This window comes from Massilia genomosp. 1, from assembly GCF_011682185.1.
GTDB classification, from domain to species: Bacteria; Pseudomonadota; Gammaproteobacteria; order Burkholderiales; family Burkholderiaceae_D; genus Telluria_A; species Telluria_A rubra.
In genome coordinates, this window is the sequence record NZ_WHJF01000040.1 from 1 (window position 1) to 55,756 (window position 55,756).

The following is a 55,756-nucleotide window of genomic DNA, read 5'->3' on the forward strand; positions in this document are numbered from 1 at the left end:
TACTTTGATCGCCTTGGCATGCCTCGCCTCACATAACCTCAACTACTCGAACCGCCCGGTGCGGACCCGCATGCCGGGTGGTGTGGCAGGGGAGCAGCTATATTTAGCTGCCCCCTATGCCGATGTCCAGCGCGACAACACCGCCGGTGTCACCGCCGGTGTCAGGTCTGACATTCGGACACGGCCTCGGCAGTATTGCGGCAGCACCGCCGGTGTCAGGTCTGACATTCGGACACGGCCTCGGCAGTATTGCGGCAGGGCTCGTGTCCGTTTGTCAGACCTGACACCGGAATGAGCCAATGGACGCGCGCATCGTCCGGATTTTCCTCCACGAATGTCAAGCCGATTGCGCAAGTCTATTGCCGAGTCCGCCTGTTCCATTGACCAATGTCAAAGATAACGTTTTCAAAGCGCATCTAATAGCTATGTCGCCGCAATTTCATGCGGCCGTGAAAATACGAATGAAACAGGAGATCCCATGCATGCCGCAATAAGCTATGCCAGCACCGTGACCGAGCAGCTTCGCACAGCCGTGCATCCGATAGCCGGTGTGGCCACCGCGATCACCGCATTCGTCGGTCGCGCCTTGCGCGGGCCGGTGGATGAGCCGGTCAGCATCGCCAGCTTCGCCCAGTTCGAGCGCCTGTTCGGCGGCTTGTGGGAGGGCAGTGCGCTCGGCTTCGCGGTGCGCGATTTCTTCCTCAATGGCGGCATGCAGGCCGTCATCGTGCGCCTGTACCGCGCCCCGGCGCCGGTCGACGGCGTGGCGTGCAGCCACGCCATCCTGCGCGCCGGCGCATTGACCCTGCAAGCGCGCGACCCCGGCGCCTGGGGCAACGCGCTGCAGGTGCGCATCGACCATGAACTGCTCTCGGGCGATCCTGACAGTTTCAACCTGTCGGTGCGCGACAGCGGCACCGGCCAGGTCGAGCTGTTTCGCAACGTCTCGCTCGGCGCATCCCATCCGCGCCGCGTCGACCTGGTCTTGCGCAGCATTTCGCGCCTGGTGAGCGTGAGCGGCAAGCTGCCCGCCCAACGCCCCGCCAGCCATCCGCGCGCGCCGCAGCACGGCGACGCCTGGGAGTGCGGCGCCGCCAGCAACGCCGGCGTGCTGCAGGCCGACCGCGCCGCAGCCGAACTGCCGCTCACGCTGGCGGACTTCATCGGCAGCGGCAACATGGCGCGCAAGGCCGGCCTGTACGCGCTGGACCGGGCCGATTTGTTCAACCTGCTGTGCATTCCTCCTTACCTGGACAACGGCGGCGACCTGCTCGACGCCGGCGTACACAGCGCCCTGGTGGCCGAGGCGGGCGCTTACTGCGAACTGCGGCGCGCCATGCTGCTGGTCGATCCGCCGCCGGCCTGGCGCAGCGTCGACAACGCCCTCGAAGGCGTGGCCGCACTCGGCACCAGCAGCAGGAATGCGGCGCTGTTCTTCCCGCGCCTGCTGCAGCCGGTCGACCAGCGCGGCGGCCGGCTCACGCGGCTGGCCCCCTGCGGCGCGGTGGCCGGCATCATGGCCCGCACCGACCAGCAGCGCGGCGTCTGGAAGGCGCCCGTCGGCATGGACGCCACCCTGATCGGCGTACCGGAACTGAGCGTGCCGGTGTCCGACAGCGACAACGGCATCCTCAACCCGCTCGGCATCAACTGCCTGCGCAGCATGCCGGCGGCCGGGCGCATCGTGTGGGGCGCGCGCACCCTGCACAGCGACGACCCCGATGGCGCGCAGGGCAAATGCATCCCGGTGCGGCGCACCGCCCTGTATATCGAAGAAAGCCTGGTGCGCGGCACCCGCTGGGTCGCCTTCGAGCCGAACGACGACCAGCTGTGGGCGCAGGTTCGCCTGTGCATCCACGCCTTCATGGTCGGCCTGTTCCGCCAGGGCGCCTTCCAGGGCAAGGCGCCGCACGAAGCGTTTTTTGTCAGCTGCGGGCCGGAGACCACCAGCGGCGACGATGTCGAGCACGGGGTGCTCAATATCACCGTCGGTTTCGCGCCGCTCAAGGCTGGCGAATTCGTGCTGGTGCATGTGCAGCAGGCGGCGGGGCAGGTGCGCAGCCACTGAGCGGCCTGGCGCACGCCTTTAGCGCCAAGCGATCGAGTCGGACACGCCGCCGCCCATGACCAGGCGGCCGAGTCCCACTTTTTCAACGTGGCCGGCCAGCGCCCCGGGCGCGCCGGAGCCCGCGATCGCCCCAGGGTCTTGCCGGGAAACGCGATGGGCAGCGCCTGGCGCACGAAGCTGCGCCCGCCGTCGGCGCCGATCAGATAGCGCGCGCACCACTTCCTCGCCAGCTTGGCTGAACAGGTGCGCGCTCAGGCCCTCGTCATCCTGCTCGAAGCTGGTCAGCTCGCAGCCGAACCGCGGCGCGTGGCCCAACTCGGCCAGCCGCTCGCGCATCACGCCTTCGGTCAGATATTGCGGCGCCATCAGCGCCAGTTGGTACGGCTCGGCCAGGGTCGGCGCGACCACTTCGGGCGGGGGCGAAGGATGCGCGCGTGCGCGAGGCGCTGATGACGGCGCAGGGCAAGGCAATGACCGACGCGGTCAATATCGCCCGCGAACGGATCGGACGGGCGATCTTCGCGCAGCGGGACGAGCGCGAATTCGACGAGTTGCAGCGGGACGAGCGCGAATTCGACGAGTTGGTCAGGCTCCTGCAAAAATTCGTCGGAGGACATTGAGCAGTTCGCCGCCAGCGAACCGGCGAAGAACGCCGATGCCGGCGCCTGAGGTAGCTGGCGGCGCGGGGCCGTAAAATACCGGCCTGTCAGATGGCCGCGAGCGCGGCGCGCAGGTCCTCGCGCAGGTCTTCCACGTGTTCCACGCCGACCGACAGGCGAATCAGCCCATCGCTGATGCCGAGCAGCGCGCGCTGCGCCGGTGGAATGGTGGCATGCGTCATCAGGGCCGGATGCTCGATCAGGCTCTCGACGCCGCCCAGGCTCTCGGCCAGGGTGAATACCTCGCAGCGCTCCAGGAAGCGGCGCGCGCCGGCCAGGTCGGTGTCGAGCTGGATCGAGATGATGCCCCCGAAGCCGTTCATCTGGCGCCTGGCCAGTTCGTGCTGCGGATGCGAAGCCAGGCCCGGATAGTAGACACGTCCGACCTTCGGTTCTTTTTCCAGCCACGCGGCCAGGTCCAGCGCGCTGGCGCAGTGCCGTTCCAGGCGCAGCGCCAGCGTCTTGATGCCGCGCAGGACCAGGAAGCTGTCGAACGGACCCTGGATCGCCCCCACCGAATTTTGCAGAAAGCCGAGCTGCTCGCCCCACGCCGCCTGGCGCGGCTCGGCGCCGATCACCGCCATGCCGCCGATCACGTCCGAGTGGCCGTTCATGTACTTCGTGGTCGAGTGGACCACGATGTCGATCCCCAGTTCGAGCGGACGCTGGACGATCGGGCTGGCGAAGGTGTTGTCGCACACCGAGATGATGCCGCGCTCGCGGCAGATGTCGCCGATGGCTTTCAGGTCGGCCAGCTTGAGCATCGGGTTGGTCGGCGTTTCGACCCACACCATGCGCGTTTCGGGACGGATCGCCGCCAGCAGCCTGGCCGGATCGGTCAGGTCGACGTAGGTGAAGTCGTGGCCCGCGCTGCGCCGGCGCACGCGCTCGAACAGGCGGTAGGTGCCGCCGTACATATCGTCGCCGGCGATGATGTGCGAGCCGGCGTCGGCCAGTTCCAGCACGGTCGAAATGGCGGCCAGCCCCGAGGCGAAAGCGAACGCCTGGGCGCCGCCTTCCAGGTCGGCCACGCAGCGTTCCAGCGCCCAGCGGGTGGGATTGTGCGAGCGCCCGTAATCGAGGCCTTTGTGTACGCCCGGGCTCTCCTGCACGTAGGTGGAGGTGGCGTAAATCGGCGGCATGACCGCCCCGGTGGACGGATCGGGCGACTGGCCGCCGTGGATCACGCGCGTGGAAAGGTGTTTTTTGCTGGTCGAATCGTTCACGATAAAGTCCTGCGCAAGTGGTTGAGAAGGTCGAAGCGGGTAATCAGGCCATAAAAATGATTGTCTTCGCTGATGACGGCGGTCAGGCCGCGGTCGAGTATATCGCGCAGTTCGGCCATGCTGGCGGATGGGCGCAGGGTTTGCAGTTCGGACGTCATGGTCGTGCCGACCGGGTCGCGAAAGCGCGTGGCGTCGCCGGTCACATGCAGCAGCAGGTCCGATTCGTCGACAATGCCGGCCAGGCGGCCATTCTCGATCACCGGCAGCTGCGCCAGGTCGGCGCTGCGCATGCGGTTGAACGCCGTGAGCAGCGTATCGGACGGCGCCACGGTCACCACGTCGCCATCGTCGAAGCGGCGGCCGATCAGGTCGCGCAGGTCGCCCAGGGTGGGGCGCTGCAGCAGGCCCTGGTCGACCATCCAGCCGTCGCTGTAGACCTTGGTGAGGTAGCGCGTGCCGGTGTCGCAGACGAACGTCACCACGTTTTTCGGCGTGGTCTGCGCGCGGCAGTAGCGCAGCGCGGCGGCCAGCAGGGTGCCGCTGGACGAGCCGGCCAGAATGCCTTCTTCGCGCAGCAGCATGCGCGCGCTGCCGAAGCTGTCGGCATCGCTGATGGTGTAGGCGCTTTTCACGCGCGACAGGTCGGCAATGGCGGGAATGAAGTCTTCGCCGATGCCTTCGACCGCCCACGAGCCGGCGTCGTCGCGCAGCACGCCGGTGTTGATGTAGTCGGCCAGGATCGAGCCTTCCGGATCGGCCAGCACGAATTCCAGGTCCGGCTGCACCGTCTCGAAATAGCGCGACAGGCCGCTCAGCGTGCCGGACGAGCCGACCCCGACCACGATGGCGTCGAGGTCATGCCCGGTCTGTTCCCACAGTTCCGGGCCGGTGGTGTTCTGGTGCGCCAGCGGATTGGCCGGGTTGTTGAACTGGTCGGCGAACCAGGAGCCGGGAATCTCGCGCGCCAGGCGCGCCGCCACATCCTGGTAGTACTCCGGATGACCCTTGCCGACGTCGGAGCGGGTCAGGTGGATTTCGGCGCCCAGCGCCTTGAGGTGCAGGATTTTTTCGATCGCCATTTTGTCGGGTACGACCAGCACCACGCGGTAGCCTTTCAGGCGCGCCACCAGGGCCAGGCCGAGGCCCGTATTGCCGGCGGTCGCCTCGACTACCACGCCGCCCGGTCGCAGGCTGCCGTCGGCTTCCGCCGCTTCGATCATGGCGCGCCCGATGCGGTCCTTGATGGAGCCGCCGGGATTTTGCGATTCGAGTTTGAGGAACAGGCGGCACGGGCCGGTGTCGATGCGGGTCACTTCGACCAGCGGGGTGTTGCCGATCAGGGAAAACAGGGCAGGCTGCGGTGCGGATGACATAAGAACCTCCGAAAGCCGGGTTGGGCGGCCTGGTGGGCGGCCGCGCCGGCGGAAAAAGGGCGGATCATAGGCGTGCGATGACGGCGATGGAACGAATAATTCTATGCTTCGATATATGAATTCTGATCGGGTTTGCGCAAAGGTGCGTCGATCCTGTCATCCGCCCGATTTCAACTTGCGCCACAAGGTGGTGCGGCTGATGCCCAGATACGCCGCCGCTTCATCGCGCCGCCCCCCAAAACGCGCCAGCACCTCGTCTACCGTTTCAACGCCTGGCGCCTGTGCAATCAGCGGCGCCTGCGCCTCCCGCCCCAGTTCCGGCGCGACCGACAGCACGAACGCCGGCGTCAGCGCCTGCAACGGTTCGGCCGCCAGGAACAAGGCCACCCGCTCCATCAGGTTGCGCAGTTCGCGCACATTGCCCGGCCAGCCGTAGCGCTCGAGCAGCGGCGCGCAGCCCGCCATCTCCGCATGCAGATTCGGATGCGGGCGCGCGCCCAGCGCCGCCAGCGCATTCTTGAGCGACCACTCGGCCAGCGCCGCCACGTCACCACTGCGCTCGCGCAACGGCGGCAGCGACAGCCGCAGCACCGCCAGCCGGTAAAACAGGTCGGCCCGGAAGCGCCCCTCGCGCACCCGCTGCTCCAGGTCGCAGTGGGTGGCGCCGATGACGCGCACATTGATCGCGACCGGGCGCGTGCCGCCGACCCGCACCACCTCGCGTTCTTCCAGTACGCGCAGCAGGCGCGTTTGCAGCGGCAGCGGCATTTCGCCGATCTCGTCGAGGAATAGCGTGCCGCGGTTGGCCGCCTCGAACAGGCCCGCATGGCCGCCGCGGCGCGCCCCGGTGAACGCCCCTTCCTCGTGGCCGAACAGTTCCGATTCCAGCAGCGACTCGGCCACCGCGCCGCAATTGACGGCCACGAACGGCCGGTTCGCGCCCAGGCTGCGCGGGCTTTCGCGGTGAATCGCCTGCGCCACCAGCTCCTTGCCGGTCCCGGTTTCGCCTTCGATCAATACCGTGGCGGGCGAGCGCGCATACAGCACCACGGCCTGGCGCAAGGTCTCCATGGCTTGCGACTCGCCGCGCAAGTCGTTCAGGCCATGCCGCGTGCGCAAGGTGTCGGTGACCACCGGGCGGCGCCCGCTGTTCGATTCGAGCTGGGTCAGGCGCGCCAGTTCCAGCGCATCATCGAAGGCCTGGCGGATCGACGCCGCCGAATACACGAACACGCCGGTCAGTCCCGCTTCTTCGGCCAGGTCGGTAATCAGGCCGGCGCCGACGATGGCTTGTATGCCGGCCGCCTTCAGGTCGTTGATCTGCGCGCGCGCGTCTTCTTCGGTGACGTAGGTGCGCTGGGCGATATGAAAGCCGAAGGTGCTGGCAAATTCGGCCAGTTCGGGCAATTGCTGCTGATAGGTGATCACGCCAATGCGCTCGGCCACGCGGCGCGCGCGCGCCAGGGCCTGCATCACATCGAAGCCGCTGGCCTTGGCGATTACCACCGGCACCGACACGCGGCCCTTGAGGTAAGCCGCGTTCGACCCGGCCGCGATCACTACGTCGCAGCGTTCGCCGGCCATGCGCTCGCGGATGTGCCGCGCCGCCTCGTCAAAGCCGAGGTTGACCGGCTCGATCGACGCCAGGTGGTCGTATTCGAGCGTGATATCGCGGAACAGGTCGGACAGGCGCGAGACCGACACGGTCCAGATGACCGGCTTGTCGTTGGCGTCTTGAGCGGTACGGGAAGAGTAGGGCATGTTCCAATTTTACGCCAGTTGCGTTTCAGGTGTTTCACTGTGAAACGCGATGAAACACGCCGACAATGGCAGGGCGTGTTTCAAATCTGCGCAAGGCATTGAATACAAAGACGTTTCGCGCGTGAGCTTGAGATGGTTGCGCGTGGCACGCCGCTTGCAATGCACCCAGCATGGCATTCCAACGCATCACCCGAGGAGAAAACGCAATGAGAGAATCACGAGGCGCGATGTTCCGCCGCGCAGTCCAGGAAGAGTCGCCGTTGCAGGTCGTCGGCACCATCACCGCCTATACCGCGCGCATGGCCGAACAAACCGGTTACAAGGCCGTGTACCTGTCCGGCGGCGGCGTGGCCGCCAACTCGCTCGGCATGCCGGACCTCGGCATCAGCACCATGGACGACGTGATCACCGATGCCCAGCGCATCACCGACACCTGCGGCCTGCCGCTGATGGTCGATATCGACACCGGCTGGGGCGGCGCCTTCAACATCGCGCGCACGATCCGCCACATGATCCGCGCCGACGTGGCGGCGGTGCATATGGAAGACCAGGTCTCGGCCAAGCGCTGCGGCCACCGCCCGGGCAAGGAAATCGTCAGCAAGGAAGAAATGGTCGACCGCATCAAGGCCGCCGTCGACGCCCGTCATGACGAAAGCTTCGTCATCATGGCGCGCACCGATTCGCTGGCCGTTGAAGGCCTGAACGCCGCCATCGACCGCGCCTGCGCCTACGTCGAAGCGGGCGCCGACATGATCTTCCCGGAAGCGATCACCAAGCTCGAGATGTACAGCCAGGTGCGCGACGCGGTCAAGGTGCCGATCCTGGCCAACCTGACCGAATTCGGCGCCACGCCGCTGTTTACGCTCGACGAACTGCGCGCGCACAAGGTCGATATCGCCCTGTACTGCTGCGGCGCCTACCGTGCCATGAACGCGGCCGCCCTGAATTTCTACAAGACGCTGCGCGCCGAAGGCACGCAGAAAAACGTCGTCGCGACCATGCAAAGCCGCATGGAGCTGTACGACTACCTCGGCTACCACGAGTACGAGCAAAAGCTCGACTCGCTGTTCGCCCAGGGTAAAGAGAAGTAAGAAGATCGACAGTAATCACACTAATCAAGAACAATCGCGGAGCTCACATGACTGACATCACCACCCCGGCCGACGCCGTTCCCTTCAAACCGAAAAAATCGGTCGCGCTGTCCGGCGTCACCGCCGGTAACACCGCACTGTGCTCGGTCGGCAAAACCGGCAACGACCTGCACTACCGCGGCTACGACATCCTGGACGTGGCCGACAGCTGCGAGTTCGAAGAAATCGCCTACCTGCTGGTACACGGCAAACTGCCGAACGACGGCGAACTGCGTGGCTACAAGGCGCACCTGAAATCGATGCGCGGCCTGCCGCAGGCGGTCAAGAACGCACTCGAAGCGCTGCCGGCGTCGAGCCACCCGATGGACGTGATGCGCACCGGCGTGTCCACCCTCGGCTGCGTGCTGCCGGAAAAAGACGATCACAACGTGCCGGGCGCGCGCTTCATCGCAGACCGCCTGATGGCGTCCTTCGGCTCGATGCTGCTGTACTGGTACCACTTCAGCCACAACGGCCGCCGCATCGACACCGAAACCGACGACGAGTCCATCGGCGGCCACTTCCTGCACCTGCTGCACGGCTTCAAGCCGCCGGAAGCCTGGGTCAAGGCGATGCACACTTCGCTGATCCTGTACGCGGAACATGAGTTCAACGCCTCGACCTTCACCGCGCGCGTGATCGCCGGCACCGGTTCGGACATCCACTCGGCCATCACCGGCGCCATCGGCGCGCTGCGCGGCCCGAAACACGGCGGCGCCAACGAAGTCGCGCTCGACATCCAGAAGCGCTACGAAAACCCGGACGAAGCCGAAGCCGACATCCGCAACCGCGTCGCCAACAAGGAAGTCGTGATCGGCTTCGGCCACCCGGTCTATACCGTGTCCGACCCGCGCAATAAAGTCATCAAGGAAGTGGCGCGTTCGCTGTCCGAAGGCGCCGGTTCGACCAAGATGTTCGATATCGCCGAGCGCCTGGAAACGGTCATGTGGGAAGTCAAGAAGATGTTCCCGAACCTGGACTGGTTCTCGGCCGTGTCGTACCACATGATGGGCGTGCCGACGGCGATGTTCACGCCGCTGTTCGTGATCTCGCGCACCTCCGGCTGGGCCGCCCACGTGATCGAGCAGCGCATCGACAACAAGATCATTCGCCCGAGCGCCAACTACGTCGGCCCGGACGACCTGACCTTCGTGCCGCTGGCCGAGCGCAAGTAAACAAGCAAGGACCTGACATGAACACGAACCACCGCAAGAACCTGCCGGGCACCAAGCTCGATTACTTCGACGCGCGCGCCGCGGTCGACGCCATCGCGCCTGGCGCCTATGACAAGCTGCCGTACACCTCGCGCGTGCTGGCCGAGAACCTGGTGCGCCGCTGCGACCCCGCGACCCTGAACGCCTCGCTCGGTCAACTGATCGAACGCAAGCGCGACCTCGACTTCCCGTGGTTTCCGGCGCGCGTGGTCTGCCACGACATCCTCGGGCAAACCGCGCTGGTCGACCTGGCCGGCCTGCGCGACGCCATTGCCCTGCAGGGCGGCGACCCGGCCCTGGTCAACCCGGTGGTGCCGACCCAGCTCGTGGTCGACCATTCGCTGGCGGTCGAATGCGGTGGTTTCGATCCGGACGCCTTCGACAAGAACCGCGCCATCGAGGATCGTCGTAACGAAGACCGTTTCGACTTCATCAACTGGACCAAGAAGGCCTTCAAGAACGTCGACGTGATCCCGCCGGGTAACGGCATCCTGCACCAGATCAATCTGGAGCGCATGTCGCCGGTCATCCAGGTGCAGGGCGGCGTGGCCTTTCCGGACACCCTGGTCGGCACCGACTCGCATACCCCGATGGTCGACGCGCTCGGCGTGATCGCCATCGGCGTCGGCGGCCTGGAAGCCGAAAGCGTGATGCTGGGCCGCGCCTCGTGGATGCGCCTGCCGGACATCATCGGCGTCGAACTGAGCGGCAAGCCGCAGCCGGGCATCACCGCCACCGACACGGTGCTGGCGCTGACCGAATTTTTGCGCCAGCAAAAGGTCGTCTCGTCCTATCTCGAGTTCTACGGCGAAGGCGCTGCCCACCTGACCCTGGGCGACCGCGCCACGATCTCGAACATGGCGCCGGAATACGGCTCGACCGCCGCGATGTTCTACATCGACGAGCAGACCATCACCTACCTCAAGCTGACCGGCCGCGATGACGAACTGGTGAAACTGGTCGAGCTGTATGCGAAACACACCGGCTTGTGGGGCGCTACGCTTGACAACGTCGAGTACGAGCGCGTGCTGCGCTTCGACCTGTCGTCGGTGGTGCGCACCATCGCCGGCCCGTCCAATCCGCACAACCGCGTGCCGACCTCGGAACTGGCCGCCCGCGGCATCAGCGGCGTGGTCGAAAACGAACCGGGCCTGATGCCCGACGGCGCCGTCATCATCGCCGCCATTACCAGCTGTACCAACACCAACAACCCGCGCAACATGATCGCCGCCGGCCTGATCGCGCGTAACGCCAACAAGCTTGGTTTGACGCGCAAGCCTTGGGTAAAGAGCTCGCTGGCGCCGGGCTCGAAAGCCGTCACCTTGTACCTGGAAGACGCGGGCCTGATGCCGGAACTCGAAAAGCTCGGCTTCGGTGTCGTCGCTTACGCCTGCACCACCTGTAACGGCATGTCCGGGGCGCTCGATCCGGTGATTCAAAAAGAAGTGGTCGAACGCGACCTGTACGCAACGGCCGTCCTGTCGGGCAACCGCAACTTCGACGGCCGCATCCACCCGTACGCGAAGCAGGCCTTCCTGGCGTCGCCGCCGCTGGTGGTGGCCTACGCGATCGCCGGCACGATCCGCTTCGACATCGAGAAGGACGTGCTGGGCACCGGCGCCGACGGCAAGCCGGTCACGCTCAAGGACATCTGGCCGAGCGACGAGGAGATCGACGCACTGGTGGCGTCGAGCGTCAAGCCGGCGCACTTCCACAAGGTCTACATTCCCATGTTCGCCAAACAGGAAGACGACGGCGTCAAGGTCAGCCCGCTGTACGACTGGCGCCCGAATACCACCTACATCCGCCGTCCGCCGTACTGGGAAGGCGCGCTGGCCGGGGCCCGCACCCTGGCGGGCATGCGTCCGCTCGCGGTTTTGGGCGACAACATCACCACCGACCACCTGTCTCCGTCGAACGCGATCATGCTCGATTCGGCGGCCGGCGAATACCTGGCGAAAATGGGCCTGCCTGAGGAAGACTTCAATTCCTACGCCACCCACCGGGGCGACCACCTGACCGCGCAGCGCGCCACCTTCGCCAATCCAACCCTGAAAAACGAGATGGTCAAGGTCGACGGCAAGGTCAAGGCGGGCTCGCTGGCCCGCATCGAACCGGATGGCACGGTCACCCGCATGTGGGAAGCGATCCAGACCTACATGGAGCGCAAGCAGCCCTTGATCATCATCGCCGGCGCCGACTACGGCCAGGGCTCGTCGCGCGACTGGGCCGCCAAGGGCGTGCGCCTGGCCGGCGTGGAAGCCATCGTGGCCGAAGGCTTCGAGCGCATCCACCGCACCAACCTGGTGGGCATGGGCGTGCTGCCGCTGGAGTTCCAGCCTGGCGAGAACCGCATCACCCTGGCGATCGACGGCAGCGAAACCTTCGACGTGCTGGGCGAGCGCACCCCGCGCGCCACGCTCACCTTGGTGATCACGCACGTGTCCGGCGACGTGGTGGAAGTGCCGGTCATCTGCCGGCTCGACACGGCCGAAGAAGTGGCGATCTACGAAGCCGGCGGCGTGCTGCAGCGCTTCGCCCAGGACTTCCTCGAATCGACCGTCAAGGAGGCATGATGGTACACCTGCCTCAAATCAGGATTCCCGCCACGTATATGCGCGGCGGCACCAGCAAGGGCGTGTTCTTTCGCCTGCAAGACCTGCCGCAAGCGGCGCAGGTGGCCGGCGCCGCGCGCGACGCGCTGCTGCTGCGCGTGATCGGCAGCCCCGACCCCTACGGCAAGCAGATCGACGGCATGGGCGGCGCCACCTCGAGCACCAGCAAGACGGTGATCCTGTCCAAAAGCGCCAGGCCGGAGCACGACGTCGACTACCTGTTCGGCCAGGTCGCCATCGACAAGGCGTTTGTGGACTGGAGCGGCAACTGCGGCAACCTGTCGGCCGCCGTGGGTTCGTTCGCCATCAGCGCCGGGCTGGTCGACGCCGCCCGCATTGCGCACGACGGCGTGGCGGTGGTGCGCATCTGGCAGGCCAACATCGGCAAGACCATCATCGCGCATGTGCCGGTAAGCGGCGGCGCGGTGCAGGAAACGGGCGACTTCGAACTCGATGGCGTCACCTTTCCGGCGGCCGAAGTGCAGCTCGAATTCCTGAACCCTGCGGCCGACGAAGAGGGCGCCGGCGGCGCCATGTTCCCGACCGGGCAGGTGGTCGACGACCTTGAGGTGCCGGGCCTGGGCACGCTCAAGGCCACCATGATCAACGCCGGCATTCCGACCATTTTCGTCAATGCCGGGGCGATCGGCTACAGCGGCGCCGAGCTGCAGGAGGCGATCAATGGCGACCCCAAGGCGCTGGCCATGTTCGAAGCGATCCGCGCGCACGGGGCCGTGCGCATGGGCCTCATCAAGCATGTGGACGAAGCGGCAACGCGCCAGCACACCCCCAAGGTGGCCTTCGTGGCGCCGCCGGCGGCGTATGTCTCGTCGAGCGGCAAAGCGGTTGCGGCCGGGGACATCGACCTGCTGGTGCGCGCCATGTCGATGGGTAAGCTGCACCACGCGATGATGGGCACGGCCGCCGTGGCCATCGGCACCGCGGCCGCCATTCCCGGCACCCTGGTCAGCCTGGCGGCCGGCGGGGGAGGGCGTAACGCGGTGCGCTTCGGCCATCCGTCCGGCACCCTGCGCGTGGGCGCCGAAGCGACCCAGGTCGCTGGCGACTGGAGCGTCGCCAAGGCCATCATGAGCCGCAGCGCGCGCGTGCTGATGGAAGGGTGGGTCCGCATCCCCGGCGACGCCATCCAGGGGCCTTGACGGCCTGGCGTGAACGTGTTGGCAAAGCGCCCACCCGCCCCGTGCGTGGTGGGCGTTTCTGTTTTTTGGGTTTTCCCGTAAATTGCGGCCAATTGTGGTTTATGATCAAGCTCTCCGTTGCCCATCACAGAGGCGGCGGACTTACGCCGTCGTGGGGACATGGATCGCTTATCAACCAAGCCTGATTTCGTCGCTGAAGCGCTCCAGTTAATCGGATCGCCCGCCTGTGCCTGCGACGCGGACGGCATCGTCCATGCCGCCAACGCGGCCTTGTGCGAGCTGCTCGGCGCAGCTCCCGCCGGCCTCCCCCTGCTTGACTTGTTCGCCCCTCCAGCGCGGCATGGCGCCGCGCTGCGCCTGCACGGGGGCGACGGCGCCGACCGCTTATGGGAAAGCGTGCTGCACGCGCACGGCCAGCCGATTGCGGTCCAGGTGCTGGCCAAGGCGCTGCCGGGCGGTGGCGCGACGTTCGTCTTTACCGACATCCGGCGCTACGACCGCGACCAGGCCGCGCTGCGCAAGACGGTGATGGAGCAAAAGGCCATCCTCGAAAACGCGGCGGTCGGCATCATCCTCAGCAAGAACCGCGAAATCCGCGAATGTAATATCCGCGCCGCCGAAATCTTTGGCTACACCGCCGATGAGCTGATCGGCGCGGCCACCGTCACCGTGTTCCCCAGCGCGCGCAGTTACGAGCAAATGAGCGGCGAGGCCGGTCCACGGCTCGCCGCGGGCGGCTCGTACGCCGGCGAACTGCGCCTGCGCCGCAAGGACGGCGTGCTGCTCTGGTGCCGCCTGTACGGGCGCGCGGTCGATCCGCGCGACGAGTCGCACGGCACCATCTGGATCGTGGAAGACATCGACGAGCTGCACCAGAACGAAACGCGCCTGCGCCGCGCGCTGCTCGAAATGCAGGCCATCATGGACAACGCCCCGCTGGGCATCGCCTTCCAGCGCGACAACCGCATCCTGCGCTACAACCAGCAGTTCGGGCGCTGCTTCGGCTTTGCCGGCGAGGCCGGGCTCGGACATGCGGCCGCCGAGCTGTTTGTCTCCGGCGCCGCCTACGAGGTGCTGCGACACGACGCGCAGCCGCTGCTGAGCGCCGGCCATCCCTACCAGGCCGACATCGAGATGCTGCGCCAGGACGGCAGCGTGTTCTGGGCGCACGCCTACATCTACGCCATCAACGCCGGGCGCGGCAAGCAGGACACCATCTGGATCGTGGACGACCGCAGCGCGCAAAAGGCGGCCGAGGAAGCGACCCGCCAGGTGCTGCTGGAGCAGAAGGCGATCCTGGACAATGCCTCGGTCGGCATCCTGTTCAGCCGCAACGGGATCATGTTGTCGTGTAACCCGCGCATGGCCGAGATGTTCGGCTACACGCGCGAAGAGATGACCGGGCTGCCGGCGGTGGCGGTGTTCCCGTCGCCCGCCGCTTACGACGAATTCGGCCTGGCCGCCGGGCCGGTGCTCGGTAAGGGCTTGCCGTTCGAAAGTCCCGAATGCCAGTTCCGCCAGCGCGACGGCACCCTGTTCTGGTGCCGCGTGCGGGCGCAGACGGTGGACGCCGAACGGCGCGAACAAGGCACCATCTGGATCCTGGAAGACGTGACCGAAGCGCGCCAGACCCTGGTCGAGGTGCAGGCCATCATGACCAACGCCTCGGTCAGCATCTTGTTCACCAAGAACCGCATCATCACGCGCTACAACTGCGGTTTTGCCGACATGTTCGGCTACCAGGGCAGCGAGGGACTGGGCCTGCCCGGCCGCGCGCTCTATCCGAGCGACGAGGTCTACGCCGCCATCGGCGCCGCGGCCAGCCCGCTGCTCTCGGTCGGCAAGCCGTTTCATACCGAAGTCGGGATGGCGCGCAAGGACGGCAGCGTGCTGTGGGCGCAGCTGATCGCCTACGTCGTCAATCCGGCCGACCCGACGCAGGGTACGATCTGGATCATCGAAGACCGCACCGACGCCAAGCGCGCCGAAGAATCGCTGCGCAACGCGCTGCTGGAAAACCAGGCCATCCTCGACAGCGCGGTGCTCGGCATCGCGGTGGTCGAACACGGCATGAACCTGCGCTGCAACGCCAAGATGGAAGAACTGTTCGGCTACGGACCGGGCGACGTGGCGGGGCTGTCGGTGCGCGCGCTGTACCCGGACCGCGCCAGCTGGGACCTGGCGCGTGCCGAGACCACGCGCGACTTCCACGCCGGGCGCGTACACATGGCCGAATACCGGCTGGTGCGCAAGGACGGCAGCAGCTTCTGGGCGCGCCTGTCGGGACGCCCGTTCGACCTGGCGCATGCCACCGGGCGCTCGGTGTGGCTGGTCGACGACGTGACGGCGCGGCGCGAGGCCGGCGAAGCGATGCGGCGCGCGCGCGACGAACTCGAAGTGCGGGTGCTCGAGCGCACCGCCGAACTGGCCGGCGCCAACGCCCTGCTGCAGGGCGAGATCGTGGAACGGCGCCAGGCCGAAGCGCGCGTGAACCACATGGCCTATCACGACAGCCTGACCGGCCTGCCCAACCGCGCCTTGCTGTCGGACCGGCTGAACCACGCCATGCTCGCCGTGAAGCGCTCCGGCGCCAAGCTGGCCGTGATGTTCATCGACCTTGACCGTTTCAAGGCCATCAACGACTCGCTCGGGCACCTGATGGGCGACCGCCTGCTCAAGGAAGTGGCCGGGCGGCTGTGCCATGCGGTGCGCGCCAGCGACACCGTGGCGCGCCTCGGCGGCGACGAATTCGTGGTGCTGGTGCCGGGTATCGACGGGCCTGACGAAAGCAGCCAGGTGGCGCAGAAGATCATCGACGTGCTGGCGCTGCCGTTCCCGGTCGACGATCGCCTGCTGCACATCACGCCATCGATCGGCGTGTGCATGTATCCGGACGATGGCGACGATGTGGCGACCCTGATGCGGCACGCCGACGCGGCGATGTATCACGCCAAGGCGAACGGGCGCAATAATTACCAGTACTTCACCGAGCGCATGAACGTGGCGGCGGCGCAGCACTTCGAACTCGAGAGCGCGCTGCGCGGCGCGCTCACGCACGGGCAGTTCGAATTGTTCTACCAGCCGATCATTGACATCGGCACGCGCCGGGTACACACCATGGAAGTGCTGCTGCGCTGGCGCCGTCCGGGGCATGGGCTGGTGCTGCCCGACCACTTCATCCCCATCATCGAAGAAAACGGCTTGATCGTGCCGATCGGCGAATGGGTGATGCGGCGCGCCTGCGAGCAAAGCATGGCGTGGCAGCGCGAAGGGATGGCGGCGGTGCCGCTGGCGGTCAATTTATCGCCGCGCCAGTTCATGCACCGCGGGCTGATCGAATCGATCCGGGGCGTGCTGGACGAAACCGGGATCGACCCGGCCCTGATCGAATTCGAAATCACCGAAACGGCGCTGATGCAGCATGGCGAACAGACCATGGAGATCCTGGGGCAGATCAACGGCATGGGCATCCGCCTGTCGATCGACGATTTCGGCACCGGCTATTCGAGCCTGGCCTACCTCAAGCGCTTCCCGGTCAAGAAGATCAAGATCGACCGCGCCTTCATCAAGGACCTCGAGAGCAGCGCCGAAGACCGCGCGATCGTGGCGGCGATCATGGCGCTGTCGAACAGCTTGCAGTTGTCGGTGGTAGCGGAGGGCGTCGAAACCGAAGCCCAGTACGCGCTGCTGAGCGGCCACGGCTGCCAGTACGCGCAGGGCTACCTGTTCGCCCAACCCCGGCCCGCCGACCAGGCCCGCAAGCACCTCGCCAGCCACTAGTTCCCCAAGCAGGATCAGCGCCTTCCTACAACCGGGGTCAGAGCTTTAATTAGAAATTTTTTCCCTTCACCAATGCCGATCGCCTCAAACATGAGTATTTTTGGGTCCGCAGGGGCATGCCCCCAAGGCGCCCCGCGTTCTTCAGTTGCCGAACGGGATGAGATCTGGCTGTTGCGGGCAAAAACTTGCGAATTAAAGCTCTGACCCCGGTTTGACGCTCTTACCCCGGTTTGAGAGGGTTTGTCAGTCCAGGGCGGCGATGACGGGGGCGTGGTCGGATGGTTGTTCCCATTTGCGCGGAATGCGGTCGATCGCGCACGCCTTGCAGCGCTTGGCCAGGGCTTCCGACAGCAATATGTGGTCGATCCGCAGGCCTTTGTTTTTCTGGTAACCGAGCTGCCGGTAATCCCACCAGCTGAACGATTTATCGGCCTGCTCGAACAGGCGGAACGCATCGCTCAATCCCAGGTCGGTCAGCGCCGTCAACGCCGCGCGCTCCTTGTCGGAACACAGCACCTGGCCGGCCCATGCCACCGGGTCATGCACGTCGCGGTCTTCGGGGGCGATGTTGTAATCGCCGAGGATCGCCAGGCCAGCGCCGGCGTGTACGCGCACTTCATCGGCAAGCCATTCGCGCAACGATGCCAGCCAGGCGAGTTTATAGGCGTATTTGTCGGTCCCGACCGCCTGCCCATTCGGTACATAGGCGCAGATAAAACGCGTGCCGCCGATCGTCGCCGCAAGTATCCGTTGCTGCTCGTCCGGAAATAGGGGGTTGTTTCTTATAATGTCATTTAGTGGCAATTTAGATAATATTGCGACGCCGTTATAGGTTTTCTGGCCGCTGAAGGCGACTTCATACCCGGCAGCTTTAATTTCAGAAATCGGGAACTTATCGTCCGTCAATTTTGTCTCTTGTAAGCAAAGTACATCGACCGGATTTGCCTCCAGCCATTGCAGAAGGTGAGGAAGTCGTACTTTGAGGGAATTAACATTCCATGTTGCTATTTTCATAGGGGGGTCCAGAGTGCCGTTGATGCTAAAAACGCTTAGTATCGCGTTAAATGGTGCGTTCGTGCAAGAACATGCTGTTAGTTAACAAATTTGGCCATGTATGCAAGATGCATACGCTTGTGTTATCAACACTTTTATCGAAAAAATACCGTGGAGATGTTAAACTTTGTTGTCCCCGAGATTTAACCACTCGCAAGATGTAATTAGATGTAACAAGAGGCAGACAAAACAACGATTTTGGACTATTGTTACTCATGGGGAATAAAAAATTGCATTCTTATAACGCACGGGGTAATATACATAAATCCGGTCGGTGGTGGTGAGAACCAACGGTCGGAACCCCTAGCGTGAAGAGTTACACGCCCTTAAAGTTTGTGACGGCTTCATGACACATTCTGCAAGGTGGTACTAGTTAAAACAATTCTGTTTTGATTAGTGTAGAAATGCGAAGACAGCATTTGTAAAGGATTAAAATGCGAAGTGCATTTGAAGCATGGGCGCAGCGCGATGGTCATATCGTTCGACGCCGAGAAGATAAGCCCGATGAATATCTCGTGTTTGAAACACAACGTCGCTGGGTAATCTGGCAAGCGGCGCTGGCGCACGGCAAAACAGCCGCGGCGACAGCGAAGTATTCGGCGCAAAAGGCCGCCTCGAAAGAGTCGGCCGAACCGGTACGCGCAAGCGCACCGGCGTCGGATGAAACCGCAGTGCGTAACCGGGTTCTGAATGAGGTTCTTGATGCTTTTAGCGATCTCGACGATACCGCTGGTATCGAAGGTGTCCTGAAGGTCATCCAGGGCTTGAAGAAGAAGCAGAAAGCTCTGGCCGAAGACAAGACCGAGAGTTGATGCAATACCGGCACTACAAGGGTGGCCTGTACGAATTAGTGTGCGTGGCCACTCTTGAATCGGATCTCTCAGAGATGATCGTGTATCGCGCAGCGGACGGTTCATTATGGACGCGGCCGAAAGACGTGTTTTTTCAACTGGTCGAAGTCGATGGCATTCTGGTGCCGCGCTTTGCGCCGGTGACCTAGTCTTGCCTGCCAACTGGAGTGCAAGCTCCAGCATCACTCTCCCGCACCACTCTCCAGGAATAACATTATGCGAATGATTCGCCTCGCTTTGAGCCTCGCGCTGTCGGCTGCCGCCTTTGGCGCCGCTGCCGAAACCGTGGGCTCGGTCGATACCGCTTTCAAGCTGATTGGCCCCGACCACAAGGTCGTGGTCGAAGTATTCGACGACCCGGTCGTCGGCGGCGTGAGCTGCTACCTGTCGCGCGCCAAGACCGGCGGCATCAAGGGCGCCGTGGGCCTGGCCGAAGACAAGGCCGAATCGTCGGTGGCCTGCCGCCAGGTCGGCCCGATCACCTTCAACGGCAAAGTGCCGCGCCAGGAAGAAGTGTTCAGCGAGCGTGCCTCGATCTTTTTCAAGCACGTACGCGTGGTGCGCATGGTCGACGCCAAGCGCAATGCGCTCGCTTACCTGGTCTATTCGGACCGCCTGATCGACGGCAGCCCGAAAAACAGCGTGACCGCGGTGCCGGTGCCGGCCAACCAGCCGATTCCGCTCAAGTAGTTTTCATCGGGTAGTATTCAGAAATCCTGGACGGCTGCCGTAAACAGGATGAACTACTACCTGGGATGAACGCGATGGCGATTTTTTTACGGACCGGCGCACTGGCGTTGTTGGCCGCCCTGGGCGGCTGCGCGACGATCAGCGAGTCGAACCAGCAGACGCTGATGCTGCACACCATCCTGGACAACCGCGAAGTTGGCGGCGCCGGCTGCGTGCTGACCAACGACAAGGGGCGCTGGTTCGTCACGTCCCCCGCTCACGTGACCGTGCAAAAGAGCGCGGGCAATCTGTTCATCGACTGTAAGAAGGATGGCGTGGGTGCGGGGCAGGACCGGGTCGCGTCGAGTGCCAACGCCAGCGCCACCGTGGGCAACGCGGTGCTGACCGCGGGGCTGGGATACCTGCTCGACAAGCGCACCGGGGCCGGGTTCGATTACCCGGAAACGCTGACGGTGCTGATGCGCCGCAGCGGTGCGCGCGATTATCAGAACGATCCGCCGGAGACGGCGGGGACGGCGCTCCACTAGCGCCCGATCGCAACGAAAAAAGCGGCCCCGCGAGGCCGCTTTTTGTCGTCCTGCGCTGCCGCTTACACGCGGTTGATCAGGAAGGTCGACAACAGCGGTACCGGACGACCGGTCGCGCCTTTCGCGCCACCCGATTTCCAGGCGGTGCCGGCGATGTCCAGATGCGCCCAGGTGTACTTGCGCGTAAAGTTCTCGAGGAAGCAGGCCGCCGTCACGCTGGCGCCGCCCGGCGTGCCGATGTTGGCCAGGTCGGCGAAGTTGGACTTGAGCTGCTCGTTGTAGACTTCCTCGATCGGCAGGCGCCACGCGGTGTCGCTGGCGGCTTTGCCGGCGGCCAGCAGTTCGCCGGCCAGCTTCTCGTGGGCGTCGTCGCTGCGCGTGAACAGGCCGGTGTTGTGATGGCCCAATGCCACCACGCAGGCGCCGGTCAGGGTGGCGATGTCGATCACCGCGGCCGGGTTGAAACGCTCGCAGTAGGTCAGCGCATCGCACAGCACCAGGCGGCCTTCGGCGTCGGTGTTGAGCACTTCGATGGTCAGGCCGTTCATCGACGTGACAATGTCGCCCGGCTTGGTGGCGCGGCCCGACGGCATGTTCTCGCAGGCGGCGATCACGCCGATCACATTGAGTTTCAGGCTCATTTCGCCGATCGCGCGGAAGGTGCCCAGCACCGAGGCGGCGCCGCACATGTCGTACTTCATTTCATCCATGCCGGGACCGGCCTTGATCGAAATGCCGCCCGTGTCGAAGGTGATGCCCTTGCCGACCAATACCACCGGCGCATCCTTGGCTTTGCCGCCCATGTGCTTGAGGACGATGAACTTGGGCGCTTCCTCGCTGCCGTTGGTGACCGACAGGAAGCTGCCCATCTTCAGTGCCTGCAGCTGCTTGCGGTCCAGCACTTCAACGTCGAACTTGTAGTCCTTGGCCAGCTTGCGCGCGGTGTCGGCCAGGTAGGTCGGGGTGCAGATGTTGGCCGACAGGTTGCCCAATTCCTTGGTCAGGTCCATGCCGTTGGCGATCGCAATGGCTTGCGCCAGCGCGGTCTTGACGTCGCCCGTGGCATCAAGCGCCAGGGTGATCTTGCGCACGCCGGCAGGAAGCGGGTCTTTCTTGCTTTTCTGGCCGTCGGTGCGGAAAACGCTCTCGTGGGCGGCGCACACGATCGTGCGCACAGCCCAGGAAACGTCACGCTCTTTCACATCCGTCATGGGTAATGCGATAATGGCGTCCGCGGCGCCGAGCGAGGCGAAAGCCTTGAGCGTCGCGTTCACTGCGGAAGTGAAGCTTTTTTCGCTGACCGTCTCGTCGTTGCCCAGCCCTACCAGCAGCACGCGCGCCGCGCCGGTGCCGGAAATACCGCGCAACAGCAGGGTCGAACCGGCTTTGCCGGTAATGTCGCCGGACTTGAGCGCAGCCGTGATGTCACCACCCTGGTCGAGGGCTTTTGCAGCCTGCGACAGTTTTTTGTTTTCGAATACCGCAACCGCGATGCAACCGGTTTTGGCCGACGTGATGGTGTTCTTTGTGTCGAATGCTTTTATGCTAAAGTCCATTTGAATCTCCGTTTCGTGTTTGTGACGCGCACTGCCTAACCTGTGATTATAACTTTCGAATGATCTTTCAACGCGCCTTGCAACGTGAATTAGCCAGTTCGGCCGGAACGACTTTCACGGTGCTGTTTTCCATCGTCGCCATCTGGACCCTGATCTCCATCCTCGGCAAAGCCGCAGGCGGAAAGGTGGGATCGAGCGACGTGCTGGCGTTGATCGCCTTCGCAACGCTGAATTATCTGCCAACTATCCTGACTCTCACCAGCTTTATTTCGGTACTGGCGGTCGTCACGCGCAGCTACCGCGACTCCGAGATGGTGGTCTGGTTCGCATCCGGCCTGTCGCTCACGCGCTGGATCCGTCCCATCCTCACCTTCGGCATTCCCATGATGATCCTGACCGGCGCCCTGAGCCTGTTCGTGACGCCCTGGGCCAAGATGAAAAGCACCGAATTCGTGCAGCGCTTCGAAAAGCGCGAAGACCTCAAAAAGGTCTCGCCCGGCCAGTTCAAGGAATCGTCGTCGAGCAACCGCGTGTTTTTCGTCGAAGGCGTCAGCGGCGAATCGACCGTGGTGCAGAATGTGTTCGTCAACACGATTGAAAAGAACGTCAACTCCGTCATCGTGGCCAAGGAGGGCGTGATCGAGTCCGACGGCAAGGGCGGCCAGTTCCTGGTGCTCAAGAACGGCCGGCGCTACCAGGGCGTGCCGGGCCAGGCCGATTTTCAATCGATGGAGTTCGGCCGCTACAGCATGCGCGTGGCCAGCAAGAACACCTCGATGGATGGCGACATCTCGTCGGACGCCATGTCCACCCAGGAGCTGCTCGAAACCCCGAACCGCTTCACCCAGTCCGAACTGCTGTACCGCATCGCCGCCCCGATTACCTGCCTGCTCCTGATCCTGCTGGCCATTCCGCTCGGTTTCGTCAATCCGCGCGCCGGCAGTGCGGCCAACCTGATCATCGCGCTGCTGATCTTCTTCACGTACATCAACCTGACCAAGCTGGCCGAGGCCAATGTCCGCCAGGGCAAGTCCGATTTCTACATGGCCTGGTGGCCGCTGCACCTGTTCGTCGCCGTGCTGGTCCTGTTCATGTTCGCGTGGCGCCTGAACGTCAACCACCGCTACCATCCGCTGGTGCTGTGGGCGGCCATGAAGCGCGGCCGGCTCGATCATGCGGCGCCGGCGGGAGGCGCAAAATGAAGGTCCTTCAACGTTATTTCGCGGTCTCGATCGCGCAGGCCGTCGCCTTTGTGCTGGTCGCCTTCCTGGCGCTGAGCGCTTTCATGGACCTGACCGGCGAACTGCCGTCGGTGGGCAAGGAAGGCTATGCGATCCAGCACGCCTTCTTGTATGTGCTGCTGCGCGTGCCGTTCCATGTGTACGAGGTGATGCCGGTGGCGACCCTGATTGGCACTATCTATACGATGGCGCAGTTCGCGTCGAGCTCCGAGTTCACCATCATGCGCGCGTCGAGCATGTCGACCCAGATGGCGGCGTGGATGCTGTTTAAAATCGGCTTCGTGTTCGTCATCATTACCTTCGTGTTCGGCGAACTGATTGCGCCGCGCACCGCGCCGCTGGCCGAAAAACTCAAGCTGAGCGCGCGCGGCGCCACCGTGTCGCAGGAGTTCCGCTCCGGGATGTGGACCAAGGATATCGTGCGCAGCGAAGGCACCAAGGGCGTCGTTACCGGCTCGCGTTTTTTCAACGTGCGCCAGTTCCGCACCGACGGCCAGATGCTCGATGTGCGGCTGTACGAGTTCGATACCAACTTCCGCATGCGCTCCCTGATCACGGCGGCGCGCGCGGTCTTCACCGGTAACAGCACCTGGCGCCTGGAAGACGTGACCGAAACGCGCTTTACCAACACGCGCGCACTGCCGCCGCCGGGCGGCAAGCCGGAGGCCGGCGGCACGCTGGGCAATTTCGGCCAGGAGACCAGCATGGTCGCCACCCGCAAGCTGCCGAGCATGGAGCTGGTGTCCGAGATTACGCCGAAAATCATTTCGGTATCGGCCTCCGACCCGGTGCGCATGTCGGCCACCGAACTGGCGATCTACACGCGCCACCTGGCCGAGAACCGGCAGGAGACCGAGCGCTTCAAGATCGCGTTCTGGAAAAAGCTGTTCGACCCGCTGGCCATTTTCGTGCTGATGGCGCTGGCGCTGCCGTTCGCCTACCTGCACACCCGCAGCGGCGGTGTGAGCCTGAAGATCTTCATCGGCATCATGATCGGCGTCGGCTTCATTTTGATCAATAACCTGTTCGCCTACGTCGGGCTGCTCAGTAACATGCCGGCCATCCTGATTGCGATCGCCCCGAGTTTGCTATTCCTGCTATTGGCCTTTGCGGCGCTATGGTGGGTGGAAAGACACTGATGACCCGCGCCCTGATCCTGTTTGCCCACGGCGCCCGCGCCGCCACGTGGGCCGCGCCATTCGAACGCTTGCGCGAGCTGACCCAGGCGCGCGTGCCGGACGTTCCGGTATCGCTGGCGTTCCTGGAATTGATGGAGCCGCGCCTGCCCGAGCGCGTGGCCGACCTGGCGGCGCAAGGCGTGACCGCACTGACGGTGGTGCCGGTGTTTTTAGGGCAGGGCGGGCACTTGCTGCGCGACCTGCCGCTGATCGTCGAGGAACTGCGGCACGATCATCCGGGCATGCAGATCACCGTCTCCGGTGCGGTCGGCGAGGACGCCAGCGTGCTGGCCGCGATGACCGACTTCTGCGTGGCGCAGCTGTAAGGCGTTCTTAACGCACCCGGCGCGTGGTCTCGCGCACCACCAGTTCGAGCGGCGGAATCTGCGCCATCACCGGTTCGCCGTTGATCAGCGCCAGCAGCGCGTTGGTGGCGATGCGGCCCATGTCGTACAAGGGCTGGCGGATCGTGGTCAGCGGCGGCGTGGTGTACGACGACCCCGGCAAGTCATCGAAGCCGACCAGGGAAATATCGTCCGGCACCCGGATGCCCTTGCGGTACAGGCATAACCTGACCCCGTACGCGCTCAGGTCATTGGCCGCGAACACCGCCGTGAACTGCTGGTTGGTCTCGAACAGGTGGTTCACCGCCAACAGGCCGCCGGACTCGTGGAAGTCGCCGCCCACCACCAGCTTGTCGTCATACTCAAGATCGGATTCGGCCAGCGCGCGCTTGTAGCCAACCAGGCGCTCGTCGGCATCGCGGTGATGCGACGGGCCGGTAACGAAGGCGATGCGGCGGTGGCCCAGTTCGACCAGGTGGCGCACCGCCATGAAGGCGCCGTTTTCATTATCGAGCTTGAACCCGAGCGCGCTCTTGGTGCGCAGGTCGCGCCCGGTGGAGACGATCGGACGATGATTCGCAAACTGCAAAATGGTGTCGTCTTCGAGGTGCCCGGCCAGCAGGATGATGCCGTCGACCTTGCGCGCCAGCAGGAGGCGGATGCGCTCCGTTTCCTCGACCGCATTCCAGTGGCCGGAGACGATCACCGAGGCGTAACCGGTGCCCTTCAAGCCATCGTCGACACCGCGCAGGGTCTCGTCGAAAAACGGGCTTGAAATATCCTGCACCACGATCCCGATGGTCATCGAGCGCCCCTTCTTGAGGCCCTGCGCCATCTGGTTCGGCGCGAAATGCATTTTCTCGATCGCGGCCATCACGGCGGCGCGCTTGTCGTCCGAGACTTTGGCGGTGCCGTTCAGGATGCGCGATACGGTGCTGGGCGAGACGCCCGCGTGACGCGCGACGTCGATCAGGGTGGAGGGTGGGGCAGCGTTGTCGTGGTCGGTCAAGGGATGGGTCCTGGTAGGGTGCGGAGCGGCTGTCACCGCGAGATTACCATAACTGGAACAACCCTCGATAGAAACAGCCGGCCAGAGTGTACACAGGCCAGGCGACTTTGAAAACGTTTTCAGTTGCTATTTGGCAGGATGAGGCCGTGGAATTGCATCCGCCGCCAGCACGCGGGTGGCGGTGGCTAAATGGCCGATCAGCAAAGAGCTGCTGGAGCAAATCGGCAACGGCGAGCGCATCAAGATTGAATATCTGCGCGACGATCCGCATACCCTCAGGCTGCCGGCAAAGAAGTACAAAGGCTTTGGCTGGATGGGTTATCTCTTCTATATCGCGCTGACTTTGAGCGGGGCGTGGCTGTTTTCGGCCTGTTCAGAAGCAAAGCGTATAACTGAGCGCCACGCCGTTCGGCCGCGGCGCGGCGAGCGCGCGCTTTGGGCAGCCGCCTTAGCGCGTCTCCGGGCGCGCCGCGCCCACGAAGCGCTTGAACAGGGTCGGGCGCGACGGGCGCGGAAGCGCCTGGTCGACCACCGCCGCCCACTGTTCCGACAACTGCTGGCAGGTTGCGCGCAGCACGGGATTCAAGTCGCCATGGCTGGCCAGCGCTTTCAAATGGCGCTCGATCACCGACGCCAGCTTCAGGCACGGCCCGGCCTGCGCGGCATTGGCGCTGTAATGCGACATCAGGTGCAGCGCGGCTGAGACCAGCAGTTCGGGCTGGGGCGGCGCGCCGGCCGGTGCGGTAACTGCGGGTCCTGCCATATCGATAGCGATAGCCATGCGTTGCTCCTGTTAAAAAGGGGGGAGGCTGGCTGGCGGGTGCAACGCTGGCTGGCTGGGGGTTGATGGATCAGGCGGTCAGGATCAGCTTGCCCAGCCGGGTGACCCGCAATTCGTAGATTTTGCCGTCATGTTCGATCTGAATCGACTTGCCCTGACGCAGCAGTTCCTGGCTGTTGACGCGCAGCGGAAGCGCAGGTGCGACAGGCGCCGGGATCGCGCGCACGGGTTGTTGGGTGGTATTCATCGCTGCCTTTCAGTGGATGAGAACAATTCTCATTTAGATTATGGCCGATGTGTCTCCCGATTGCAAGCGATAAGCTTGAAGGCTTTGTCTTAACAGCATGGGGGTCATGCCGGTCCAGCGTTTGAACGACCTGCGGAAGTTGTTTGCGTCATGAAATCCCAGATGGCGCGCGACCGCGTCGTTGTCGTGGCGCCCGCCGTGGAACAGGTGCAGGGCGACGTGGGCGCGCACCTGGTCGAGTTCGGCCTGGAAGTGGCTGCCGTGGCGCGCCAGGTGGCGTTTCAGGGTAGCCGGGCTGACGCCGAACTGGATCGCGCACTGTTCCAGGGTCGGCGCGCTGCCGATGTGCTCCAGCAGATAATCGTAGAGGGCGCACAGCAGGCTGCGCTGGCCGCCGGCGTGGGCCGCGTCGACGCCGCGCCGCGCCACCGCCGCCGCCATCGCGTTGGCGCGCGGCCACGGGCGGTCGAGCCAGGCCGCGTCGATCAGCATGGCGTCGAGGTGACAGTGAAAGCGCAGCTGCTCGCCCAGGTGCACCTCGTGCTGCTCGGTGTAGCGCGGCGGGGTGCGGTTGAAGCAGTAGCGCCACGGCAGGCGCTCGCCGCCCAGCCAGCGGCACATGGCGGTCATGGCGGTCATATGCATCTCCACCAGGAAGCCGCGCTGCGCGCCGGCGCCGAAACTGTCGGTCCAGTACAGCACGGCGAGAGCGCCTTCCTCGCGAAAACGCGGCGCCAGCAAGGGGCACAGCTGCATCTGGAAGCGCACCAGCAGGGCGATTGCCTCGCGCAGGCTGTGGGCCTGCATCAGCGCGTGGCTCAAGGCCCCGAAATGCCCGGGCAGCATCTGCTGGCCCAGCATGAAACTGGTCTCCGCGCTTGTCAGGCCGGCCGCCACGTTGGCCAGCAGTTGCAGGTATTCGGTGGGGGTAATCGCTTGCTGCGCGTGCGGCGCCTGCAGGTCGTCCATGCCGCTGCCGGCCAGGATGGCGCGTGGCGCCAGCTCGCGCGACCGTGCGTAGTCCAGCACCAGCGCCGGCTGGTGCTGCGCCACGATGCAGGCGTCGCCCGCTTGCAGAAGGCGGCTCACAAGCGGCTCACGCGGGCGCGGCGAAGCTGCTGGCGTCGTCCGCGGCCGGCGCCGGCTGCGGCATGCGCCGTTCCAGCGCGCGGTTGATTTCCTTGAGCAGCTGGCGCGGCTCGATATCGACATGGCGCACCGCGTAGCGCACCGTCACCTGCAGCGCCTCGCCGCTGCCGTGGGGGTGATGGCGCAAGGTCGCGACGGCGCGCCGCAACTGCTCGGCCAGGGCGCGCGCGCTGTCGCCATCGGTGGCCGGCAGCAGGATCGCGAAGCGGTCGCCCGCATAGCGGCACAGCAGGTCGGTGCGGCGCAGGTTGAGCAGCAGGGTATGGGTGACCGCCTGCAGCAGGCGGTCGCCTTCGCGCTGGCCGTGGGCGCGGTTAATCAGGTGGAAGCTGTCGATATCGACCATCAGCAGGCAGCAATCCGGGCCGGTGCCGCGTTCGTGCTCGATGCGCAGTTGCGCGCGCAGGTAGTCGGCGTCGCCTACTTGCGTGAGCGGATCGAACGAGCGGTGGTCGCGGAACAGGCGTTCGCGCTTGTGCAGGTGCTCGTTGAGCATGAACTGTTCGCGTCGCCAGTCGAGCAGGCCGCAGGTGAGGGCGGCCATGCCGGCCAGGGTCAGGCCGCTCTCGATCACGTGGTTCCACAACTGGCCCTTGGGGACGCTGAAGAATTCGTCGAGGCAGTCGGCGCAGGCGCCCAGCATCAGGCCGGCCAGGCCGGCGGCCAGCAGCGCGGTGACGCGGCCGGGCGGGCGCGAGCTCAATACCAGCACGAACCACACGCCGGCCATGAGCGCGATGCTCGCCTCGCTGGCGATATCGATCCACTTCCAGTCGGCCGGCGGCTTGGGCACGCCGGCGAACGCATACAGGAAGCAGCAGGCGAGAAGGGCCAGCGAGGCCAGGGCGAGCGCAGTGCGGTGTGAGTGGAGCATGGGCGAAAGGCCAAAGCCTTGCATGAGGGTGATACGGGCCGATACTAGCCCGCGCGCGTGACAGGACGATGACAGGCGGGGGTGCAAACAGCGCAGCGGGGCCAGTCCGATCGGCTCATCAACCCGGCGCCCCCGCTGCCGCCTCCGCCCCCCCGGGGTCAGGTCTGACATTCGGACACGGCCCCGGCCGTAGCGCCCCCCCGGCCCCCGGTGTCAGGTCTGACATTCGGACACGGCCCCGGCTGTAGATAGCTGCTGGATTGTCCCTGCGGATCAGCTCGTGTCCGAATGTCAGACCTGACACCGGCGGCTCGAATGTCAGACCTGACACCGGCGGTCTGGATCAGCTCGTGTCCGAATGTCAGACCTGACACCGGCGGGGGGAGGGGCATTTCAGCTCACCGGCTGCCGAAAAGCGCTGTATCGCCTGCGGCAGCGGACCGCTTGTCACGAGATGGACATATTCGCTCTCTAGACTTCGCCCTGTTTTTTACCCATCCAACGGCGAACCTATGAACAGCGACAAACAACAACAGCGTCGGCGCGCAGCGGCGGGCAGTCTTCCGCGCCTGTCCCTCATTGCCTTCGGCATCCTGCAATTGTGCGGCGGCGTCGCCCACGCGACGGACAACGTCGCCGGCGCCGGCGCCAGCGAAGCGAGCGCGATCGCGCTTGATACCGTCGTCATCGCCGGCCAGCGTTCGAGCATGAAGCGCGCGCTGGCGGCCCAGCAGAAGGCCGACAACATCGTCAGCGTCATCAGCAGCGACGATATCGGCGGCCTGCCGGACAAAAACGCCGCCGAGGCGCTGGCCCGCCTGCCCGGCGTGGCGGTGCAGCGCGACCAGGGCGAAGGCCGCTACATCGTGGTGCGCGGCATGGGCCCCGATTACAACGCCGTCACCATCAACGGCGCTGCGGTGCCGTCGCCCGAAGCGGGTCGCCGCGCGGTCGCCCTCGACGTGCTGCCGGCCGGCCTGATTCGCTCGCTGGAAGTGTCCAAGACCCTGATGCCCGACCAGGATGCCAATTCGCTCGGCGGCTCGGTCGACGTCAAGTCGCTGTCGGCCTTCGACTTGCCCGGCACAGCGCTGTCGTTCCAGGCGGGAGCGAGCCGCGACCAGAACACCGGCAAGACCAGCCCGAACGCCGGCGCCTTGTGGGCGGCGCGCTTTTTGGACGGCAAACTCGGCGTGGCGGCCGGCATCAGCGGCGAGCGCCGCAAGTTCGGATCCGATAATGTGGAAACCGGCGGCGCCTGGAACAAGGGCAAGCTGTCCGGCCTCGAACTGCGCGACTACCTGCCGCAGCGCGAGCGCAATGCGCTGGCGCTCAACGTCGATTATCGTCCGCAGGCCGGCCAGTCGCTGTATCTGCGCACTTTTCTGAGCCGCTTTTCGGACGATGAAGTGCGCGATCGCCTCTCGGTCAGCAATATCGCCGGCGGCGGCGCCTCGCCCGACACGCCCTTTACCGCGCGCGCCGAACGCCGCCTGCGCCAGCGCAAATACACGCAGCAGATCGGCTCCGCCGTCATCGGCGGCGGTCTCCGCGCCGGCGACTGGAAACTGGCCGCATCGGGCGGCGCCAGTCGCGCCACCGAAGACACGCCGGAGAGCATCAACGATGGGCGCTTTCGCGCCAGCGCCAACGTGGCCGGCCTGCGGTTTTCCGGCACAGAGGCGCCCGCCCTGACAGGTCCCGCCAGCCTGGTCGACCCGGCCGGCTACAACCTGCAGGGCATCACCCTGCAGGCGCGCGACAGTCGTGACGCCGAGCGCCACCTGAAGCTGGACCTGAGCCGCCGCCTGGCGCTGGGCGACGCCGCCGCCGACGTCAAGGGCGGCGTCAAGGCCAGCCGCCGCACCAAGGATAACGACACCGAGCAGTGGGGCTACACCAGCAACAAGGCAGGCAGCGGCAATTACTGGGGCGCCGGCAGTGTGTCGATGAGCGGCTTTACCCAGGGTGCATTGGACTACCCGTTCGCCAACCTCGGGCCTGGCCTCGACCCGGCGCTGGTGCGCGCGCGCGTGGCGGGCTTGGACCGCGCCGGCGCGCGCCTGCTGTCGGAATCGAGCCTGAACGATTTTTCGATGGACGAAGATATCGACAGCGCCTACGTGCAGGCCGGCGCCGATATCGGCAACTGGCGCTTGCTGGCCGGCGTGCGCCACGAGCGCACCAGCTTCGCGGCGCGCGGGCAGCAGGTGTCGGCCAATGGCTTGCAGTCTGTGTCGCGCAGCAGCGGTTATGCGAACTGGCTGCCCAACCTGCAGGCGCGCTTCGATATCGACAAAGACACCAGCGTGCGCGCCGCCTGGACCAACGCCGTCGTGCGCGCCAACTTCAGCCAACTGGCGCCGGGCGTCAGCCTGGCCAGCAATACCGAAGCGGTGATCGGCAACCCGGACTTGAAACCGCTGAAGGCGGCCAACGTCGACCTCGGGATCGAGCGCATGCTCGGCGCGGACGGCGCCATGTCGGCCTACGTGTATTCGAAGAATATCAAGAACTTCACCTACACCACCGACCTGGCGGGCAGCGGGGCATGGGCCGGCTACACCACCGCCACCAGCTACGCCAACGGCGACAAGGCGCGCGTGCGTGGCGTCGAACTGTCGTATTCGCAGTCGCTGCGCATGCTGCCGGCGCCGTGGAACGGGATGATCGTCGGCGCCAACGCCAGTTTTAACGATGCCAAGGCCAGCATCGGCCGCTTCGACAAGGCCAGCGGCGGCCGGTTGACGCGCGATATCCGCCTGCCGGGACAATCGAAGCGGATCGTCAACCTGATGCTCGGGTACGAGAGCGGCCCTGTGAGCACGCGCCTGGCGCTCAATCACAAGTCGGCCTACCTGCTCGAAGTCGGCGGCGACCTGCTCGACGCCTCGCAGGACCGCTACGTCGACGCCCAGCGCCAGGTCGATTTTTCGCTCGGCTACCAGATCAACAAGCGTGTGCAGCTGGTCTTCGAGGGCATCAACCTGAATAATGAAACCTATTATGTGTACCAGGGCAGCAAACCATACAACGTCCAGTACGAGCAGTACGGCCGCACGTTCAAATTGAGCCTGAAAGCGAATTTTTTCTGATATGACCATGCACAAACACCTACTCCGCGCAGCCGCTTCGCTGTGCCTCTTTGCCGGCGCCGCGGCGCATGGCGCCGACCGCATCGCGCTCGATGGCGGCGGCTGGCTCTCGCTCGACAAGCACGCCTTGCAGCTGACCGACGCCGCCGGCAAGGAGCTGGCGCGCCTGCCGATGCGCGCCAAGCAGCTCGACGCGCGCACCACCAACGGCAGCGGCATCGCCGTGGTGCTCGATGCCGATACCCAGCACGCGCTGCCGATCCGGGTCGATGCAGGGCGCGGCGAGCTGGCGCGCCTGGCGCCTTTGCCGCAGCAGCCGTTCGGGGTGGAGGGCTTGTGCCTGTTCCGCGACCAGCAGGGACTGGACTTCCTGTTCGTGGCGGCCAAGGATGGCCAGGCGGAGCAGTGGCTGATGCACGGCGCCACGCCGCAGCTGGTGCGCAAACTGAGCATGCCGCTCGATGCCGGCCAGTGCAAGGTGGACGATGCGCGGCACACCCTGTATGCGAATGAGAAGGGCGTCGGCACCTGGGCCTATGAGGCCAACAGCGAGGCGATGCCGGCGCGCACCCTGCTCAAGGCCGGTGCGCGCCTGCCGGCGGGGCCGGCGGCGTCACCGGCGGTGGTGGTCGAGCCGCGTGCGCAGACCATGCCCGTGGCGCGCCTGGGCGACGTGGCGGACGATCCTGCGATCTGGGTCCATCCGCAGGACCCGACCCGTTCGCGCGTGCTGGGCACGAACAAGAAGCAGGGCCTGATGGTGTACGACCTGCAGGGCAGGCAGCAGCAGTTCCTCGATGTGGGCCGCTTGAATAACGTCGACCTGCGCCAGGGCGTGAACATGGATGGCAAGGTGCTCGACCTGGCCGTGGCCAGCCAGCGCGACGACAACAGCGTGGTGCTGTTCGGTTTCGATGCGGACGGCACGGTGGCCGAGCTGACCCGCTTTGCGACCGGTTTCCCGGAGGTGTACGGGATCTGCCTGTTCCAGCCGCGCAGCGGTGCTCTGGAGGTGATCGTCAACGACAAGGGCGGGGCGTTCCGCCAGTTCCGCATCACGCGCGGCGGCGAGGCGTGGAGAGCCGCGCTGGCGCGCGAGTTCAAGGTGGACAGCCAGCCGGAAGGCTGTGTCGCCGACGACCGCAACGAGCGTTTGTTCATCGGTGAGGAAAAGCGCGGCGTGTGGACCCTGGCGGCGCGCGCCGATCAGCCTTCCACGCGCAAGTTGGTGCTCGGCGTGGGACGCGACCTGCACGCCGATGTGGAGGGGATGGCGATGTACGAGGGCGCGAAGGGGGCTTACCTGATTGTATCGAGCCAGGGGGACAGCAGTTATGTGGTGCTCGATGCGCAAGCGCCGTACAGGGTGCGCGGGCGCTTCAAGGTGGGGTTCAACCTGGCCGAAGGAATCGATGGCACGTCGGACACCGATGGACTCGACGTGACATCGAAGAACCTGGGCGGCCCGTATGCGCAGGGCATGCTGGTGATTCAGGATGGCTACAAGCGCCTGCCGGATGGGCCGCAGAACTTCAAGTATGTGAGTTGGGCGGATGTGGCGAAGGCGCTGAAACTATAAGCACCACCGTCCCCGTCGTTCCCGCCGAAGGCCGCCTTGGCGCGGGAACGACGGAGAGAGGGAATTCGCAGTTGGTTTGTTCTGGATCAGTTACCAGCGTGTGCAGGGTTTGACTGGACTGGCGTTTGCGCTCAGAATTTCTTGACTTCCTTACTCTCTCCGGCATCCATCATGCTCAGTTCAGTCCTGAAGCTGCTGCTCCGCGAAGTCTCCCTGCTCGCCCGGCACGGCCGCAATTCACTCATCGCACTGGGTAACGAACGTCGCGCCGCCATGCGCCTCGACCGCCTGGCCGACCGCCTCGCGGGAATGGGATACAAGATCGACATGCTGCGCAAGCGCATGCACGAGGGCCTCGACCAACCGCTCGACGCCGACGCCAGCCTGCGCGAAGCGCTCAAGGCATTGAAGGAAGATATCCGCACAGTGCGCAGCCAGCTGTATTCGCTGAGCGGGCCAGCGCGCTCGCCGCGCTTGCAGCGCGCGTTCAACCGCCTGTCGGCCATCGCCGAAAAAACCTATGCCGTAGCCGACAAGCTGCAATGGGAAATCGACGCGCTCGAACCGCAGGGATGCGCGCAACAGGCGCCCGCCTGCAAGCGCTCACGCGCTTAGTTGCGCGCCATCCTGCGCTGCGTCCAGGCTATCGCCGCCTTGCGCGGTATCGACCGGCTGGCTCTCGCGCAGCGCCATGGCGTCGCCCAGCATCACCAGCACCGGGCCATGCGCCGGCCCCAGGCCATGCGCCAGGGTTGCCAGGGTCAGGCGCATGATGCGCTGTTCCGGGCGGCTGCAATTTTCAATCACCACCACCGGCGTATCCGGCCTGCGGCCCTGGTCCAGCAGGCGCTGGGCCGTCACGATCGCCTCGCGCCCGCCCATGTACTGCACCAGGGTGTCGGTATCGGGAATGACGGTCTGGCCATCGAGTTCGGACGCGGTACTGGACGTGAAAAACGCCACGCTGCGCGCCACCCCGCGCTTGGTCAAGGGCTGCTTGGTCGCCGCCGCCGCCGCCACCGCCGTGGTAATGCCCGGCACGACTTCGACCTCGATGCCCGCTTCTTCCAGCGCGCGCAATTCTTCATCGGCACGCCCGAACAGCATCGGATCGCCCCCTTTCAGGCGCACCACCAGCGCGTATTTATGCGCGCTGTCGACCAGTTGCTTGTTGATGAAGGCTTGCGCCGTCGACAACTGGCCGCAACGCTTGCCCACCGCGATCTTCTTCGCCTGCGGACACAGTGCCAGCATCGCGTCGGTCACCAGGGCATCGTGCAGCACCACGTCGGCCTGCTCCAGCAGGCGCGCGCCGCGCAGGGTGATGAGGTCCTGGGCGCCGGGTCCGGCGCCGATCAGATAGACTTTTCCGAGTGCTGACATAAAGTGTTCCCTTTGCTGGCTTCCAGAGCTGGCGCTGACTGCTGATTGCTGACTGATTATGCGTCCAGCCGGATCATACCAGCGGCAACCGTCTGGTGAGTAACTTCATCGATCAAAATGAAGGCGCCCGTTGCGCGGATGTCGGCATAAGCGTCGGCCGCGAGCGGCTGCTGCACGGTCAGGCCGATGCGCGCGATGTCGTTCAGCTTCAGGCCATCGGCCGCGTGGCGCTGCTGCGTATTGATGTCGAGCAGGGTGTCGACGCCGGTGATCTTGGCCGAGGTCTGCTTGGTGCCATGCTTGATCCAGTACTTGCGGCGCATGTCGAGCGGCTCGTCCGACATCCAGCACACGTCCGCCTTGAGCGTCTTGAGCAGGGTAGCCGGCTGGTCGGCGCCGGCCAGCAGGTCGCCGCGCGAGATGTCGAGGTATTCATTGAGCAGCAAGGTAATCGACTGGCCCACCACGGCCGACTGGTGCGAGCCTTCCAGGGTCAGGATATCCTTGACGGTGGCGCTCTGGCCCGACGGCTGCACCACCAGCTTGTCGCCCACCTTGACCATGCCCGCTTCGATGCGGCCCATGTAGCCGCGGAAGTCATTCGCTTCGTGGCCGTTGTGACGGGCCACCAGCTGCACCGGGAAGCGGAACGGCGCCGCGTGCGATTCGTCGTAGACCGAGAGCGACTCGAGCAGCGAGATCAGGGTCGGACCCTGGTACCAGCTCATTTTTTCGCTCGGCTCGACCACGTTGTCGCCGGTCAGGGCGGACAGCGGAATCGGCGTGATGTCCGTCAAGCCCAGGGTCGCGGCGAACTCCTGGTAGGCCTTGACGATGCGGTCGTACACCGTCTGGTCGTAGTTCACCAGGTCCATCTTGTTGACCGCGACGACCACGTGTTCGATCTGCAGCAGGTGGGCGATGGTCGAATGGCGCTTGGTCTGGATCAGCAGGTCCACGCCGCCGTCTTCGCGCAGCTTGACCTTGGACACGTCGATCAGGATGATCACCGCGTCGGCGGTCGAGGCGCCGGTGACCATATTGCGCGTGTACTGCTCGTGGCCCGGGGTGTCGGCGATGATGAACTTGCGCTTGGGCGTGGCGAAGTAGCGGTAGGCCACGTCGATGGTGATGCCCTGTTCGCGTTCGGCTTCCAGGCCGTCGGTCAGCAAGGACAGGTCGACCGCGTCGCCCACGGTGCGCTTGTGCTTCGAGCGCGACATGGCGTCCAGCTGGTCGGCGAAGATGCCTTTGCTGTCGAACAGCAGGCGCCCGATCAGGGTGCTTTTGCCGTCATCGACGGAACCGGCGGTGATGAAGCGCAGCAGACCGCGTTCGGTCGGGGCGTCGTTATGATTGTCAATGCGGGCGTTCATCAGAAGTATCCTGCTTTCTTGCGTTTTTCCATCGAGGCTTCGGAGGTCTGGTCGTCCATCCGGGTGGCGCCGCGTTCGGTGATCTGGGTGATGGCGGTTTCGGCGATGATCGCTTCGACCGTCGAGGCATCCGACGAAACGGGGCAGGTGCATGAAATGTCGCCCACGGTGCGAAAGCGCACCACCTGGGTTTCGACGGTTTCGCCATCGCGCGCCGGGGTCAGGTCGGTCAGCGGCACCAGCAAGCCATTGCGCGGGATGACCTGGCGTTCGTGCGCGAAGTAGATCGGCGGCAGGGCCAGTTTTTCGCGCTGGATGTAGAGCCATACATCGAGTTCGGTCCAGTTCGAGATCGGGAACACGCGCATGTTTTCGCCCGGGTGTACGCGGGTGTTATACAGGTCCCACAGTTCCGGGCGCTGGCCTTTCGGGTCCCACTGGCCGAATTCGTCGCGGAAGGAGAAGATGCGTTCCTTGGCGCGCGCTTTTTCTTCGTCGCGCCGCGCGCCGCCGATGCACGCGTCGAATTTGTGTTCGGCGATGGTCTCGAGCAGGGTGACCGCTTGCGCTGCGTTGCGTGAATCGGTCAGCGGATTACGCAGGCGCACGGTGCCGCGCTTGATCGAATCTTCGACCGAGCCGACGATCAGGCGTTCACCAAGTTCGGCCACGCGGGCGTCGCGGAAGGTGATCACTTCGGCGAAATTGTGGCCGGTGTCGATATGCACCAGCGGGAACGGGAATTTACCCGGCCGGAAGGCTTTTTCGGCGAGGCGCAGCAGCACGACCGAGTCCTTCCCGCCCGAGAACAGCAGGGCGGGGTTGGCGCATTCGGCGGCGACTTCACGCAGGATGTGGATCGCTTCCGATTCGAGCGCATCGAGGTGGCGCGCATTGACGTCGGTCAGTACGCGCGGGGTGTCGGTCAGTGTAGTCATGGTGGCTAGGGCCTTTGTTTTTATGGTGGCTGAGGGGTGAGCCTCAAGCGGCCACGGATTTAATGCGAATCAGTTTTCCATCGACCATGTGCAGGCCGCATTCCTTGGAGTCCGGATTTTCCCACCACCAGCGGCCGGCGCGCACGTCTTCGCCCGGCTGCACCGCGCGCGTGCAGGGCGCGCAGCCGATCGAGGGAAAGCCCTGGTCGTGCAGCGCGTTGTATGGCACGCCGTTGTCGCGGATGTAGTTCCAGACGTCGGTCTCCGACCAATCGGCCAGCGGATTGAACTTGACCATGCCGTGGGCGGCGTCGTCTTCCTGGATGTCGAGCTGCGCGCGGGTGCTCGATTGCGCGCGGCGCTGCCCGGTTACCCAGGCCTTGTTGCCGGCCAGGGCGCGCCCCAGTGGTTCGACCTTGCGGATGCGGCAGCACTCGCGGCGCATGTCCACGCTCTCGTAAAAGGCGTTCAGGCCGTGCTGCGACACATACGCGTCCACCGCTTCCGGCTGCGGCTTGAACAGCGCGATGTCGTAGCCGTAGGTATCCTTGACCTGGGCCAGCACCGCCAGCGTTTCCGGATGCAGGCGGCCGGTTTCGAGCGAGAAAATCCCGATCGGCAGCTTGGCCTTGAGGATCAAGTCGGTCAGGACCATGTCTTCGGCGGCCAGGCTGGAGGCGAATACCGCCGGCGAATACTCGGCGGCGATGCGCTCCAGGGTGGCGCGGGTGCTGGCGATGAGGGCTGAAATATCGGTCATGATTGGCCTCAGATGCCGTAGCCGACGTCGGTGCTGTCGATGCGCACGTCGCGTTCGTGGCGGCGGAACAGCGGCGCCTTGACGTCGACCGAGGCCTGGTACACCTCGGAAAAATCGGTCAAGCCCTTGAGCGCGTCGTGGATATTCCGGTCCGGGCGCGTGGCAAAGGCGTCGAAGCCGCAGCGCTGCATCTGGAACAGCTGGTCGCGCAGCACGTCGCCGATGGCGCGCAGTTCGCCTTGATAGTCCATGCGCATGCGCAGGTTGAAGGCGGTCGAGTAGCCGCGGCCATCGGTGAACTTGGGGAAGTCGATGGCGACCAGCGCAAACTTGTCCAGCTCACCCTTGAGCGCTTCGGCACGTTCGTCGGGCGCCAGCCACACGCCGATCTCGGTGCGGGAGGCCAGCGTTGCGCGCTGCGCCTGCCATACCGCCAGCGGCACGATGACTTTGCCTTGCGGGACCACGACCGCATCCGGCGCGTCGGCGGCGACGCCGGCATCTGGGTCGGCGGCGGCCAGGCGCAGCACGCTCCAGTCGTCGGCGACGACCGCGCGCTGTTTGATGATTTCTTTGTGCGACTCAAGCATAGTGGTCTTCTCCAACCAGTTCGCCCGCCTTGATCGGCGTGGCATACACATGTTCCTTGAACGGGGCGACGCCCAGGCGCTGGGCGGTGTCCACGAATTTTTCGTCTTCGTGGCGCTCGCGCACGTACACCTGCAGCAGGCGGTCGATCACTTCGGGCATTTGCAGCGCCGAGAAGGACGGTCCGATGATCTTGCCGATGGCCGCGTTGTTACCCTGCGCGCCGCCGATCGAGACCTGGTACCACTCGCTGCCATCCTTGTCCACACCGAGCACGCCGATCGAGCCGACGTGGTGGTGGCCGCAGGCGTTGATGCAGCCCGAGATATTGAGTTCGATCTCGCCGATGTCGTGCTGGTAGTCGATGTCGTCGAAACGCTCCGCGATGGCGGCGGCGATCGGGATCGACTTGGCGTTGGCCAGCGAGCAGAAGTCGCCGCCGGGGCAGCAGATAATGTCGGTCAACAGGCCGATGTTCGGCGTGGCCAGGCCGTGCGCCTTGGCTTCCTGCCACAGCGCGAACAGGGCCGATTGCTTGACGTCGGCCAGCACCAGGTTCTGCTCGTGCGTCACGCGCAGTTCGCCGAAGCTGTAGCGCTCCGCCAGGTCGGCCACGAAGTCGATCTGGGTCGCGGTGGCGTCGCCCGGCGGCACGCCGGTTTTTTTGAGCGACAGCAGCACGATGGCGTAGCCTGGTGTCTTGTGCGGCTTGACGTTACGGGTCAGCCAGTTGCCGAAGGCCTTGTTGTCGGCATGCTCGGCCCGCACGTCGATGTTGGCCAGGGTGTCGTACGGCGGCGGCGTGAAGTAGGCCGCCACGCGCGCCATCTCTTCGTCGGTCAGGGTCGATGCGCTGTCTTTCAGGTCGGCCCATTCTGCCTCGACCTGGCGCGTGAATTCTTCGGCGCCCATGGCTTTCAACAGGATCTTGATGCGCGCCTTGTACTTGTTGTCGCGCCGGCCGTAGCTGTTATAGACGCGCATGACCGCTTCGATGTAGGTCAGCATGTGACGCCACGGCAGGAACGCGCGCACCACGCTGCCCAGGATCGGGGTGCGGCCCATGCCGCCGCCGACCATGACCTTGAAGCCGATCTCGCCGTCGTCGCTGCGCACCACGGTCAGGCCGATGTCATGCACCGCGATGGCGGCGCGGTCTTCCACGGCGCCGTTGATCGCCACCTTGAACTTGCGCGGCAGGGCGGCGAATTCGGGGTGGAAGGTGCTCCACTGGCGCAGCACTTCGGCGTACGGGCGCGGATCGATGATTTCGTCCGCCGCCACGCCGGCGTATTCGTCGGACGTGATGTTGCGGATGCAGTTGCCCGAGGTCTGGATGGCGTGCATCTCGACCGAGGCCAGATCAAGCAGGATGTCGGGCGTCTGTTCGAGCTCGATCCAGTTGAACTGGATGTTCTGGCGCGTCGTGAAGTGGCCGTAGCCGCGGTCGTACTTGCGCGCGATGTGGCCGAACATGCGCATCTGGCTTGACGACAGCAGGCCGTACGGCACCGCGATGCGCAGCATGTAGGCGTGGCGCTGCATGTACAGGCCGTTCTGCAGGCGCAGCGGCACAAATTCGGCTTCGGTCAGCTCATCGTTGATGCGGCGCTCCACCTGGCTGCGGTATTGCGCGATGCGTTCCCTGACGATGAGGTGGTCGTATTGGTCGTAACGGTACATATGTCATCCTGATGTTTTGGGCCCTGTTGGGCATGTTCCGGGGGCCTCGCCATGAGACTGTCCCCAAACTAGCCTCAATAGTAATAAACTCATCCTTTATTCCAAAGGACTAAGAATTTATTTGCTTATATGCGTATCCGGCATAAGCATTCTTATAAAATGCTGGTAGATATTTATTTTGAGTATTTTCCGGCCTGCGAGAACAGCAATGAACCTTCATCAACTACGCTTCGTCCGTGAAGCCGTGCGGCAGAATTACAACCTGACCGATGCGGCCAAGGCCTTGTTCACGTCCCAGCCCGGGGTGTCGAAAGCCATTATCGAGCTTGAAGAAGAGCTCGGTGTTGACATTTTCACCCGCCATGGCAAGCGCATCCGGGGGTTGACCGAGCCCGGCCGGCTGGTGCTGGAGTCCGTCGAGCTGATCATGCAGGAAATCGATAGCCTCAAGCGCATCGGCAAGGAGTACGCGGCCCAGGACAGCGGCAGCTTCACCATTGCCACCACCCATACCCAGGCGCGCTATACCTTGCCGAAAGTGGTGCAGGCCTTCATGCTCAAGTACCCCAAGGTACGCTTGTCCCTGCTGCAAGGCAACCCCCGCCAGATCGCCGAGATGGTCCAGCGCGACCAGGCCGACCTGGCCATTGCCACCGAGTCGATCGCCGGCATTGATGGATTGATCACCTTGCCTTGTTATCAATGGGAGCATATGGTGGTGGTGCCGCCCGACCATCCTTTGCTCAAATCGAAGGCCGTGTCGCTGGAGGAAATCGCCACTTACCCGCTCATTACCTACGATGGCGCGTTTGCCGGGCGCAGCAAGATCGACCACGCTTTCGGGCTGCGCGGGCTCAAACCGGACGTGTTGCTCGAAGCCATAGACGCCGATGTCATCAAAACCTATGTCGAACTTGGCATGGGTATTGGTATCATAGCGGGCATGGCCTTCGACGCCGAGCGCGACAAGAACCTGCGCGCCATTCCAGTGGGGCACTTGTTCGGCATGAACATCTCGCGCGTGGCCGTCAAGCAGGGCGCGTATCTGCGCAGCTATATTTATACTTTCATCGAATTGCTGGCGCCGACCCTGAACCGCAAGCTGGTCGAGTCGGCCATGAGCGGCACCAAAGAAACTTACGAGCTGTAAAAGCCTTAGTAGTAGTCCATCACCTCAAGAAAAACATGATCACCGAACAATCTGCACAGTTTTACGCCAAGAGCGCATCCAACCACGACCGCATCTACGACCGGCCGGAACGCAAGGACGACCTGGCCGCCATGCGCGGCCACGTGGCCGAGACCCTGCGCGGCCATACCGTGCTGGAACTGGCCTGCGGCACCGGTTACTGGAGCGCCGTCATCGCCGGCACGGCCGACAAGGTGGTCGCCACCGATATCAATCCCGAAATGATCGCACTGGGCAAGTTGCGCGCGCTGCCAGGCGACAAGGTCGACTTCAAGGTGGCGGACGCCTGGAACCTGCCGGACGATATCGGCAGCTACACGGCCGTGTTCATCGGCTTCTGGTGGTCGCACGTCAAGCGCGAAGAGCAGGAACGGTTCCTGGCGCACCTGCGCAGCAAGGTCGGCGACGACATGTTCATCGTCTTGCTGGACGATGCGTATGTGGAAGGCAGCAGCGACACCGTGGCGCGCACCGATATGGAAGGCAACACTTACCAGATCCGCATCGCGCCCGATGGCGAGCGCTACGAGATTCCCAAAACCTATCCCTCCGACAGCGCGCTGCGCAAGAAGCTCGCTTCCTCGGTGCGCGAAATCAAGATCGTGCGCCTGGAATACTACTGGCTGCTGACCTGCCGGCTCAAGTAAGTTACTGTACCGCCTTGGGCGCGCTCGACGCGCCCAGTTTCGCGCTGGCCGCGATCGGCAGCATTGCACAGCCGAGCCCGGCAAACGCGACGGGCAGGCTGCTCGCATGCGCCACCAAGCCGATCGCCGCCGGCCCCGCCAGGATGCCCGCATAGCCGAGTGTGGTGATGGCCCCGATCGCCAGGCTGGCCGGCATGGCGCGCTGGCTGCCGGCGGCGGTGAACAGGATCGGCACGATGTTCGAGGCGCCCAGGCCGATCAGCACGAAGCCGGCCAGCATGCCCGGCACCGAGGCGGCCAGCACCGTGCAAAAGAACCCGCCCGCCGCGCACAAGCCCCCCAGCAACAGCACCCCTTGCCCGCCCAGTTTGCCCACCACCTTGTCGCCCGTCAGGCGCCCGAGCGTCATCGCCATCGCAAGCGCCGCGTAGCCGAGCCCGCCCTGGCCGGCGCCGGCGGCGACGGCGCGCCCGTCGGTCAGCAGCACGGCGCTCCAGTCGAGGATCGCGCCTTCGGCCAAAAAGCACAGGAAGCACAGGCCGCCGGTCAGGATCACGGCGCCGTGCGGCATGACCAAGATGGGCGCGTCGCGCTCGCGCAGCAGGCCGGACGCCGCGCTGGCCAGCACCGCGGCCACCAGCAGGGCCAATACGATGGTCGACGCGGTGGCGTTCAACCCTAGCAGCAGCGCCATCGTGCCCGCGCCCAGGAAGCCGCCCGCGCTGAACAAGCCGTGAAAGCCCGACATCAAGGATACTCCGCTGTTCTTTTCCACCACGACCGCCTGGATATTCATCGCCACGTCCAAGGTGCCGATGGCCGCGCCGAAGGCAAACAGCACGCAGCCGGGCAGCAGCAGGCAGACGATCAGGCCGGAGCACAGCAGCACCGGGCGCTCGCCGAAACGGGCGCTCATGAAGCTGGTCGACGGCATCGCCAGCAGCGATCCGGCCCCCAGGCACAGCAGCAGCAAGCCGAGCTGGCCTTCGCCCAGGCCGAGGCGCAGCTTGGCCAGCGGCACCAGCGGGGGCCAGGCCGACATGGCCAGGCCGGCGGCAAGGAAGGCGAGGCGGGTGGAAAAGCGTTGTTGCGGTCCGGTATCTGACATGGTTTCTTTTGAGAAGTGTGACGCTCAGGGCGCGGCGGCGCGCCGCACGCGCACGCCGCGCGCCGCGAAGGCGTCGAACTGGCGCGCATCGATATCGTGCTCGACGACCAGATCGGTCAGGCTGGACGCCGCCAGCACCGCGTACGGCGCGGCGGTGCCGACCTTGTCGCTGGTGGTGGCGACCAGCACCGCTTTGCTGAGGGCGGCGACGCGGCGCTTGAATTCGGCTTCCTCGTAATGGATGGCGCTGATGCCGGCCTGGGCATCGACCCCGCAAGCGCCCAGGATGTACAGGTCGGGGCTGATCAGTTCCAGGTCGCGCAGGGCGCTCGCGCCGATGCTGGCGCCGGTCTCGGCATGGATGCGTCCGCCAATGACGATCAGCTCGATCAGCGCCTTGTCGAGCAGCGCGGCGGCAATCGCCGGGGCGTTGGTGATCACGGTCAGGCGCGCCTGGCCCAGCGCCTGCGCGATCGCCAGGTTGGTCGAGCCGGCATCGATGAACAGCACGCTGCCGGGCGCCAGGCAGGGCGCGGCGGCGGCGGCCAGGCGCGCCTTGCGCTCGGCCTGGGCACTGCGGCGCTGGGCCGGGGTGCCGCCCGGCGCGGCCGGCAGCGGCAGGCGCAGGGCGCCGCCGTAGACTTTCTGGCACAGGCCGGCGGCGGCCAGGTCGCGCAGGTCGCGCCGGATGGTGTCTTCGGACACTTGCAGCCACTGGGCCAGGTCGGGCGCCAGCACCCGCCCGTCGCTTTGCAGGCGTTGCAGGATCAGGGCGTGGCGTTCCTGCAGGAGGAGGGGATCGGCGGGCATCGGTCTACGCAAACAGGAATGAATGCGCACAAATATACATGAATGCGTACAAACGTGCAATCAGGCATAAAAAAACCCCGCAGGCTGCGGGGCAGCGTGCGGGGTTGTTTGTTTCAGCTCAACGCGGGTAAGCGCGTCAGTGAATTTAGAACGAGTGACGAACGCCGACCGAGAAAGCGCTAGGATCGGAACCCGATTGGCCTTTCAGTGCATCTGGAGTAACTTGGGCGCCAGCGGAGAAGATGCCGAAGGCTGCTTTGTTGTTATTGCGGATCGATGCGTACGAGGTGTACACATTGGTGCGCTTCGACAGAGCGTACGAGTAAGCCAGCGAGAAGCCATTGCCCTTGGCGCCGCCTTCGAGTTTGCTCTGCTGCAGGTTACCGTAGATCTTGTTGTCGCCGAAGGTGTACGACACGCCAGCATTGGCCTGCTCATACTTGTTGTTTTTACCGGTTGGGTTGGCAACCATGTAGTTACCGCGCACTTCGATCGCGCCGGCGGTGAAGCCTGCGCCGAAGATCATTTCTTTGTCGTCGCCCGTCGCCAGACGCTCGACCTGGTGGTAACCAGCGCCGACGTAGATGTTGTTGGCTTTGTACTCAACTGCCAGGCCCATCAGATCCTGCGAAGGACCGGTTGCGGTTTCGCCCAGGCCGTAGCCGGCGCTGACGATCACGCCGCCCATCGAGTTCGACTTGTAGTTGACCGAGTTGCTGATACGACGGGTCAGACGACCACCGCCGAAGGAATTCAAGTTGGTGCCGTAGAAGCCCTGGCCGTTGATATCGCTTGCGTTAGCGACGTCAGCGATTGGGGTGTACTCGCGACCGATCATGACGGTACCGAAGTTGCCCTTCAGGCCGACGACCGAGCGGCGGCCGAACATGACTTCGTCTTGCTTGCCGGTGTCGAGTGCGACGCCAGCTTCGATGTTGAACACAGCGCTCAGGCCCTTGCCCAGATCTTCAACGCCACGGAATCCGATACGGCTGGTCGACTGGTTGCCCGAGTTGACGACCGTACGGCTTCCGCCTGGAGCGCCCGTGTCTTCTTTAGCCAGCGCAGCGTCGGCAACACCGTAGATCGTGACGCTCGATTGAGCGGAAGCGCACAGGGGAATCGCAGCGGCCAGGACAGCGGCCATCAGTTTGCATTGCATATAAATCTCCAAAAAGTTGCACAGATAAGGGTCGATTAACCAGGGATGCTCTTAATCGGACGTAATTATAGCTTCCGCGTATGTCAAATCCATGACAAAGTGAAATGTGGCAAGAATGAGACAGTCTGGTTTTGCCCTGCAATCGGGCGTCAATACCCGGCAAATGCACGCTTCAGGTGTACTACAGGGAGGCCGTGGAGAATGCTGCGATGCCGCATATCGCCCGCCGTTGCGGGCGCTATGGGAAATCTCAGGCGACCGGCGGGGGTGCCGGGCGTACCCGTTCCGGTGCGCCGGCGACGCGCTCGTTGGCGGCCTCGTCGCGCGTACTTTCGGGCAAGGGCAACACGATATCGATCCGGGTTCCGGGCGGGTCGTCGCCGCTGACGGTGATCTCGCCCTTCATTCCCCACACCCGTTCGCGCATCCCGATCAGGCCGAGCGACTGGGCTTTTTCCATGTCGGCCGCCTGGATGCCGCGCCCGTCGTCGCGGATCGAGACCAGCAACTGGCCGTTGATGCGGTATACATACATGGTCACATTGCTGGCCCCGGCGTGGCGCGCGATATTGGTCAGCGCTTCCTGGACGATGCGGAAAATGGCGGTGCTGGCGGCGTCGTCGAGGCGCAGCTCGGCTTCGTCGGCGAACAGCGAGCAGGCGATGCCGTGCCGTTCGACGAATTCGTCGCGCAAGCCCTGCAGCGCGAAATACAGGCCGCCTTCGTCGAGCGCGCGCGGGCGCAGGTTGGTGGCGATGCGGCGCAGCGAGGTAATCGCCGTGAGCAGGTTCTCTTCCATGCCATTCATCAGGCGCTGGCCGTTGCTGCTGGCGTCGGGCTCCTTTTGCAGCAGGTTCAGGTCCATCCGCAGCGAGGCCAGCAGTTGGCCGAGGTCGTCGTGCAGCTCGCGCGCGATGTGGGCGCGTTCTTCCTCGCGCACGGTTTGCAGGGCCGAGGACAGCTGGCGCAGCTGTGCGTGCGAGCGCGACAGCTTTTCCTGTACCTGCTGGCGCTCCGTCACATCGCGCAGGATGATGGTGTAGATGGTGCGGTCGGCCTCGATCATGCTGGAAATGGAGCCTTCGAGCGGGAATGTTTCGCCGCTCGCGCGCACGCCCGTGACGGCGTAATCGGTGGCGCGGCGGCCGGCGCGGCCGGCCACGTCGCCGAAATAGGCGGGCGCGGCGTCGCCGGTGACGGTGGGCAGGGGCGCGATGAACTGTTGCAGCGGACTGCCCTGCATCTGCTCGACCGTGGTGGAGAACATCGCCGCGGCCGATGGGTTGGCCAGCACGATGGTCTGCGTATCGTCGGTGGAGATGATCGCTTCGCTCGCGTTCTGGATGATCTCGCGGCTGTGGCTGCGCGCAAAGCGCGGCCAGCGGTTATACGCGAACAAGCGCGCGAGGGAGTGACCGCCCAGCAAACCGAGCACGAACATGATCGGACCCCAGCTCAGGAAGCGGGAAGAACGCTGTTGTGCCATGCGTGCCTGCCGTCAAGGGCCCGCGGGACGCGGACCGTGGGCTGATTATAAAAGCGGGGTTGGCGAGCGCCTTGAGGCGCGACAAACCGGACGCCGGCGGGGGCGCAGACCCGGGCGCAAAACGGGGCGCAAAATACGGTGCGGTGCGCGGCGGGGTACGGAATGTCATGGCGGGTCGCAAGATGGTGCATGGAACGGAAAGCAGGCGCCGCGAGAGGCGCGGCGCTGGTTTACATTTGCTTGAACAGGTGCAGGAAACTGCGGCTCACTTCGAGCTTGTCGCTCTTGCCCTTGATAAGCACCAGGTGGCGCCCGCGGATGTCGCGCGTGACCCCTTCGATGGCGTTGACGTTGACCAGGGTGGCGCGGTGAATCTGCCAGAACAGGGCCGGATCGAGTTCCTCGGCCAGGTCGCGCACCGGTTTGCGGATCAGCGCTTCGAAGCGCTCGGTCTGGACGCAGGTGTATTTTTCGTCGGAGCGGAAAAACAGGATGTCCTCGACCGGAATCATGCGCAAGTCCTGGCCGATGCTGGCCTGGATCCATTGCAGGTAGGTGGGCTTGGGCGCCGCCATTTTTTCGGCCAGCTGCGAGAGCATGGCGGTGACGCTGTCGTTGACCGCTTCCTTCGGCTTGGCCAGGCGCGCCTTGAGGCGGTCGATGGTCACCTGCAGGCGCTCGGCCTCGGGCGGCTTGAGCACGTAGTCGACCGCGCCGCGCTCGAACGCTTCGACCGCGTACTGGTCGTAGGCGGTGACGAACACGATATTGCTGCCGGCGCCGATCGCGCGCGCCGCCTCCATGCCGGTCTTGCCCGGCATGCGGATGTCGAGGAAGGTCAGGTCCGGCTTGAGCTGGCTGACCAGCTCGATCGCTTCCTCGCCATTCTTGGCCTCGCCGACGATGTCCAGTTCGGGCCATGCCTGGTTCAGGCGCAGGCGCAACTGGTCGCGCATCAGTCTTTCGTCGTCGGCAATAATAGCGGTAGGCATGGTGCGTTTCTGGTGAGAGGCAAGAGTGCCAATTATTCAATGAAACCGGGCTTTAATCAATCAATTCCTTGGCCAGTTTTCAACGGCTGCGCTTGCTTGTGCATTACCTCGATACCTGATAAGGCACTTCGATGGTGGCGATCACGCCGCCCGGCGTGTTGGCGGCGATGTGCAACTGGCCGGCGTCGCCATGGAGCAGCTTGAGGCGTTCGCGGATCGTCATCAGGCCCAGCCCGGTGCCGTCGCTGGGAAATACGCCGAAGCCAACCCCGTCATCGCTGACGATCACGCGCAGCTTGTTGTGCGCCACCTCGGCCACGATGGACAGGGAGCCGCCTTCCGGCTTGCATTCGAGGCCGTGCTTGATGGCGTTCTCGACCATCGACTGCAGCATCATCGGCGGAAACGCCGCGCTGCGCAGGCCGTCGGGAATGCGCAGGTCGACCTGCAAGCGTTCTTCCATCCGCATTTTCAGCAGGCTCAGGTAGGCCTTGACCATGTCCGCTTCGCGCCCGAGGTTGGTGACCACGGCGTTGTCGCGCATCTGCGGCAGCACCGCGCGCAGGTACTGGATCAGGCTGCGCTGCATGGCCGAGGCGCGCGGCGGGTCGGTTTCGATCAGGTATTCGACCGAGGCCAGGGTATTGAACAAAAAGTGCGGCTCGACCTGGGCCTGCATCATTTGCATGCGCGCTTCCGACAGCTGGCGCTGCATCGATTCGCGCTCGGCGGCGGCGTTGGCGGTCTGGGTCTCGGCTTCGGCGCGCTTCTTGCCGCCGACCAGCGCCTTGGTGGCGAACAGGGCCAGCACGAGCAAGGAAATGAAACTCTTGAACCAGGTCGAGGCCTGGCCGTGATACACCTTCACTTTTTCTTCGGCGGCATTTTCGACCGCCGCTTCGATCGCGCTCGACAAACCCTCGACGATTTGTGGCGGCAGCGCGACGCGCACTTCGCCGTCGGCGCCCGGCACGGAGGGCACCGATGGCATGTCCGGCACGCTCGGGACGGCAGATTTGCCCGCATGCGCGCCGGCTTCGGGCGGCTCGGGCGGCTGCGGCGGCTCGGCCGCTTCGGGCGGCTCGGGCGGCTCGGGCGGCTCGGGCGGCTCGGCCGGCTCGGGCGGGGCGCTGCGCTTTTTCGGCGGGCTGTAGCTGATGCCGCTGTCGTCGAAGATGATATTGCCTTCGCGCTTGTCGCGCTTGCGTTCCTGGCGCACCTCGACCACATCCCCACCCGAGAACAGCTCGTTCTGCAAGATCGACGCGGCAATCAGGGCCAGCGCCGCGAACAGGAAAAACTTCCACCACGATAGCTGGGTCACCCAGGTGGCGGTGGCGTCGAAGGCGCGGTGCAGCCAGGCCAGGACGGTCGCGATGGCTTGCTCGGGAGGGCGGCGTGCTTCCATGGTCAGTGTGTTCCGTGAGATTGGTTAAAAACTGCGTGGTTTACAAGGGCGTGAGATTGCGTGACATTGTCGTAGCGAGGAGTGTAACTGCTGCGCGCCCGTGCTCGCCGTAAAATGCGCCTCGCGGCGCCCAATACTGATGAGATGTTGTCACTGTAGGACGCCGCCCGCCGCGCTGCGCGGCCTTTGCGACAGGCTGCATCATCGGGGGAACAAAGCGCGCGGCCCGGGCGCACTGCCGGCCGGCGCGCTGTGTCGCGCCAGCACCGCGCCAGCGCCGACGATCGCGCCGCGGCGGCCGGTTGCGCGGTATGATGAAGGATCGAACCGGTCGCGGCCGGCCCGCTGTTCCACCTGCCCAAGGGGATGTCTTATGTCTGCCGATGTGAAAAAATACCGTTTGATCACGCGTAGCGATTTCGACGGCCTGGTCTGCGCCGTCTTGCTCAAACACCTGGACCTGATCGACGATATCCTGTTTGTCCACCCCAAGGATATGCAGGACGGCAAAATCGTGGTCGGCGACGGCGATATCAGCACCAACCTGCCGTACGTGGCCGGGGTCCACCTGGCGTTCGACCACCATGCGTCCGAAACGATCCGCAACAGCGGCGAGCGCGCCAACCACATCATCCATCCCGAAGCGCCCTCGGCCGCGCGGGTGGTGTACGACTACTACGGCGGCGCCTCGGCCTTCCCGGCCGCCTGGTACGACATGATGGCCGCCGTCGACAAGGGCGACGCGGCGCGCTTTAACCAGGAGGAAGTGCTCGATCCGCACGGCTGGGACTTGCTCAACTTCCTGATGGACGCCCGTACCGGGCTGGGGCGCTTCCGCGATTTCCGCATCTCGAACTACGCCCTGATGATGGACTTGATCGATTATTGCAAAAATCACAATATCGACGACATCATGGCGCTGCCCGACGTCAAGGAGCGCATGGACCTGTACGTCGAGCACAACAGCAGGTGCAAGGACCAGATCAAGCGCTGCGCCACGGTACATCGCAACCTGGTCGTGCTCGACCTGCGCCAGGAAGAAACCATTTACGCCGGCAACCGCTTCATCATCTACGCCCTGTTCCCGGAAACGAACATCTCGATCCACGTGCTGTGGGGCTTGAAAAACCAGAACACCGTGTTCGCCACCGGCAAGTCGATCCTGAACCGGACTTCGCGCACCCACATCGGCGCCCTGATGCTCGAATACGGCGGCGGCGGGCACGAAAACGCCGGCACTTGCCAGGTCTCGAACGACCTGGCCGAGGAAGTGCTGGGCGCACTGATCCAGCGCATCACCAGCGAGGGCTGAGCGCGGGCCCGGCGCGGGCGGGCCTCAGGCCGCCGGCGCCGCCACCAGCATCTCGTACAAGGCATGCTCGGCCAGCGGCGCGCTGAAGTACGTGCCCTGCAGCTCGTCGCAATGGCTGGCCCGTAAAAACTCCATCTGCAGCCGTGTTTCGACCCCCTTGGCGATGACGCGCGCGCCGAGGTCGTGGCCGACGTCGATCAGCGCCTTGGCCATCGCGCCGCTGCGCGCGTCGGCCGTGATCTGGTGTACCGCCACCTTGGCCAGCTTGACGTGCGTGAGCGGCAGTTTTTGCAAGAAATTCAGGTTCGACGAACCGTCGCCAAAGGCGTCGAGCGAGCGCAGCACGCCCAGGTCGCGCAATTGCGACACCACTTCCACGCTCAGGTGCGCATTCGCGTTCAGGCTATCTTCGCGCAATTCCAGTTCCAGCCGGGACGGCGCAATCTGGTGGGCCGCCAGGATGGCGGCGATGTGTTCGGCATAATGGGGCTGGGAAAATTCGCGGCTGGAGGCGTTGACCGCCACCGGCAGCGGGGCAAACCCGGCGCTGCCCATGCGCTGCATGAGCAGGCAGGCTTCTTCGAGCACATAGTCGCCGATGGCCACGATCATGCCGCTTTCTTCGGCTTCGGGCAGGAACGAGGCCGGCGCCAGCACCCCCAGTTCCGGGTGGCGCCAGCGCAACAGCGCTTCCAGGCCAAGGATGTGCCCGCGGCGCAGGCAGATATGGGGCTGGTACAGCAGGAACATTTCGTGGCGTTCGAGCGCGCCGCGCATGGCGTCTTCGAGCTTTTGCTTGGCCTGGGTGGTCGACTTCATGTCGGCCGAAAAGAAATGCACCTCGCCCGTCCTGGCCGCCTTGGCGTGGTACATCGCCACGTCGGCCGCGCGCACCAGGTCGAGCGCGCCGGCGCCATCATGCGGATACACGCTCACGCCGATGCTGCCGCCGACCGCGATATCGTTCGAATCGAAGCTGACCGGCTGCGACATGGCCACCCGCAGGCGCTCGATCATGCGCAGGGTGTAGCGCAGCGATGGCTGGTTGACCAGCACCAGCACGAACTCGTCGCCCGACAGGCGCGCCACCGTGTCGCTCTCGCGCACCGACGATTGCAGGCGCTGCGCCACCATCTTGAGCACCTGGTCGCCCGCCTCGTGGCCGTGGCAGTCGTTGATCTGCTTGAAGCCGTTGAGGTCGATCAGCACGGTGGCCACCAGCGACTTGTTGCGCTGGGCCATGTGCAGCGCCTGTTCCAGCCGGTCCCACAGCAGGGTGCGGTTTGCCAGGCCGGTCAGCGCATCGTGGTTGACCTCGTGTTCGAGGTGGGCGGTGCGCTGCTTGACGGCCGTGACATCGTTGATCACGCCGATGAAATGGGTGACCTTGCCGCGCCCGTCGCTGACCGGCGTGATGGTCAGGTCGTTCCAGAACAGCTCGCCATTGCGGCGGCGGTTGCGGAACACCACGTTCACTTCGCGCCGCTCGCGCACGGCCGCGCGCAACTGGGCGCGTTCGTCCTCGTCCATGCCGGGCATGCCCATGAAGCGCGCATCGCGCCCGATCACTTCTGCGGCGCTGTAGCCGGTGATGCGCTCGAAGGCCGGGTTGGCGTACTCGATCGGATTGTCGCTGCCGGCGCAGCGCGAAATGACCAGGCCGCTGCTGGTGGCGTGCAGGGCGCGTTCGCGCAGGCGCAGGCGGTCTTCCTGGGCACGCCGTTCGGAAATATCGAGCCCCATGCCGCACAGGTAATAGCGGCCGCGGCAGCTGATCCGCGCGCCGCACAGCAGGTAGGGCGTGGCGCGGCCGAACTTGTCGAGATAGTTCGCTTCGACCATGGCCGGGGCATCGTGCTCGAACACGTTGCCGATGGTGGCTGCGATCAGGCGTTTTTCGGCCAGGTCGTAGATGTCGAGCGCGTTGGCGCGGCGCACTTCGTCGGACGTCATGGACGTCACCTGTTCCAGCGTCTTGTTCCACAGCGCAAAGCTGCCATCCTCGCGCAAGACGTAGAAGGTGCCGGGAAGCACGTCGATGATGCTCGACAGCGGCATGCGCCCAACCACCTCGGAATCGGGCTCGTCGCAGGCGCCGTCGAGCACGGCCACCAGATGGGTGAGCGCGCCGTCGTGGCCATGCTGCGGCAGCAGGGTCAGGAAAATGGTGTGGACGCTGCCGTCGGCGCGCACGAATTCGAGTTCGGAAGCATCGCAATCGCTGGGAAACTCGCTCCAGTGCTGGCGCCAGACGCGGCGCCCGTGCTCGCTGAGCAGCGCCGTCAGCGGCTGGTGCAAGACATCGGCGGCGGCGATGCCGAGCACTTTTTCGCAAGCCGCGTTCCACGTAATGATCTGGCCGCCCGCATCGATCAACAGGGCGGCATAAAAGGTGTTCTCGCGGGCAGACATGCGCCTCTCCAATCGACCATGATGAAGATTGGACCGGCAAACGCGCGGAAGGTTCAGCGCGAACGGGCGATTCGATGACAGCGCCGGGAGGCGTCCGGGCCTCCCGTCAACGATACCTTATGCCAGCGCGATTTCCTGGCGCACCGGCAGGGCGATCTGGTTGTCGACGCTGAACTGGTAATCCTGGAACACATGCTCGGCCGACAGCAGCTGGTAATTGCCGTCCGCCAGCTTGTGGGTCGTATCCTTGAGGCGGTAGGTATAGTGGCCGCAGGTCCAGCAATTGAAATTGCGCATGTGCGTACACAGGCAAGTCTTGTCCATCACCACCACGGTCTTGCTGTCCGGATTGGCCAGCACTTCGCGGTTGTAGGCATTGATGTAGGAACAGTTGCCGGTCGCATCAAGCAGATAACCATACGACTCGCAGCCCGGACGGATGCCCGCGCCGATCGCCGGCGTGCTCTTGAGCATGCGCATCGGATAACCGGTCGGCGAAATGCCGTTGACGATGATGTCGTCTTCGGTGGCGCGCACATACTCCTGCTTGACCTTGTCCGGCAGGCCGCATTCGTGGGTGATGGTGAAGCGGGTCGCCACCTGCACCCCGCAAGCGCCTTTTTCCAGGAAGCCGACCGCGTCGGTGCCGGTGAACACGCCACCGGCGGCGATCAATGGAATCTCAAGCTTTTCTGCGCGCATGTAGGCGTGGATTTCATCCATGATGGTGTGCAGGTCGTACTCGGCCCAGTCCATCCCGAAACCGAGGTGACCGCCGGCCAGCGGGCCTTCGACGATGATGAAGTCGGGCAGGCGGTCCAGCTTGGCGACCTTGCGCAGGAAAATCTGCAGCGCGCGCACGGACGAGACGATGATGCCCAGCTTGGCGTCGCGGAAACGCGGATGGTCGGCGATCAGGGCGAACGAGCCCAGGTGCAGGCCGGCCGACATGGTGATGCCGTCGATGCCGGCGTCGAGCGCGGCGGTCAGGCGCGTGCGCAAGGTTTCGCGCGGCGAATTCATGGTCAGCTTTTCCATGCAGTTCACGAAAATGAGGCCATCGCCGCGTTTCGCTTCCATGGTCGCGCCGACGTGGCGGCGGGTGGCGTCGGCCAGGCGCGCGAGGTCGAACTGCACCACCGCCTTGTCCATATTGTTAATATTGAACTTATAGGTCTTGGTTTTGTCTTTGACATAGCTGGTGTCGAACTTGCGGTCCGAGACATCCTCGACCATGGCATCGGAAATATGCCCGATCCCGCCCAGGCGCGCCGCTTCGAGTGCCAGTTCGGAGGTCGAAATATCGACCCCCATGCCACCGATCATGATGGGCACATAGTCCTTGTTGCCCAGACGCAGGCGGAAATCATCAACACGTTTCATTGCTATCCTTAGACTGCCAAGTTTACTGGTGCGCCGGCGCGGCCTGCGGCCCGCTTGCGCCCCACAATTCTACCCCAAGCGAAGCTGGGTGTTCTGCGTTCCGGCGAGCAAAACCGGGACCAAGCGCCCCGGTTTGTTCATCAATTCCCGGCGCGAAGGACCGGTTCCTGTCGATTAAGCGATGAAACCGATCAATCGCGGAAGTTATTGAATTCCAGCGGCATATCCGGCACATCCTTGCGCAGCATCGCCATGGCGGCCTGCAAGTCGTCGCGCTTGGCGCCGGTGACACGCACCGATTCGCCCTGGATGCTGGCCTGGACCTTCATCTTGCTATCCTTGATGACCTTGACGATTTTTTTGGCGTCGTCGGTTTCGATCCCGTTCTTTACCTTGATGACCTGCTTGACCTTGTCGCCGCCGATTTTCTCGATCTTGCCCTCATCGAGGAAACGCACATCGACCTTGCGCTTGGCCAGCTTGTTGGTCAGCACATCGCGCACTTGCGAGAGCTGGAAATCGGAATCGGCGAAGGCGGTCAATTCAGTATCCTTCTGTTCGACCTTGGCCGAGCTGCCCTTGAAATCGAAACGGGTCGTGATTTCCTTGTTCGACTGCTCGACGGCGTTTTTCACTTCAATCATGTCTGCTTCGGAGACGACATCAAACGACGGCATAATGGGATCCTTTTTACTTGCAAAATGTAGAATGCCGATATTTTAACGGACAACGGGGGCGGCGCCCCTGAACTGAACCGGTTTTTTCCCCTAAATGCCTCCATAACGCTCATTCATGCCAACAGACCTCGTCATTTCGCCCGACTTTTCCCTCCGTAGCGTCAATACATTCGGTATCGACGCCCGCGCGCGCGCCTACCTCCGGGTGACGCAGGTCGGTCAACTGGTGCAGGTGCTGGCCGACCCGGTGCTGGCCGCCATGCCGCGCCTGCTGCTTGGCGGCGGCAGCAACATCGTGCTCACGGGCGACTTCGACGGGCTGGTGCTGCACATGGCCATCGCCGGGCGCGCCGTCGTGGGCGAGGACGGCGGCAGCGTGCTGGTGCGCGCCGGCGCCGGCGAAAACTGGCACGGCTTCGTGCAATGGACGCTCGCGCAGGGCCTGGGCGGGCTGGAAAACATGGCCCTCATTCCCGGCACGGTGGGCGCCTCGCCGATCCAGAATATTGGTGCGTACGGGGCCGAAGTCAAGGATGTGTTGCATGCGCTGACCGTGTTCGACGTGGCCAGCGGCGAGCTGCGCACGATGGACGCGGCGGCCTGCCGCTTCGGCTACCGCGACAGCGTGTTCAAGCATGCCGACGGGGCCGGGCTGGTGATTGTCGACGTTACCTTCGCGCTGGCGCGCGCGTGGGCGCCGAACCTGAAGTACGCCGAGCTGGCGCAGGAACTGGCGGCAAGCGGACTGGCGGCAAGCGGACTGGCGGCGCCGGGCGCGCAGCAGGTCAGCGATGCGGTGGTGGCGATCCGGCGCCGCAAGCTGCCCGATCCGGCGCAGATCGGCAACGCCGGCAGCTTCTTCAAAAATCCCGTGGTCAGCAGCGAACAATGTGCCGCCTTGCTGGCCGTCCACCCCGCGCTGGTGCATCACAAACAGGCCGACGGCAGTGAAAAGCTCGCGGCCGGCTGGCTGATCGACCAGTGCGGCTGGAAAGGGCGCAGCCTGGGCGCGGCCGGCGTCTACGAAAAGCAGGCGCTGGTGCTGGTCAACCGTGGCGGCGCCAGCGGCGCCGAGGTGCTCGCGCTGGCGCGCGCCATCCAGGCCGATGTGCTGGCCCGCTTCGGCGTCGCCCTCGAAACCGAGCCCGTCTTCGTCTAGCCTGAATGTTGCACAAACCACCGCCGCAGCGCCGCTTTTCCGATGCAGGACCTTTTCAACTTGAATCGGAATGTCGCGGGCGATAGCGTCCCTACCCAATTGAACGGGACAGTCAATGAAGCG

At 64.6% G+C, this 55,756-nt stretch carries 46 protein-coding genes and 2 pseudogenes; 21 read left to right on the forward strand and 27 right to left on the reverse strand.

Annotated features, from left to right (window positions below):
- Positions 1–478 precede the first annotated feature (478 nt).
- Complete coding sequence (locus tag F1735_RS16285) at positions 479–2,068, forward strand: phage tail sheath family protein (RefSeq protein WP_167237911.1); 1,590 nt, start codon at positions 479–481, stop codon at positions 2,066–2,068.
- Positions 2,069–2,238: 170 nt separating this feature from the next.
- On the opposite strand, the pseudogene F1735_RS38250 reads toward F1735_RS16285, so the two are convergent.
- Positions 2,239–2,298: pseudogene (locus F1735_RS38250) on the reverse strand (hypothetical protein); the annotation flags it as partial.
- Positions 2,299–2,347: 49 nt separating this feature from the next.
- Positions 2,348–2,434 (reverse strand): annotated as a pseudogene (locus tag F1735_RS38255) (hypothetical protein); the annotation flags it as partial.
- 68 nt (positions 2,435–2,502) lie between these two features.
- On the opposite strand from F1735_RS38255, the gene F1735_RS16295 reads away from it, so the two are divergent.
- Positions 2,503–2,688: a hypothetical protein gene (locus F1735_RS16295; RefSeq protein WP_167237912.1), complete on the forward strand. Its 186-nt coding sequence runs from the start codon at positions 2,503–2,505 to the stop codon at positions 2,686–2,688.
- Positions 2,689–2,774: 86 nt separating this feature from the next.
- Here the strand turns inward: F1735_RS16295 and F1735_RS16300 are convergent, their stop codons facing one another.
- The 3 genes from F1735_RS16300 to prpR form a co-directional block, all read right to left on the reverse strand.
- Positions 2,775–3,953 carry a trans-sulfuration enzyme family protein gene (locus tag F1735_RS16300; protein ID WP_167237913.1) on the reverse strand — a complete coding sequence of 393 codons (1,179 nt, stop codon included), beginning with the start codon at positions 3,951–3,953 and terminating at the stop codon, positions 2,775–2,777.
- Positions 3,950–5,326, reverse strand: coding sequence for a pyridoxal-phosphate dependent enzyme (locus F1735_RS16305; RefSeq protein ID WP_167237914.1), 1,377 nt, complete (start codon positions 5,324–5,326; stop codon positions 3,950–3,952). Before F1735_RS16305 ends, F1735_RS16300 begins: the two co-directional genes overlap by 4 nt.
- A 156-nt stretch (positions 5,327–5,482) precedes the next feature.
- Positions 5,483–7,087 carry a propionate catabolism operon regulatory protein PrpR gene (gene prpR, locus F1735_RS16310; protein WP_167237915.1) on the reverse strand — a complete coding sequence of 535 codons (1,605 nt, stop codon included), beginning with the start codon at positions 7,085–7,087 and terminating at the stop codon, positions 5,483–5,485.
- Positions 7,088–7,293: 206 nt separating this feature from the next.
- On the opposite strand from prpR, the gene prpB reads away from it, so the two are divergent.
- The 5 genes from prpB (at position 7,294) to F1735_RS16335 (ending at position 16,986) form a co-directional block, all read left to right on the forward strand.
- On the forward strand, positions 7,294–8,178 hold the full coding sequence (gene prpB / locus F1735_RS16315) for a methylisocitrate lyase (protein ID WP_167076797.1): 885 nt from the start codon (positions 7,294–7,296) through the stop codon (positions 8,176–8,178).
- A 47-nt stretch (positions 8,179–8,225) separates the two neighbouring features.
- Complete coding sequence (prpC, locus tag F1735_RS16320; protein WP_167237916.1) at positions 8,226–9,392, forward strand: bifunctional 2-methylcitrate synthase/citrate synthase; 1,167 nt, start codon at positions 8,226–8,228, stop codon at positions 9,390–9,392.
- Between the two features lie 17 nt (positions 9,393–9,409).
- Positions 9,410–12,007, forward strand: coding sequence for a Fe/S-dependent 2-methylisocitrate dehydratase AcnD (acnD, locus tag F1735_RS16325; protein WP_167237917.1), 2,598 nt, complete (start codon positions 9,410–9,412; stop codon positions 12,005–12,007).
- Positions 12,007–13,206 carry a 2-methylaconitate cis-trans isomerase PrpF gene (gene prpF / locus F1735_RS16330; protein ID WP_167237918.1) on the forward strand — a complete coding sequence of 400 codons (1,200 nt, stop codon included), beginning with the start codon at positions 12,007–12,009 and terminating at the stop codon, positions 13,204–13,206. Before acnD ends, prpF begins: the two co-directional genes overlap by 1 nt.
- A 159-nt stretch (positions 13,207–13,365) precedes the next feature.
- Positions 13,366–16,986, forward strand: coding sequence for an EAL domain-containing protein (locus tag F1735_RS16335; RefSeq protein WP_167237919.1), 3,621 nt, complete (start codon positions 13,366–13,368; stop codon positions 16,984–16,986).
- A gap of 243 nt (positions 16,987–17,229) precedes the next feature.
- Here F1735_RS16335 and xth read toward each other — a convergent pair whose 3' ends face one another.
- Entirely contained in the window at positions 17,230–18,000 is a 771-nt protein-coding gene (gene xth, locus F1735_RS16340; protein ID WP_167237920.1) for an exodeoxyribonuclease III, read from the reverse strand.
- 473 nt (positions 18,001–18,473) lie between these two features.
- On the opposite strand from xth, the gene F1735_RS16345 reads away from it, so the two are divergent.
- The 4 genes from F1735_RS16345 to F1735_RS16360 all read left to right on the forward strand — a co-directional run bounded on the left by F1735_RS16345 (position 18,474) and on the right by F1735_RS16360 (position 20,107).
- On the forward strand, positions 18,474–18,851 hold the full coding sequence (locus tag F1735_RS16345) for a hypothetical protein (protein ID WP_054267055.1): 378 nt from the start codon (positions 18,474–18,476) through the stop codon (positions 18,849–18,851).
- A complete protein-coding gene (locus F1735_RS16350; protein WP_167237921.1) occupies positions 18,851–19,039 on the forward strand; it encodes a DUF1653 domain-containing protein in 189 nt (62 codons plus the stop codon). Before F1735_RS16345 ends, F1735_RS16350 begins: the two co-directional genes overlap by 1 nt.
- A gap of 73 nt (positions 19,040–19,112) precedes the next feature.
- Entirely contained in the window at positions 19,113–19,580 is a 468-nt protein-coding gene (locus F1735_RS16355) for a CreA family protein (protein ID WP_373888536.1), read from the forward strand.
- Between the two features lie 74 nt (positions 19,581–19,654).
- Positions 19,655–20,107: a hypothetical protein gene (locus F1735_RS16360; protein WP_167237922.1), complete on the forward strand. Its 453-nt coding sequence runs from the start codon at positions 19,655–19,657 to the stop codon at positions 20,105–20,107.
- Positions 20,108–20,169: 62 nt separating this feature from the next.
- On the opposite strand, the gene F1735_RS16365 is transcribed toward F1735_RS16360, so the two are convergent.
- A complete protein-coding gene (locus F1735_RS16365) occupies positions 20,170–21,663 on the reverse strand; it encodes a leucyl aminopeptidase (protein WP_167237923.1) in 1,494 nt (497 codons plus the stop codon).
- 59 nt (positions 21,664–21,722) lie between these two features.
- Between F1735_RS16365 and lptF the strand changes: the two genes are divergently transcribed.
- The 3 genes from lptF to F1735_RS16380 are packed head-to-tail and all read left to right on the forward strand — an operon-like array spanning position 21,723 to position 24,408.
- On the forward strand, positions 21,723–22,865 hold the full coding sequence (lptF, locus tag F1735_RS16370; protein WP_167237924.1) for an LPS export ABC transporter permease LptF: 1,143 nt from the start codon (positions 21,723–21,725) through the stop codon (positions 22,863–22,865).
- The gene (gene lptG / locus F1735_RS16375) at positions 22,862–24,043 is read left to right on the forward strand and encodes an LPS export ABC transporter permease LptG (RefSeq protein WP_167237925.1); all 1,182 of its coding nucleotides are present in this window, start codon (positions 22,862–22,864) and stop codon (positions 24,041–24,043) included. The genes lptF and lptG overlap by 4 nt, the downstream gene beginning before the upstream one ends.
- Positions 24,043–24,408, forward strand: a complete 366-nt coding sequence (locus F1735_RS16380) for a sirohydrochlorin chelatase (RefSeq protein ID WP_167237926.1) — start codon at positions 24,043–24,045, stop codon at positions 24,406–24,408. Before lptG ends, F1735_RS16380 begins: the two co-directional genes overlap by 1 nt.
- 7 nt (positions 24,409–24,415) lie before the next feature.
- On the opposite strand, the gene F1735_RS16385 is transcribed toward F1735_RS16380, so the two are convergent.
- The 5 genes from F1735_RS16385 to F1735_RS16405 form a co-directional block, all read right to left on the reverse strand.
- Positions 24,416–25,435 carry a LacI family DNA-binding transcriptional regulator gene (locus tag F1735_RS16385; RefSeq protein ID WP_187364272.1) on the reverse strand — a complete coding sequence of 340 codons (1,020 nt, stop codon included), beginning with the start codon at positions 25,433–25,435 and terminating at the stop codon, positions 24,416–24,418.
- A gap of 448 nt (positions 25,436–25,883) precedes the next feature.
- Positions 25,884–26,216 (reverse strand): hypothetical protein, encoded by a 333-nt coding sequence (locus F1735_RS16390; RefSeq protein WP_229505817.1) that lies wholly within the window; start codon positions 26,214–26,216, stop codon positions 25,884–25,886.
- 70 nt (positions 26,217–26,286) lie between these two features.
- Positions 26,287–26,463 carry a hemin uptake protein HemP gene (gene hemP / locus F1735_RS16395; protein ID WP_166888012.1) on the reverse strand — a complete coding sequence of 59 codons (177 nt, stop codon included), beginning with the start codon at positions 26,461–26,463 and terminating at the stop codon, positions 26,287–26,289.
- A 33-nt stretch (positions 26,464–26,496) separates the two neighbouring features.
- Positions 26,497–27,552 carry an AraC family transcriptional regulator gene (locus tag F1735_RS16400; protein ID WP_373888535.1) on the reverse strand — a complete coding sequence of 352 codons (1,056 nt, stop codon included), beginning with the start codon at positions 27,550–27,552 and terminating at the stop codon, positions 26,497–26,499.
- 7 nt (positions 27,553–27,559) lie between these two features.
- Positions 27,560–28,486, reverse strand: a complete 927-nt coding sequence (locus tag F1735_RS16405; protein ID WP_167237928.1) for a diguanylate cyclase domain-containing protein — start codon at positions 28,484–28,486, stop codon at positions 27,560–27,562.
- Between the two features lie 512 nt (positions 28,487–28,998).
- Here F1735_RS16405 and F1735_RS16410 point away from each other — a divergent pair.
- The 3 genes from F1735_RS16410 to F1735_RS16420 all read left to right on the forward strand — a co-directional run bounded on the left by F1735_RS16410 (position 28,999) and on the right by F1735_RS16420 (position 33,775).
- Positions 28,999–31,581, forward strand: coding sequence for a TonB-dependent receptor (locus F1735_RS16410; protein WP_167237929.1), 2,583 nt, complete (start codon positions 28,999–29,001; stop codon positions 31,579–31,581).
- A gap of 7 nt (positions 31,582–31,588) precedes the next feature.
- Entirely contained in the window at positions 31,589–33,160 is a 1,572-nt protein-coding gene (locus tag F1735_RS16415) for a phytase (RefSeq protein WP_229505818.1), read from the forward strand.
- Positions 33,161–33,331: 171 nt separating this feature from the next.
- Positions 33,332–33,775, forward strand: coding sequence for a hypothetical protein (locus F1735_RS16420; RefSeq protein WP_167237931.1), 444 nt, complete (start codon positions 33,332–33,334; stop codon positions 33,773–33,775).
- Here F1735_RS16420 and cobA read toward each other — a convergent pair.
- From cobA to F1735_RS16450, 6 genes are read right to left on the reverse strand one after another with little or no spacing between them, the layout of a single operon-like run.
- Positions 33,764–34,543, reverse strand: a complete 780-nt coding sequence (cobA, locus tag F1735_RS16425) for a uroporphyrinogen-III C-methyltransferase (protein ID WP_167237932.1) — start codon at positions 34,541–34,543, stop codon at positions 33,764–33,766. The two genes, F1735_RS16420 and cobA, sit on opposite strands and share 12 nt — an antisense overlap.
- Before the next feature lie 56 nt (positions 34,544–34,599).
- Complete coding sequence (locus F1735_RS16430) at positions 34,600–35,919, reverse strand: sulfate adenylyltransferase subunit 1 (RefSeq protein ID WP_167237933.1); 1,320 nt, start codon at positions 35,917–35,919, stop codon at positions 34,600–34,602.
- On the reverse strand, positions 35,919–36,857 hold the full coding sequence (gene cysD, locus F1735_RS16435) for a sulfate adenylyltransferase subunit CysD (RefSeq protein WP_167237934.1): 939 nt from the start codon (positions 36,855–36,857) through the stop codon (positions 35,919–35,921). The genes F1735_RS16430 and cysD overlap by 1 nt, the downstream gene beginning before the upstream one ends.
- A 43-nt stretch (positions 36,858–36,900) precedes the next feature.
- Positions 36,901–37,617 (reverse strand): phosphoadenylyl-sulfate reductase, encoded by a 717-nt coding sequence (locus F1735_RS16440; RefSeq protein ID WP_167237935.1) that lies wholly within the window; start codon positions 37,615–37,617, stop codon positions 36,901–36,903.
- 8 nt (positions 37,618–37,625) lie between these two features.
- Complete coding sequence (locus F1735_RS16445; protein ID WP_167237936.1) at positions 37,626–38,207, reverse strand: DUF934 domain-containing protein; 582 nt, start codon at positions 38,205–38,207, stop codon at positions 37,626–37,628.
- Complete coding sequence (locus tag F1735_RS16450; protein WP_167237937.1) at positions 38,200–39,888, reverse strand: nitrite/sulfite reductase; 1,689 nt, start codon at positions 39,886–39,888, stop codon at positions 38,200–38,202. Before F1735_RS16450 ends, F1735_RS16445 begins: the two co-directional genes overlap by 8 nt.
- Before the next feature lie 208 nt (positions 39,889–40,096).
- Here F1735_RS16450 and F1735_RS16455 point away from each other — a divergent pair, with 208 nt between their 5' ends.
- Both F1735_RS16455 and F1735_RS16460 read left to right on the forward strand, forming a co-directional pair.
- Positions 40,097–41,038 (forward strand): CysB family HTH-type transcriptional regulator, encoded by a 942-nt coding sequence (locus tag F1735_RS16455; RefSeq protein ID WP_099881478.1) that lies wholly within the window; start codon positions 40,097–40,099, stop codon positions 41,036–41,038.
- Between the two features lie 35 nt (positions 41,039–41,073).
- Positions 41,074–41,724 (forward strand): class I SAM-dependent methyltransferase, encoded by a 651-nt coding sequence (locus tag F1735_RS16460; protein WP_167237938.1) that lies wholly within the window; start codon positions 41,074–41,076, stop codon positions 41,722–41,724.
- 1 nt (position 41,725) lies between these two features.
- Here F1735_RS16460 and F1735_RS16465 read toward each other — a convergent pair whose 3' ends face one another.
- The 6 genes from F1735_RS16465 to F1735_RS16490 all read right to left on the reverse strand — a co-directional run bounded on the left by F1735_RS16465 (position 41,726) and on the right by F1735_RS16490 (position 48,690).
- Positions 41,726–42,832 carry an MFS transporter gene (locus tag F1735_RS16465; RefSeq protein ID WP_167237939.1) on the reverse strand — a complete coding sequence of 369 codons (1,107 nt, stop codon included), beginning with the start codon at positions 42,830–42,832 and terminating at the stop codon, positions 41,726–41,728.
- Between the two features lie 24 nt (positions 42,833–42,856).
- Positions 42,857–43,642 carry a DeoR/GlpR family DNA-binding transcription regulator gene (locus tag F1735_RS16470; protein ID WP_167237940.1) on the reverse strand — a complete coding sequence of 262 codons (786 nt, stop codon included), beginning with the start codon at positions 43,640–43,642 and terminating at the stop codon, positions 42,857–42,859.
- 145 nt (positions 43,643–43,787) lie between these two features.
- Entirely contained in the window at positions 43,788–44,804 is a 1,017-nt protein-coding gene (locus F1735_RS16475) for a porin (protein WP_167237941.1), read from the reverse strand.
- 250 nt (positions 44,805–45,054) lie between these two features.
- Complete coding sequence (locus F1735_RS16480) at positions 45,055–46,290, reverse strand: PAS domain-containing sensor histidine kinase (RefSeq protein ID WP_167237942.1); 1,236 nt, start codon at positions 46,288–46,290, stop codon at positions 45,055–45,057.
- 230 nt (positions 46,291–46,520) lie between these two features.
- Positions 46,521–47,282 carry a LytR/AlgR family response regulator transcription factor gene (locus F1735_RS16485; protein WP_167237943.1) on the reverse strand — a complete coding sequence of 254 codons (762 nt, stop codon included), beginning with the start codon at positions 47,280–47,282 and terminating at the stop codon, positions 46,521–46,523.
- A gap of 103 nt (positions 47,283–47,385) precedes the next feature.
- Entirely contained in the window at positions 47,386–48,690 is a 1,305-nt protein-coding gene (locus F1735_RS16490; RefSeq protein ID WP_167237944.1) for a sensor histidine kinase, read from the reverse strand.
- A 373-nt stretch (positions 48,691–49,063) separates the two neighbouring features.
- Here F1735_RS16490 and F1735_RS16495 point away from each other — a divergent pair, with 373 nt between their 5' ends.
- Positions 49,064–50,002: an exopolyphosphatase gene (locus tag F1735_RS16495; RefSeq protein ID WP_167237945.1), complete on the forward strand. Its 939-nt coding sequence runs from the start codon at positions 49,064–49,066 to the stop codon at positions 50,000–50,002.
- 24 nt (positions 50,003–50,026) lie between these two features.
- Here F1735_RS16495 and F1735_RS16500 read toward each other — a convergent pair whose 3' ends face one another.
- From F1735_RS16500 to F1735_RS16510, 3 genes are all read right to left on the reverse strand, one after another.
- Entirely contained in the window at positions 50,027–52,414 is a 2,388-nt protein-coding gene (locus F1735_RS16500; RefSeq protein WP_167237946.1) for an EAL domain-containing protein, read from the reverse strand.
- A gap of 117 nt (positions 52,415–52,531) precedes the next feature.
- The gene (locus tag F1735_RS16505) at positions 52,532–53,797 is read right to left on the reverse strand and encodes a nitronate monooxygenase (RefSeq protein WP_167237947.1); all 1,266 of its coding nucleotides are present in this window, start codon (positions 53,795–53,797) and stop codon (positions 52,532–52,534) included.
- Between the two features lie 191 nt (positions 53,798–53,988).
- Positions 53,989–54,474, reverse strand: a complete 486-nt coding sequence (locus F1735_RS16510) for a YajQ family cyclic di-GMP-binding protein (RefSeq protein WP_099881460.1) — start codon at positions 54,472–54,474, stop codon at positions 53,989–53,991.
- A gap of 115 nt (positions 54,475–54,589) precedes the next feature.
- Between F1735_RS16510 and murB the strand changes: the two genes are divergently transcribed.
- Complete coding sequence (gene murB / locus F1735_RS16515; protein WP_167237948.1) at positions 54,590–55,633, forward strand: UDP-N-acetylmuramate dehydrogenase; 1,044 nt, start codon at positions 54,590–54,592, stop codon at positions 55,631–55,633.
- Positions 55,634–55,756: the final 123 nt, after the last annotated feature.

What these genes read in the sequence shown, in the direction of transcription:
- F1735_RS16285 (WP_167237911.1), top strand. Translation starts at nt 479, where the DNA reads ATGCATGCCGCAATAAGCTATGCCAGCACCGTGACCGAGCAGCTTCGC.
- F1735_RS16305 (WP_167237914.1), bottom strand. Translation starts at nt 5,326, where the DNA reads ATGTCATCCGCACCGCAGCCTGCCCTGTTTTCCCTGATCGGCAACACC.
- prpR (WP_167237915.1), bottom strand. Translation starts at nt 7,087, where the DNA reads ATGCCCTACTCTTCCCGTACCGCTCAAGACGCCAACGACAAGCCGGTC.
- prpB (WP_167076797.1), top strand. Translation starts at nt 7,294, where the DNA reads ATGAGAGAATCACGAGGCGCGATGTTCCGCCGCGCAGTCCAGGAAGAG.
- prpC (WP_167237916.1), top strand. Translation starts at nt 8,226, where the DNA reads ATGACTGACATCACCACCCCGGCCGACGCCGTTCCCTTCAAACCGAAA.
- acnD (WP_167237917.1), top strand. Translation starts at nt 9,410, where the DNA reads ATGAACACGAACCACCGCAAGAACCTGCCGGGCACCAAGCTCGATTAC.
- prpF (WP_167237918.1), top strand. Translation starts at nt 12,007, where the DNA reads ATGGTACACCTGCCTCAAATCAGGATTCCCGCCACGTATATGCGCGGC.
- F1735_RS16335 (WP_167237919.1), top strand. Translation starts at nt 13,366, where the DNA reads ATGGATCGCTTATCAACCAAGCCTGATTTCGTCGCTGAAGCGCTCCAG.
- xth (WP_167237920.1), bottom strand. Translation starts at nt 18,000, where the DNA reads ATGAAAATAGCAACATGGAATGTTAATTCCCTCAAAGTACGACTTCCT.
- F1735_RS16345 (WP_054267055.1), top strand. Translation starts at nt 18,474, where the DNA reads ATGCGAAGTGCATTTGAAGCATGGGCGCAGCGCGATGGTCATATCGTT.
- F1735_RS16350 (WP_167237921.1), top strand. Translation starts at nt 18,851, where the DNA reads ATGCAATACCGGCACTACAAGGGTGGCCTGTACGAATTAGTGTGCGTG.
- F1735_RS16355 (WP_373888536.1), top strand. Translation starts at nt 19,113, where the DNA reads ATGATTCGCCTCGCTTTGAGCCTCGCGCTGTCGGCTGCCGCCTTTGGC.
- F1735_RS16360 (WP_167237922.1), top strand. Translation starts at nt 19,655, where the DNA reads ATGGCGATTTTTTTACGGACCGGCGCACTGGCGTTGTTGGCCGCCCTG.
- F1735_RS16365 (WP_167237923.1), bottom strand. Translation starts at nt 21,663, where the DNA reads ATGGACTTTAGCATAAAAGCATTCGACACAAAGAACACCATCACGTCG.
- lptF (WP_167237924.1), top strand. Translation starts at nt 21,723, where the DNA reads ATGATCTTTCAACGCGCCTTGCAACGTGAATTAGCCAGTTCGGCCGGA.
- lptG (WP_167237925.1), top strand. Translation starts at nt 22,862, where the DNA reads ATGAAGGTCCTTCAACGTTATTTCGCGGTCTCGATCGCGCAGGCCGTC.
- F1735_RS16380 (WP_167237926.1), top strand. Translation starts at nt 24,043, where the DNA reads ATGACCCGCGCCCTGATCCTGTTTGCCCACGGCGCCCGCGCCGCCACG.
- F1735_RS16390 (WP_229505817.1), bottom strand. Translation starts at nt 26,216, where the DNA reads ATGGCTATCGCTATCGATATGGCAGGACCCGCAGTTACCGCACCGGCC.
- hemP (WP_166888012.1), bottom strand. Translation starts at nt 26,463, where the DNA reads ATGAATACCACCCAACAACCCGTGCGCGCGATCCCGGCGCCTGTCGCA.
- F1735_RS16405 (WP_167237928.1), bottom strand. Translation starts at nt 28,486, where the DNA reads ATGCTCCACTCACACCGCACTGCGCTCGCCCTGGCCTCGCTGGCCCTT.
- F1735_RS16410 (WP_167237929.1), top strand. Translation starts at nt 28,999, where the DNA reads ATGAACAGCGACAAACAACAACAGCGTCGGCGCGCAGCGGCGGGCAGT.
- F1735_RS16415 (WP_229505818.1), top strand. Translation starts at nt 31,589, where the DNA reads ATGCACAAACACCTACTCCGCGCAGCCGCTTCGCTGTGCCTCTTTGCC.
- F1735_RS16420 (WP_167237931.1), top strand. Translation starts at nt 33,332, where the DNA reads ATGCTCAGTTCAGTCCTGAAGCTGCTGCTCCGCGAAGTCTCCCTGCTC.
- cobA (WP_167237932.1), bottom strand. Translation starts at nt 34,543, where the DNA reads ATGTCAGCACTCGGAAAAGTCTATCTGATCGGCGCCGGACCCGGCGCC.
- F1735_RS16430 (WP_167237933.1), bottom strand. Translation starts at nt 35,919, where the DNA reads ATGAACGCCCGCATTGACAATCATAACGACGCCCCGACCGAACGCGGT.
- cysD (WP_167237934.1), bottom strand. Translation starts at nt 36,857, where the DNA reads ATGACTACACTGACCGACACCCCGCGCGTACTGACCGACGTCAATGCG.
- F1735_RS16440 (WP_167237935.1), bottom strand. Translation starts at nt 37,617, where the DNA reads ATGACCGATATTTCAGCCCTCATCGCCAGCACCCGCGCCACCCTGGAG.
- F1735_RS16445 (WP_167237936.1), bottom strand. Translation starts at nt 38,207, where the DNA reads ATGCTTGAGTCGCACAAAGAAATCATCAAACAGCGCGCGGTCGTCGCC.
- F1735_RS16450 (WP_167237937.1), bottom strand. Translation starts at nt 39,888, where the DNA reads ATGTACCGTTACGACCAATACGACCACCTCATCGTCAGGGAACGCATC.
- F1735_RS16455 (WP_099881478.1), top strand. Translation starts at nt 40,097, where the DNA reads ATGAACCTTCATCAACTACGCTTCGTCCGTGAAGCCGTGCGGCAGAAT.
- F1735_RS16460 (WP_167237938.1), top strand. Translation starts at nt 41,074, where the DNA reads ATGATCACCGAACAATCTGCACAGTTTTACGCCAAGAGCGCATCCAAC.
- F1735_RS16465 (WP_167237939.1), bottom strand. Translation starts at nt 42,832, where the DNA reads ATGTCAGATACCGGACCGCAACAACGCTTTTCCACCCGCCTCGCCTTC.
- F1735_RS16470 (WP_167237940.1), bottom strand. Translation starts at nt 43,642, where the DNA reads ATGCCCGCCGATCCCCTCCTCCTGCAGGAACGCCACGCCCTGATCCTG.
- F1735_RS16475 (WP_167237941.1), bottom strand. Translation starts at nt 44,804, where the DNA reads ATGCAATGCAAACTGATGGCCGCTGTCCTGGCCGCTGCGATTCCCCTG.
- F1735_RS16480 (WP_167237942.1), bottom strand. Translation starts at nt 46,290, where the DNA reads ATGGCACAACAGCGTTCTTCCCGCTTCCTGAGCTGGGGTCCGATCATG.
- F1735_RS16485 (WP_167237943.1), bottom strand. Translation starts at nt 47,282, where the DNA reads ATGCCTACCGCTATTATTGCCGACGACGAAAGACTGATGCGCGACCAG.
- F1735_RS16490 (WP_167237944.1), bottom strand. Translation starts at nt 48,690, where the DNA reads ATGGAAGCACGCCGCCCTCCCGAGCAAGCCATCGCGACCGTCCTGGCC.
- F1735_RS16495 (WP_167237945.1), top strand. Translation starts at nt 49,064, where the DNA reads ATGTCTGCCGATGTGAAAAAATACCGTTTGATCACGCGTAGCGATTTC.
- F1735_RS16500 (WP_167237946.1), bottom strand. Translation starts at nt 52,414, where the DNA reads ATGTCTGCCCGCGAGAACACCTTTTATGCCGCCCTGTTGATCGATGCG.
- F1735_RS16505 (WP_167237947.1), bottom strand. Translation starts at nt 53,797, where the DNA reads ATGAAACGTGTTGATGATTTCCGCCTGCGTCTGGGCAACAAGGACTAT.
- F1735_RS16510 (WP_099881460.1), bottom strand. Translation starts at nt 54,474, where the DNA reads ATGCCGTCGTTTGATGTCGTCTCCGAAGCAGACATGATTGAAGTGAAA.
- murB (WP_167237948.1), top strand. Translation starts at nt 54,590, where the DNA reads ATGCCAACAGACCTCGTCATTTCGCCCGACTTTTCCCTCCGTAGCGTC.